The organism is Pseudomonas sp. MWU13-2517 (assembly GCF_023242545.1).
In the GTDB taxonomy this organism is placed as follows: domain Bacteria; phylum Pseudomonadota; class Gammaproteobacteria; order Pseudomonadales; family Pseudomonadaceae; genus Aquipseudomonas.
The window spans coordinates 56797-113999 of sequence record NZ_JALMFA010000005.1; the positions used below are offsets into that span (position 1 = coordinate 56797).

Consider the following 57203-nt stretch of genomic DNA (forward strand, 5'->3'; position numbering starts at 1 on the left):
CGTGCTCTCCGGGCTGATGGGCAGTGCCAGCCAGGCCAAACAGCCCGCGACTGCCTGATCTATACTTTAAACATCCGCAACAGTCGGTAGTCGTTCAACGGATAAAAGCCACCTCAACGACAGCCATGGCCTTTTCTGAAGTTGCTGCACGCGAGTGGTCACTCCCTTTACGCGATGCAGGGCTTCATCATGGAAATGTTCATCAGTTTGTTGGTTCAGCTCATCAGCGGTGCCATCGGCGGCAACCTGGCCGGCATGACCCACCAAAGCCTGGGCACTACCGGGCTCAATTCAATGGTTGGCGGCTTGGGCGGGCTGGTGCTGGGCCAGCTTCTCTCCTGGCTCCTCGGCGCACCCGCAGGCGACGCGCTGAATGTTGCGGCGCTCGGCAGCAACATCATCGGGAGCGGCGTCGGCGGCCTGGTGCTGACGTTTATCGTCGGTTTCATCAAGAACAAAATGGCTGCCAGGTAGCCACGCCCCTGGGTCACCGCTCCTGAGGGCGGTGGCCTTATTCAAGGTGTCCGATCGTTATGACCCAGGTCGCGTTGCGGGTCGATCTGATCGCGCACGCGCTGCTTCAGCACCTTGGCCTCCGGGAAGCCCCCATCCACCTTACGCTCCCAGATCTGCACACCTTCACAGGTAATGCGGAACGCGCCGCCGGTGGCCGGCTCCAGCACCACGCGCCCCAGGTCGTCGGCGAAGGTGCTCAACAACTCCTGGGCCAGCCAGGCCGCACGCAACAGCCACTGACACTGGGTGCAATAGGTGATGACGATCTCGGGTTTGCTTGCAGACATAATTTGAGAGGTTCCTGGCGTAACGAGCTCGGAGGATCGAGTGGCTATAATACCGGCCTTTATCGCTCAGCCTCGAGATTCATGATGCGCCGCCTGCTGTCTTGCCTGTTTCTGTGTCTGCTCCCCCTTCTTGCCAACGCCGTTGAGACGCCACGCCCCAAAGTCGGCCTGGTGCTGTCCGGCGGTGCTGCCCGCGGGTTGGCGCACATCGGCGTGCTCAAGGCGCTGGAAGAACAAGGTATCCAGATCGATGCGATTGCCGGCACCAGCATGGGCGCAGTGATTGGCGGGCTTTACGCATCAGGTTATAAAATCGATGAACTGGAAAAACTCGCGCTCGATATCGATTGGCAACAGGCGCTGTCCGATGCACCACCACGGGAAGATGTGCCGTTTCGACGTAAACAGGATGACCGTGATTTCCTGGTCAAGCAGAAACTCAGTTTTCGCGACGACGGCAGCCTTGGCCTGCCACTGGGCGTGATCCAGGGCCAGAACCTGGCGTTGCTGCTGGAAAGCATGTTTGCCCACACCAGCAACATCCGCAATTTCGACAAGCTGCCGATTCCTTTCCGCGCCGTCGCCACCGACATCACTACCGGCGAAAAAGTGGTGTTCAACAAAGGTCACCTGCCTCAGGTGATACGCGCCAGCATGTCGATCCCTGCGGTGTTCGCCCCAGTGGAACTGGATGGCCGGCTACTGGTGGACGGCGGCATGACCGATAACATCCCGCTGGACGTGGCGCGGGAAATGGGCGTCGACATCGCCATCGTCGTGGACATCGGCACCCCGCTACGCTCACGCAAGCAACTGGCAACCGTAGTAGACGTACTCAACCAATCCATCACGCTGATGACTCGTCGCAATTCCGAGGAACAACTCAAGGCCCTGCATCCCAAGGATGTACTGATCCAGCCGCCGCTGGCGGCCTATGGGGTCACGGATTTCGGTCGTGCCAAGGACATGATTGACGCCGGCTACCGCGCCACCCGCGCCCTCGACATTCGCCTGGCCCACCTGCGCCCCGCAGCGCCCGTGGATCCGCAGCTGGTCAGCGCCCGCACCCCGGGCGAACGCACGCCGATCATCACCGCGATCCAAGTGGAGAACGACTCTAAAATCAGCGACGACGTGATTCGTTACTACATCCGCCAAGCCTTGGGTGAACCCCTGAATCTTGGCCGCCTGCAAGCGGACATGGGCACGTTGTACGGCCTGGACTACTTCGAGCAAGTGCAATATCGCGTGGTCAAGAAAGGCCACGACAACACCCTGGTGATCAGCGCACGGGGCAAGCGCAGCGGTACCGACTACTTGCGCCTGGGCTTGAACCTGTCGGATGACATGCGCGGGGACAGCGCCTTCAACCTCGGCGCCAGCTATCGCATGAATGGCATCAACCGGCTCGGCGCCGAATGGCTGACACGGGTGCAGATCGGCGACCGCCAAGAGTTGTACAGCGAGTTCTACCAGCCGATGGACACCGGCTCACGCTATTTCATCGCGCCTTATGTCAGGGCCCAGGCGCAGAACGTTGAACTGACTCTGGACAACGACCCGATCTCCGAATACCGCCTGGAGCGTTACGGTTTCGGCCTGAACCTGGGGCGACAGATCGGCAACAGCGGCGAGATTCGCTTCGGCGTCGGGGAAGCCTGGGGCAATGCGGACGTGCGCATCGGTGACCGCGACCTGCCGAGCATAAGCTTCAGCGAAGGTTTCTATGAACTGAAGTACTCGTTCGACTCCCTGGACAACGTGTATTTCCCTCACTCCGGCGAAGACATCAGCCTGGCCATCCGAGAATTCGAGCCCGGCCTGGGCTCCGACCAACGCTACCGCCAGTGGGAGTTGAAGCTGGACAAAGCCATGAGCGACGGCCCGGACACGCTGATCCTGGGTGGACGTTACGGACGTACCTTGGATAAATCCGACGTAGTGATTTCCAGCTTCCTGCTGGGGGGAGCACGGCAATTGTCTGGCTTTCGCGAGGATGCAATCTCGGGCCAGAACGTCAGCCTGATGCGTGCGGTGTATTTCCGCCGCCTGACGCCACGCTCGTACTTGCCGCTGGACTTCCCGCTGTACCTCGGGGCGTCAGTGGAACGTGGCCGGGCGTGGAACAACGACAATCAGTTCGACAGCGGGTATATCAACGCCGCGAGCGTTTTCCTCGGGTTCGATACGCCGCTGGGGCCGCTGAACTTCAGTTATGGGTTCAATGATGACAAGCAGCAGGCGGTGTACCTGAACCTCGGGCAGACCTTCTAGCTGGCAAGTAAATGACCGTCAATCAAGCGATAGAGCGGACGACGGATAACTTGTGGCGAGTGAGCTTGCTCCCGTTGGACTGCGCAGCAGGCCCAGTCTTTTCAAACCAAAAGCTGGGGCCGCTTCGCGGCCCAACGGGAGCAAGCTCCCTCGCCACAGTGACAGCGCTAAACTTTGGCTGGCATTAGGGCAACGCTCGCGGGAGGTCAGGATTTTTCCAGGTTCGCCAGGATGTGCCCATGTACGCGCATGCACACGCGCATGTCTTCCTCATCGACGCCCACAAACAGCTCATGGCGCAGGGCCGTGGCGATGGTTTCGATCTGGTCGATCAGAGGCCGGGCGGTATCGCACAGCAAGATGCGCTTGGCGCGACGGTCTTCCACCACGGCTTGGCGCTGGACCAGACCCTGGCTTTCCAGGCTGTCGAGCAGGCGCGCCAGAGTCGGCCCTTCCACGCCGACACTTTGTGCCAGTTCGCGCTGGGTGGGTGCTTCTGCGAAACGGGCCAGGTGCAACAGCACCAGCCAACGCGCCTGGGATAAACCCAGCCCCGCCAGGCGACGGTCCAGTTCGGCGCGCCAACCTCGGGACATTTGCGCCAACTGCATGCCAAAACGGTGTTGATCGGTTAACGGCATAAAAAACTCATGATTTAGACTGAAAATAAAGTATGGCTAATTATTAGTCAGCTAAGCATGAGCCATGTCAGTAGGCAAGCCTCGCTATGTACTGATTCGTTACATTGTCGCAATTGGCACACTAAATCTCGAATTCAGACTGCAAAGCGGCACGCACACAGTACAGAACGCCCTCCGGAACACGCCCGCTAAACAGTGGCGCAATCTCAGTAACCAATGGCAATTCGCCTTCACCGTCCAGGAAAGCGTCCTGGATTTCACTTAGCAGATCTTCCGGCAAATCAAGGGCCTGCTCCAATGACAACTGCTGCTTGCCGATGGACTCGGCGAGCAAGGTATAGACGTTCTTTTCCGAGCACTGCAATTGCCCGGCGATCTGAATCGGGGTCATCCCGGCACGGGCCAGGCTGATCAGTTCGTGGCGGATATCGGCGACCTCCTTCGGTGCTTCGGCCTGACCACCGAGCACCTCCAGGAAAGCCTGGCCATAACGCTCCAGCTTGCGCGCACCTACGCCACTGACCCTCGCCATTTCGGCCAGGGTGGTGGGTTGCTCACGCAGCATTTCCAGCAAAGTAGAGTCGGGGAAAATGACATAAGGCGGCACGCTGTGTTCCTGCGCCAGTTTGCGGCGCAGGGCACGCAAGGCTTCCCATTGCTCGCGCTCCTCGCCACGCACCAGTTGGCTGGCCTGGCTGGTACTGCTCTTGGCGGTGGCCTGCGGCTTGAGGTCGCGGCGCAGCTCCAGGCTCACTTCGCCCTTGAGCAAAGGCCGGCAGCTGTCGTTCAAACGCAGGCCGCCGAAGCCTTCAATGTCGATGTCCACCAGACCCCGTGCAACCATCTGACGAAACAGCGAACGCCACTCGCCTTCGGCGCGGGCTTTGCCGACACCGTAGACCGAGAGCTTCTCGTGCCCGAAGCTGCGCACCTTTTCGTTGTCCTTGCCTAGCAACACATCCACCAGATGACCCACGCCATAACGCTGACCGGTACGGTAGATGGCGGACAGGCCCTGGCGCGCCGGTTCGGTGGCATCCCAAGTCTGCACGCCATCCACGCAGTTGTCGCAATGGCCACACGGCTCAGGCATGTCTTCGTCGAAATAGGCGAGCAGCGTCTGGCGGCGGCAACGGGTCTCTTCACACAGCGACAGCATGGCATCGAGCTTGTGCTGCTCCAGGCGCTTGTGGCGTTCATCGCCTTCGGAGTTCTGCAGCATCTGCTTGAGCATCACCACATCTTGCAGGCCGTAGGCCATCCAGGCATCCGCCGGCAGGCCGTCACGGCCGGCGCGACCGGTTTCCTGGTAATACGCCTCGAGGGATTTGGGCAGGTCCATATGGGCCACGAAGCGCACGTTGGATTTGTCGATGCCCATGCCGAACGCAATGGTGGCCACCATGATCAGGCCTTCCTCGTTGAGGAAGCGCTTCTGGTGGTAGGCACGCAACTCGTTGGGCAGGCCGGCGTGGTACGGCAGCGCCGGGTAACCCTGCTCACACAGGAACGCAGCCACCTCATCGACTTTTTTGCGCGACAGGCAATAAACGATGCCCGCATCGCTGCGGCGTTCGGACAGGAACGCCAGCAGCTGCTTGCGCGGCTGCTCCTTGGGCACGATGCGGTAGAAAATATTCGGCCGGTCGAAACTCGACAGGAAACGCTCGGCGTTCTGCAGGTGCAGACGCTCGACGATTTCTTCACGGGTACGTTTGTCGGCAGTGGCGGTCAGGGCGATACGCGGCACATCGGGGAACAGCTCGGCCAATTGGCCCAACTGCAGGTATTCGCGGCGGAAATCATGACCCCATTGCGACACACAGTGAGCTTCATCGATGGCGAACAGGGCAATTTCCAGGCTCTGCAGGAAAGCCAGCATGCGCGGCTGCACCAGCCGCTCGGGAGCCAGGTAGAGCATCTTCACTTCGCCACGCCTGATGCGGGCCGCCAGGTCGCGCTGCTGTTCGGCGCTGAGAGTGGAGTTCAAGGCCGCGGCGGCGACGCCGAGTTCTTCGAGCGTGGCAACTTGGTCATCCATCAGGGCGATCAACGGCGAGACCACCACCGCCAGGCCATTGCGCAACAGGGCCGGCACCTGGAAGCACAGTGATTTGCCGCCACCGGTCGGCATCAGCACCAGGGCGTCACCGCCATTGGCCACGCGCTCAATGATCGCACCCTGGCGGCCACGAAAACTTTCGTAGCCGAAGATGTCCTTGAGGACGCGTTGAGCCTGCTCGAGCATGTAAAACTCCAAAATAGTGCCGAAACCCCTCTGTACAGGCTGGCCGAGAAAATACGATTTCACGGAAAATAATCCGTAAGCGAAGTTTTCGCGGGTGGGCGCTTGGCCTGCGGGGCATCACAAAACGCGGCAGTATACCCGAGCGTCATCCGGCAAAGGGGGTGACTGACGAATAGACACATCGCTCTAACCCGGCAGCTAAACCCGGTAAATATGGCGTTGCGGCTGGCCTGGGCGCTCAAGAAGGCCTAGAATTCAGCATCGTTTATTCCCAAGGTAGTCTTTCAATGTCCTTCGCTGAGCAACTAACCCGCCTGCAAGCCTTCCTCGACGCCGATGAGCTGCATGACGAGGCGCTGGACTACGTGGCCGCCCACGGCTACCTGACCGCCCTGTCGATCTGCGCCGATGTCGTGCCTGAGCGTGAATGGATCGACGCGCTGTTCGCCGAAGAGCCGCACTACGCTGACGACGCTCAACGCGAAGAAATCGAATCCACCCTGATCGCCCTCAAAGCCCACATCAGTCGCCAACTGGCCTCCGACGAAGAGTTCGAGCTGCCATGCGACCTGGACCTGGGCGAAGAGCCGGATGATTCCGAGCTGCGCGGCTGGTGCATCGGTTTCATGGAAGGCGTATTCCTGCGCGAAGCCGCCTGGTTCGAGACGGCCGAGGAAGAAGTCAGCGAAATGCTGCTGCCGATCATGGTCGGTTCGGGGCTGTTTGAAGAAGAAGCCGAGTTTTCCGACATCGCCGCTGACGCCAACCTGATGGACGACATGATCGTACAGATCCCGGAAGCCCTGACTGCCCTGTACCTGCTGTGCAACGCACCTGACGAAAAACCGGCGATCCTCAAGCCACGTCACCATTGAGTCGTTTGCCCATGCCCCCCATGGGCAATCGCTCCCCGCTCCTGCGCTACGCACTGCTGGCTATCGGCTGGCTCAGCGTAGCGTTGGGAGTGATCGGTATCTTCCTCCCGGTGTTGCCGACCACCCCCTTCCTGCTCCTCGCCGCCGCCTGCTTCGCCCGAAGCTCCCCGCGTTTCTACCAGTGGCTGGTGGAACACCCACGCCTGGGCCCGTGGATTCGCGACTACCTGGACGGCAACGGCATACCGCTCAAGGGCAAGGTCTACGCCATCGGCTTGATGTGGCTGAGCATCGGTTTTTCCTGTTACCTGGTGCCGCTGCCCTGGGCACGCGGTTTCATGCTGACCAGCGCGGTGCTGGTGACGATCTATATCTTGCGTCAGAAGACCCTGCGCGCGCGATGACGAGCCTTAGCGCCAGCGCGGATGGTTCACCGCGACTTAGCGTCACGGCGCAGCGCTGGCATTGCCACATCGACAAGGCTCGACAGCGCCCACACGACCTTGGTCGACACTGACTAACCCCAAACATCATGCGAGACTGTCCAACCGGGCCTGGAATGCCTGGGTGTTCTTATGCTCGGAGTTACCATGACGCTGTCCAGCGGGCTGATCGCCGCCGTTGCCCTGGCCTATATGGCCATTATGTTTGCCATCGCTTTTTACGGTGACCGCCGCCATGCGCCGCTGCCGCCACGCATGCGTGCCTGGGTGTACAGCCTGTCGCTGGCCGTTTACTGCACCAGTTGGACGTTCTTCGGCGCCGTAGGCCAAGCCGCCGAACAGCTGTGGGCGTTTCTGCCAATCTATCTGGGACCAGTGCTATTGCTGGTGCTCGCACCCTGGGTGCTGCAGAAGATGATTCTGATCAGCAAGCAGGAAAACATCACTTCCATTGCCGACTTTATCGCCGCCCGCTACGGCAAATCCCAGTCCCTGGCGGTGGTTGTCGCACTGATCTGCCTGGTCGGCGTACTGCCCTATATCGCCCTGCAACTCAAAGGCATTGTGCTGGGCGTGAACCTGCTGATCGGCTCCGGCCCCGACACCACAGGCACCCGTGCCCAAGACACCGCCTTGGTCGTATCGTTGGTGCTGGCGCTGTTTACCATTGTGTTTGGTACGCGCAACCTCGATGCCACCGAACACCACCGTGGCATGGTGCTGGCGATTGCGTTTGAATCCCTGGTCAAGCTGTTCGCTTTTCTCGCGGTCGGCGCGTTTGTGACCTACGGCCTGTACGACGGTTTCGCTGACCTGTTCAGCCAAGCGGTACTCGCCCCACGTCTGGAGGAGTACTGGAAAGAGACGGTCAACTGGCCGTCGATGGTGGTGCAGACCGGCGTAGCCATGATGGCGATTATCTGCCTGCCGCGGCAGTTCCATGTAACGGTGGTGGAGAACATCGACCCACAGGATCTGCGCTTGGCCAAATGGGTGTTTCCGGCGTACTTGATCCTCGCCGCGCTGTTCGTGATTCCCATCGCCCTCGGCGGCAAGATGCTGTTACCCGGTTCGGTATTGCCGGACTCCTACGTGATCAGCCTGCCCATGGCCGAAGCCCACCCGGCCCTCGCGGTACTGGCGTTTATCGGCGGTGCATCAGCCGCCACCGGCATGGTGATCGTCGCCAGCATCGCCTTGTCGACCATGGTCTCCAACGACATGCTGCTGCCATGGCTGCTGCGGCGCTCCAGTGCCGAGCGGCCATTCGAAGTGTTCCGCCATTGGATGCTGTCGGTGCGCCGGGTCAGCATTGTGATCATCCTGCTGCTGGCCTATGTGAGTTATCGCCTGCTTGGTTCCACCGCGAGCCTGGCCACCATCGGCCAGATCGCCTTTGCGGCCGTCACTCAACTGGCCCCGGCGATGCTCGGCGCGCTGTACTGGAAACAGGCCAACCGTCGTGGCGTATTTGCCGGGTTGGCAGCGGGTACGTTCCTGTGGTTCTACACCTTGGTCCTACCGGTTACCGCAAAAAGCCTGGGTTGGTCGCTCAACCTTTTCCCGGGGCTGACGTGGATGCATTCACACCCGCTCGGTTTGTCCGTCACCTCGCTGACCCTGGGCACCGTGTTTTCCCTGGCAGGTAACTTCACATTGTTCGTCTGGGTCTCGATGCTGTCGCGCACGCGGGTTTCCGAGCATTGGCAGGCGGGGCGATTTATCGGCCAGGAAATCAACCAGCGCGCCAGCACTCGCTCCATGTTGTCGGTGCAGATCAGCGACCTGCTCAGTCTCGCTGCGCGCTTTGTGGGTGAAGAACGCGCCCAGCAGAGCTTTATTCGTTTCGCCTATCGCCAGGGCAAGGGCTTCAACCCCAACCAAAACGCCGACAATGACTGGATCGCTCATACCGAACGTCTGTTGGCGGGTGTGCTTGGCGCCTCTTCAACGCGCGCTGTCGTAAAGGCCGCCATTGAGGGCCGAGAAATGCAGCTGGAGGATGTAGTACGCATCGCTGACGAAGCCTCCGAGGTCTTGCAATTCAACCGGGCATTGCTGCAAGGGGCGATTGAAAACATCACCCAGGGCATCAGCGTGGTAGACCAGTCGCTGAAGCTGGTGGCCTGGAACCGCCGTTACCTGGAGTTGTTCAACTACCCCGAAGGCTTGATCAGCGTCGGCCGGCCGATTGCCGACATCATTCGCTACAACGCCGAGCGCGGCCTGTGCGGCCCCGGCGAGGCGGAAGTCCATGTGGCGCGACGCCTGCACTGGATGCGTCAGGGGCGTGCGCATACGTCCGAACGCCTGTTCCCCAATGGTCGGGTGATCGAGCTGATCGGCAACCCGATGCCCGGCGGGGGGTTTGTCATGAGTTTCACCGACATCACTGCATTCCGCGAAGCCGAACAAGCCTTGACTGAAGCCAATGAGGGCCTGGAACAACGGGTGACCGAGCGCACCCATGAGTTGTCACAGCTCAATGTCGCACTCACTGATGCCAAGGGTGTGGCTGAATCCGCCAGCCAGTCGAAAACCCGCTTCCTGGCGGCGGTGAGCCATGACCTGATGCAGCCGCTGAACGCTGCACGGCTGTTCTCCGCAGCCCTCTCCCACCAGCACGAAGGCCTGTCCACCGAAGCCCGGCAACTGGTGCAGCACCTGGACAGTTCGCTGCGCTCCGCGGAGGACTTGATCAGCGACCTGCTGGATATCTCACGCCTGGAAAACGGCAAGATCAATCCGCAGCGCCAGCCCTTTGTCCTCAACGAGCTGTTCGACACCCTGGGCGCTGAATTCAAGGCACTGGCTCACGAGCAAGGCCTGCGTTTCCGGTTGCGCGGCAGTCGGTTGAGGGTAGACAGCGACATCAAGCTGCTACGGCGGATCCTGCAGAACTTTCTCACCAACGCATTCCGCTATGCCGACGGCCCCGTGCTGCTGGGCGTGCGCCGACGCCAGGGCGAGTTGTGCCTGGAAGTCTGGGACCGCGGCCCCGGCATTCCGCAGGACAAACAAAAGGTGATCTTCGAAGAGTTCAAACGGCTCGACAGCCATCAGACACGTGCCGAGAAAGGTCTGGGCCTGGGCCTGGCGATTGCCGACGGCTTGTGCCGCGTGCTGGGCCACACCCTGAGTGTGCGCTCGTGGCCGGGCAAGGGCAGTGTGTTCAGCGTGCGCGTGCCACTGGCGCGCAACCAGGCCAGTCCGCAGATCAAGGCCACGCAGGACAGTGGGCAGCCGCTGAGCGGCGCGCGGGTTCTGTGCGTGGACAACGAAGAAAGTATCCTGATCGGCATGCGCAGCCTGTTGACGCGCTGGGGCTGCGAAGTGTGGACAGCCACCGACCAGGCGCAATGCGCGGCGCTGCTGGCCGACGGTGTGCGCCCCCAACTGGCGCTGGTGGATTACCACCTGGACCGCGGCGAAACCGGCACTGAACTGATGGGATGGTTGCGTGCGCAAATGGCAGAGCCTATCCCTGGGGTAGTGATCAGCGCCGATGGGCGGCCAGAAATGGTGGCCGAGGTGCACGCGGCCGGGTTGGATTACTTGGCCAAGCCGGTCAAGCCGGCGGCGTTACGAGCGCTGCTGAGCCGGTATCTGCCCCTATGAGCCGCGTTTACTCCGGCAGGTGCGCAACGCCATCGGCGTCGGTCATGGCCCTCTCCAGCAAATCCGCAGGCAGGCTTTTACTGGCACGCGCACCGAGCAAGCGTAATTGCTCGGTGCGGCTGACCAGATTCCCACGTCCATCCGTCAGTTTGTTTCGGGCCGCGCTGTAAGCCTTGTCCAACTGTTGCAAACGGTTGCCCACCTCGTCCAGGTCCTGGATAAACAGCACGAACTTGTCGTAGAGCCAACCCGCACGCTCGGCGATCTCCCGTGCGTTCTGGCTCTGGCGCTCCTGCCTCCAGAGACTGTCGATTACGCGCAAGGTGGCCAAAAGCGTGGTTGGGCTGACGATCACGATATGGCGGTCGAAGGCCTCCTGGAACAGGTTCGGCTCTGCCTGCAGTGCCGCGGAAAAAGCCGCTTCGATGGGCACGAACAACAACACGAAATCCAGGCTGTGCAAGCCTTCCAGGCGTTTGTAGTCTTTGCCGGCCAAGCCCTTCACGTGATTGCGCAAGGACAATACGTGCTGCTTCAACGCCGCCTGGCCGATCACCTCGTCATCTGCCGCGACGTACTGTTGATAGGCAGTCAGGCTGACCTTGGAATCGACCACCACCTGTTTGTCGCCGGGCAACATGATCAGCACGTCCGGCTGGAAACGTTCGCCATCCGGGCCTTTGAGGCTGACCTGGGTCTGGTATTCGCGGCCCTTCTCCAGCCCTGCATGCTCCAGCACGCGTTCAAGGATCAGTTCGCCCCAGTTGCCCTGGGTTTTCTGGCCCTTGAGCGCGCGGGTCAGGTTGGTGGCTTCGTCCGACAGACGCAGGTTCAGTTGCTGCAGGCGCTCCAGCTCTTTAGCCAGGGAAAAGCGTTCGCGCGCTTCGTTCTGGTAACTTTCCTCGACGCGCTTTTCAAAGGATTGGATGCGCTCCTTGAGCGGGTCGAGTAATTGGCCAAGGCGCTCCTGGCTGGTTTCGGCAAAGCGCTGTTCACGCTCATCGAAAATCTTGCCGGCGAGCTCGGCGAATTGCGCGCGCAGTTCATCGCGCGAACCTTGCAGATCGGCCAGGCGCTGTTGGTGACTCTCCTGTTGCTCACGCAGCTCGGCACGCAGGGCTGCCGAGAGCGCGTCGAGACGGCGCAGTTCGGTGTCCTTGGCATTGCGGTCGAGGTTCCAGGCGTGGGCGGCATCGCGGGCGTTATCGCGGTCGATCTGCAATAGCTCGACTTCGCGGCGCAGGGCGGCGAGGTCGGCTTGCTTGGCGGCATTTGCCTGGCTCAGGTCGCTGATCTCATCACGACTGGCGTCCAGTTGCGCGACAAGTCCTTCCTGGGCAAGTTGTGCGGTCGCCAGGCGCTCTTCAAGCAGTTCCCAGCCGGTCATGCGCGCCGTCAGCCGTCGCTGAATCTGCCAGCACACCACCAATAACGGCACTGCTGCACCCGCAAGACCCAAGGCGACACTGGTCCAGTCAAAAACCATAGCCATTTCTGCCTTCACCGAAAAAAAGCAAGGTTAACCAAGCACAGGGCAGGAAGACAGCTCAGTCTTCGACTTGACCCAGTTCGCGTTGAGCACGCCGGTCACCGGCGCGAGCCGCCAGGCGCAGCAGGTCGTGGCCGATACGGCGGTCACGGGCGTTGCCGCATTCACGGCACATCAATTGACCCAGGCGGCTTTGTGCGGCCACCACGCCTTCCCGGGCCGGCTGCTTGAGCAAGCGCCCGGCGAAGTGCTTGATATTGGTGCTCTGCCCCAGGCGTGGGCTATCGAGCAGCCACAAAGCAACCTTCAAGGAGAAACGCTTGGGCGCGGTAACAGTTTGAGGGGTATCGGTAACAGAGGGTGATACTGAGCGAAACTTCATAAAGCACTGTGGGACAGAACGGAAGGCGCGCCACTCTACTCTTTTTTTCGTACAGGTAAAGCTGAAAAAAACCAGCTGGCCCGTCCTAGAGCAAGCGCTTGGGACAATCCACAGAAGCTGTGGATAACTCAGTGGACAACCTCTCTTTAATCCGCCCAAAGGCCCATGGAATGGGGGCCGCAGTCAAACTGACGATTTTTTCACCAATAAAAAAAAGCGAGATTTTTCATTGACTTAAATTTCCATTGCAGGCTGACGGGGGCGCTTAGGGGCAGTTGACAAAGGGGTTACATACTCCGCAACTAATGTGCACAAGTGCCCTTCCAATGGTTATATCGAGGGTGTTTTTTGGTTCGACACCTCCTAATGATGTTACCGACAAGGCAGAGTCAGGTACTTTTCAAAACCCTCCCGCCTCGCCACACTGCCCGCCGACAACGCAACCGTGTAAGCATCCATGAAAGGCATTCTGTTATTCGCCATGTTGCTGCTGGCGATATGCGCGACCTCGCTGGGCATCAATGCAGCACTGCCTTCACCAGACGGCGCGCTGTTTGCCATCGCTATCCTGCTGTCGGCCGCCTTCACCGCGGCCAGCCTGTGCATCGAGCTTGGCGAAGGCAGGATCAGTGATATGCGCGACGTGATGAAAGTGATTGAAGCTGGCCAATCTCGACGCCTGACACTGGCGGCTTACGGCTTGGGCTGCGCCCTGGCGGCCTCACTGACAGTGCTGGTCTACCGTGGCCTGCTCGGTGGCTGATCGATTTTTTTGCGAATACGCTTCCTTTCCTTATTTCAATCCGTTACTATCCGCGGCGTTAGTACCAAGCTGAAAGTCAATTCTGGTCGAACAACTCCCTGAAAAAAATGGGATCGACCACCTCGATGGTTTCCAGGTATCACTTGCGATGACACTGCCTTTGAACGAACAAAGGGTGTCGCAACGTCTCAATACTCTGACCGAACCAACCTGCAAATTGATCAGGATCTTCACCCCGGGCCCAGAACCTTTGCCCTTGTTGTGTTGCCTGCCCTCCTAAGTACCTACCTGCCAGCCCAAGCGCGCCAAATTTATCAGCGCTTCAAACTGGCTGCTTTGTTCCAGTCGGGTTCTTCGTTTGATCAATGGTGATCAACGTTACTGGAACGTTTTAACGTTGCACGGTTCTTATCCGTGTCATTTGTAGGAACACCAATAACATGAACGCTCAAATCCACACTCAGGATGCCATTCGCACCCTCACTAATGCTTTTGCCCCAATGAACTGCCTGATCATGGCCGCTCGCAAAGGCTGCTTCAGCTTCACTCTGGTCAACGAACACGGCATCGCACGTCATAGCGAACGCCTGTACCCCGATCAATACTCCAGCGCTGAACCGCTGCAGGCTGTGATCGAGCGCACCCGTCAGGCATTGATCGCCTGATCGACCAAGGTCGCTGAAATACAAAAACCCTGTCTGATGACAGGGTTTTTTATTGCCCAAAATTCGCCAATTGAGCTTTTGTCTTAAGTTCAAATAGATATAAACGTTATAACTAGATGAAGGAAATATTTTAAAAACAGTCCTTTACATCGTAAATATGACACTACACTTCAACTCAAGCGGCATGATCCGCTTCCGACGGGCCTGAGATCCGAACCATCGCTGCCAAGCCCTGCCCTCTCAGGCCTCGTCATCCACTTTCATGGATCGAGGCTTGTATGGGTATCGCCGCCAGCGAATTGTGTCGTTATGTGATCCGGCCGACGTTGATGTACCTGGGCCGCCATGACCCAACAGCTGAATCCCTGCTGCTGGGCATTGCCGCCAGCCAGTCGGAACTGGGTTCCGCCCTGCATGATCGGCGTGGTCACGGCCTATACAGCATCACCGAACCTCGCCACCGCGCCCTCTGGGACGACTACCTGGCACTCGACCCCGAACGTGCCAGCCTTGTGCGCGGGTTGGCCAGCCAACATGCATTCTTCAGTGCGCCCCAGCTGGAGTTGACGGTGAACTTGCGGTACGCCACGGCAATCGCCTGGTTACTCGTCGAACAACATAGCCCTGCCCTCCCCCCGGCAGGTGATGTATTGGCCATGGCGCGTATCTGGAAAGAAATATTTCACCCCCAAGGCCGGTTACGGGATTTCACCCACGCGTGGCAAACCTGTGTTTTACCTATGAATCAGGTCCCCTGTTGATCGGGTGTTTTGCAAGATTCGGCTAAAAACGCTGATTTTGGTCGGATTGTCCTACAAAACCGCTCTATCTCCCGGCTTACGGCCTATAGCGCTAACTCAAATTTATTGCTACTTTCCGCAGCGGTGATCACCACGGAGTTCTAATAATGAAAAAAGTAATGCTCAAGACCACACTTAGCCTCGCCGTAACCATGGCATCTTCCCAACTGTTCGCAAGCGGCTTTGCCCTGAACGAGCAAGATGTAGCCGGGATGGGTACGGGTTTCGCAGGCCGCTCTTCTTCTGCGGATAACGCAAGCACTGTCTACGGTAACCCTGCCGGTATGGCTCGCCTGGAAGGTCAGCAAATCACTGGTGGTGTTGCTGCCATCGACGCCTCCACCGATATCAAAGACGCCGGCGGCCGCTCTTTCGGCAGCAACAAAGGCGACATGGTGCCGTTCACCGGCGTCCCATTCGGCTTCTACACCAATAAACTCAACGATCAGTGGGCCATCGGCTTTGGTGTGTATGCACCGTTCGGCCTGGTGACTGATTATGAAAGAGGCTTCCAGGGTCGTTCGTTCGGCAGCTACAGCAAAGTGTCTGTCATCACCCTGCAGCCTACCGTCAGTTACGCCTTCAACGACCGCGTTTCCATCGGCTTTGGTCCGACCATCAACCGGATTTCCGGCAAGCTGGAGTCCGAGCTGGCACTGACGCCAAACCCGGCTGTCCCGAATACCAACATCACGATCAAAGGCGACGATACCGCCGTCGGCTTCAACGTCGGCGTACTGGTGCAAGCTACCGACACCACGCGCGTGGGCCTGACTTACCACTCCAAAGTCAGCTACAAGCTTGAAGGCCACACCGAAGTGACCGCGCCAACCCCTACCGCTGCGCTGTTGGCCAGCGGTAAATACGACGCCTCGTTGAAAATCGACACGCCTGAGTCTTATGACCTGTCCGTAACCCAGGACATCAACGACGCCTGGAAAGTCTACGCCGGCAGCACTTGGACTCGCTGGAGCCGCCTGAAAGACATCACTGTCAATAACGAAGGCGTTACCCGCGCCGGGGGCCTCGCTGCACCGCAAATCGTGGGCACTATCACCGAGCCGCAGAACTGGCATGACACCTGGGCCTACGCAGTGGGTACTTCTTACCAGGTCACCAAGCAAGTGGTACTGCGTACCGGCCTGACGTTCGACCAGTCGCCCACCAATAACACAGACCGTTCGCCACGTATTCCTACCGGCGACCGTACGATCTTCAGTGTTGGCCTGGGCTACGAAGTAATGCCGAACATGATGGTCGACCTGGCTTACTCCTACCTCAAGGAAGAGCCGGTCAAGGTCAACAAGTCCAACGCTCTGGGGTCGTCCTACAGCGCCAAGTACGAAAACAGCGCCAACGGCTTCGGCCTGGGTGTAACGTACAAGTTCTGATTCGTCGCTATACAAAAAGCCCCGCTCTCCTGCAAAGGAGGCGGGGCTTTTTCATGGCCAAAGATTAGGGTTTAGATGCCAGCGCCTGCTCAACCGCCTTGATCAGATCCGGGCTGTCCGGCTTGGTCAAACTGGAAAAATTGCCGATCACCTTGCCCTGTCGATCGACCACGTACTTATAGAAATTCCACTTCGGCGCGCTGGTCTGTTGCGCCAGGATCTTGAACAGGTGCACAGCATCCGGGCCTTTGACTTTCTGCGGTTCGGTCATGGTGAAGGTCACGCCGTAATTCACGTAGCAGACCTTGGCAGTCTCTTCGCCGGTCTTGGCTTCCTGCTTGAAGTCGTCGGAAGGTACGCCGATCACTTCCAGCCCTTGACCTTTGTAGCGTTGGTACAAGGCTTCGAGCCCTTTGAATTGCGGTGCGAACCCACAGAAGCTGGCGGTGTTGACGATCACCAGCGGTTTGCCGGCAAATCGCTGGCACAAGTCGATGGACTCCTTGGCCCGCAACTTGGGCAATTGCCCCTCAAGCAACGCAGGGCAATCGGCGGCCATGGCCACACTGCCAACAGCCATCAGAACAGGTATAGCGAGCCAACGCGTCAACATGTAGAAGGTCCTTGAGTCAGTTCAGACACCGAACTTAACAGATCGCCATGCCCAACTGCATCAACGCCAAGCCGCCGTTCTGCCAGCCCCACCAAGCTAACAGCAGCAGAAGCATGCCTGCCGCCACTGCGAAAAACCGCGCAGTTACACTCATGCTGCCTCCATTTGCGCCTCCAGCCGCGCCACCGGCCGCTCACGGACCGGCCAGTTCAGGGCTGCAGCGAGCAGGCTCAACAGGATAGCCACCTGCCAGATCAAATCGTAGTTACCGGTTCGATCATAGACCACACCGCCCAACCAGCCACCGAGGAACGAACCGAGCTGATGGAACAGGAACACAATGCCGCCGAGCATCGAGAGATTTCGCACACCAAATAGCGTCGCGACCGTGCCGTTGGTCAGCGGTACGGTGGACAACCACAGGAAGCCCATAGCCATGCCAAACAGGTAAGCCGTGATCTGGGTAACCGGCGCCCACAGGAACAGCACAATAACCACCGCACGCAGCAAGTATAAAGCGGTGAGCAGGCGCGGCTTGGACATGCGCCCACCGAGCCAACCGGCAGTGTAGGTGCCAAACACGTTGAACAGGCCAATCAGCGCCAGCACCGTGGTGCCTACGGTCGCCGGCAAGTGCTGATCCACCAGATACGCCGGCAGGTGCACGCCGATAAACACCACCTGGAATCCACACACAAAGAAGCCGAAGGCCAGCAACCAGAACCCGGAGTGTGAGCAGGCTTCCCGCAATGCTTCACGCATCGTTTGCTGGCCGACCATGGCCGGCAGCGGCTTGTCCTTGAGCATCGCGACCAGCGGCAGGATCAACGCCACCATCATGCCCAGGGCGAGCAACGCGGCCGACCAGCCCAGCCAGCCGATCAAGCCCAAAGTGCCCGGCACCATGGCGAATTGGCCAAAGGAACCTGCGGCGCTCGCAACCCCCATGGCCATGCTGCGTTTTTCCGGGGGCACGGCGCGCCCCACCACACCAAGAATCACCGAGAACGAGGTGCCCGACAGCCCGATACCAATCAGCAACCCCGCACTCAGGGACAAAGACCACGCCGAATCGGACATGCCCATCAATACCAGGCCGGCAGCGTATAACACCCCGCCGACAAACACGGCCTTCGTCGCACCAAAACGGTCGGCCAAGGCACCGGTAAACGGTTGCGCAATACCCCAGATCAGGTTTTGCAGGGCGATAGCGAAGGCAAATGTCTCACGCCCCCAGCCGAATTCGGCGCTCATCGGCGCCAGGAACAGGCCGAAGCCATGGCGTACGCCCAAGGACAACGCCAGGATCAGCGCACTCCCTAATAGAACCCAACCACTGGTGCGCCACATCGAGCTCATTTCTTATTCTCCGCTCGCGGGTATATACCCGCTTATATTCGAACAAACCCGCCTTCAGGCGAGCTCATCCAGCAAGGCCAACAAGGTTTCGCGTTTTTCAGCACCCAGTCGATCAATCAGTTTCTGCTGCGCCGCCTCCCAGGCCGGTAACGCCGCGGCCAGCCGCTCTTCGCCCGCCGCAGTCAACATCACCAAGCGGTTGCGCAAGTCATCGCCCTCGATCAACTGCACCAGGCCCTCGCCTTCCAGCACACGGAGATTGCGCCCCAAGGTGCTGCGATCCAGCCCCATCGCCTCGGCCAGGCTGGAAATGCTCGGTTGGTCAAGACGTTGCAGGTTACACAGCAAAGAATACTGGGCGACATTGATCCCGAAGCCGTCGAGAGCGCCGTCGTAATGCCTGCTGACGCCACGGGCGGCACGTCGCAGGTTGATGCATAAACACTGGGAGGTCAGCATAGAGCGTGTATATACCCGGGATTAACGAAATGCAAGAAAGTGTTACAGCGCCAGCCCGATCAGAACGGCAACTTCCAGTAGCTCCAGCAATGCCCCGGCGGTGTCGCCAGTGGTGCCGCCCAGCCGATTGACCATCAGTTGGCGAACGCAGAAAAAGCACAGTGCCGCAATTAAAACCGCCACACCGCCGCTGAAGCCGCCGATCAGGATGCAGGCCAATCCGCTCAGGATCAGCACCTGCTGGCCGACGATCCGCGGTAAATGATCCGACAGCGCCTGCCCCAGCCCGCCTGCACGCACATAACGTGTGGTGAGGAACAGCGCCAGCATCGAAGCCCGCCCGATCAACGGCGCGAGGATCAGCGCCACACCGTTGCGCTGCTCAATCAAGCCCACCAACGCGGTGAACTTGAGCAGTAACACCAGGCCCAGGGTCACCACGGCAATCGGGCCGCTGCGCGGGTCCTTCATGATGGTCAGCGTGCGCTCGCGGTCGCCGAAGCCACCGAGCCAGGCATCCGCGCTGTCGGCCAGGCCGTCCAGGTGCAAACCGCCGCTGAGCAGCACCCAGGCCGTCAGCAAAAGCGCCGCGTGCAACAACAGTGGCGCGCCCATCAGCGCGATATTCAAGCCCCACAACAGCACACCGAACAGCAAGCCCACTAACGGATAAAACAACAGCGAACGCCCCAGCTCCTGTGGCTGCGGCATGCCTGGCAAACGAATCGGCAGGCTGCTGAGAAATTGCAGGGCGATCCAGAACGGCAGCATCGTCAGCCCCCTTCCTTCAACACGCCATCAGCCGTCACCTGCAGGTTGAATATCGCGCCGTGACCCACTTCGATATTCAGCAACTGCTCCCGAGGCAAACCGCGCGCCCGCGCCAACAACAAACGCATCACGCCGCCATGGCTGATCAGCAATACGCGTTCACCGGCATACGCCTGATGCAGGCGTGAGACAGCATTGAGCACACGCTTGGAAAACTCGCTGACCGGCTCACCCTCAGGCGGTGTGAAGCCGTAGGGGTTGGCCCAGAACAGCCCCAGCCCTTCTGCATCGGTTTCCATCAACGCCGCCGCGCTCTGCCCTTCCCAGGCGCCAAAGTGCAGTTCCTGCAGATCCTTTTCCAGACTCACCGGCAGGTTCAGCCGTACGCCCAACTCATTGGCGAACAATGCGCAGCGTTGCAGCGGCGAGCTGACTAACCGATCCCACGGGCCCCGCTCCACCACGGCGGAGCGCATCTGCGCCCAGCCCTTGGCGGTCAATGCATCATCCAGGCTGCCGCGCAGGCCACCGCCCAATTCGGTTTCGCCGTGACGCAGCAGGTCCAGGTGCAAGATCATGCGGGGCGGTCTGCCACGGCGGCTTCGGCAAAGGTCGCCATCTGCCCATGCAGCGCGCAGGCCAGGCGCAACAACGGCACCGCCAGCGCTGCACCGCTGCCTTCGCCCAGGCGCAGGCCAAGAGCCAGCAACGGCTGCGCATCCAGGCTTTGCAGCACATGCCGATGGCCCGGCTCCGCTCCCCCATGACCGAACACCAGCCACTCACGGCACGTCGGGTTCAGGCGGGTGGCGACCAAGGCGGCCACCGTGCAGATAAAACCATCCACCAGCACCGCCACGCCCTCCTGGGCACAAGCCAGATAGGCGCCGACCAATGCCGCAATTTCAAAACCGCCGAGGTTGAACAGGGTGTGCAACGCATCGTCGCGCTGATCGGCATGCAACAGGAGTGCACGCTCGATGACGGCGACCTTGTGGCTGACACCCTGGGCATTCAGGCCGGTGCCCGGACCTGTCAGGTCACTCACCCGGCAATCGAGCAACGCGCACGCCAATGCGCTGGCGGCGGTGGTGTTGCCGATGCCCATCTCGCCACCGATAAACAGCTGTGCGCCGCTTTGCACGGCTCGGCGTGCGCTGTCGCGTCCTGCTTGCAGGGCCAGGCGCCCTTGCGCGTCGGTCATTGCCGGGCCGCTGACGAAATTGGCCGTGCCCGCACCAATATTCAGGTGGCGCACGCCCGGCAAGTTCAGCGATGGCGTCACGGTGCCGAGGTCGACCACTTCCAACTGCGTATCCAATTGCCGCGCCAGCACGCTGATTGCCGCGCCGCCGGTGACGAAGTTGTGCAACATCTGCCCAGTCACTTCCTGGGGGAAGGCCGACACGCCTTCGGCGACCACCCCATGGTCACCGGCGAAGATGGTGATCCACACGTGATCCACCGAGGGTTTGAGCTGACCTTGCAGGCCGGCCAACTGCACCGCCACAGCCTCCAATTGACCGAGGGAGCCGGCCGGCTTGGTCAATTGCTGCTGGCGTGCCAGCGCTTGTTCATGCGCAGAGGCGTCGACGGCCTTGCAGGGGTTGAGCCACCAGGTGTCAGTCATAACGCAGTACCTTTCAAAGTCAGGGGCAAGCCGGCGACCGTCAGGACAACACGCTGACACCGCTCGGCCAAGGCTTGATGCAGCCAACCGGCTTCATCCACATAGCGGCGAGTCAATTCGCCCAGCGGCACGACACCCAGACCGGTCTCGTTGCTGACAAAAATGATTTCCCCCGGCAGAGAGGCCAGGGTTTGCAGCAGCTGTTCGCGCTCATGCACCAGGCGTTCGGCATCTTCGAGCATCAACAGGTTGGTGAGCCACAACGTCAGGCAATCCACCAACAGGCAACGCCCGGGGGCGGCGTTTTCGCGCAGTACCCGCGCCAGCTCGACAGACTCCTCGATCAAGCCCCAATGATCGGGCCGCCGCTGGCGATGCTGGGCGACGCGCTCACTCATTTCGCCGTCCAGCGGCTGGCTGGTGGCGATATAGATGACCGGCAGCAGGCTGTCGGTGGCAAGCTTTTCAGCAAGGCGGCTCTTGCCGGAGCGGGCACCGCCGATGATCAATTGGTGCATGGTGCCACTCCACACAAAGTGCGCAATAAATCGGTATCCAGATGCTGCTCCACCAGGTTCGCCAGGCGCTCGATATCGCGCTCGCGCAGGGCGTGGTAATCCACCTCTTGCACATCGACCAGACCGGCCCAGCGCAGCAAGGCACTGCACGCGGCCGGGGTCTCGAACAAGCCATGCAGATAAGTGCCGAGAATCTGCCCATCCGTGCTTTGGGCGCCATCACGGCGGCCATCGTCCAGCAGCACAGCCGCTTTCGACAGCGCATCGCCGGACGTCACCCCCGCATGAATTTCATAGCCACTGACCTCGGCATCCTCCAACGACAAGCGTCCACGTACGTTGCGCAGTTGCTTTTCTGCCTCCAGCGTCGTGCTGAACGCCAGCAGCCCCAAACCCTCGCTGGACCCGGCCGGCCCTTCCAGACCGAGTGGGTCATGTACCTGCTCGCCGAGCATCTGCAGGCCGCCGCAAATACCCAGCACCTTGCCGCCGTAGCGCAAATGCCGGGCCACGGCAGTGTCCCAGCCATTGGCGCGCAGATACGCCAGGTCGCCGCGCACACTTTTGGAGCCCGGCAGGATAATCAGGTCGGCAGCCGGGATTGGCTGGCCCGGACCGACAAACTGCAAGTCCACCTGAGGATGCAGGCGCAGTGGGTCGAAATCCGTATGGTTGCTGATGCGCGGCAATACCGGCACCACCACCTTGAGTACCTGGGCCGCCTTGTCGATCTGGCGCGAATCAATACCATCCTCGGCTTCCAGGTGCAGGTCCATCACGTAGGGCAGCACGCCCACTACCGGCTTGCCGGTGCGTGCTTCCAGCCAATCCAGCCCTGGCTGCAACAATGCGATATCGCCGCGAAAACGGTTGATCACGAAACCCTTGACCCGTGCCTGCTCCGAAGGCGACAGCAGCTCCAGGGTGCCGACCAGATGAGCGAATACACCGCCACGGTTGATGTCGGCGATCAACAGCACCGGGCAATCCACCGCTTCGGCAAAGCCCATGTTGGCGATGTCATTCGCACGCAGGTTAATCTCCGCCGGGGAGCCGGCGCCTTCCACCATCACCACGGGGTAGGCGGCGGTCAACCGCGCATGAGAGGCCAGCACCGCCTGCATCGCGATGGCTTTGTAGTCGTGATAGGCCACTGCGTTCATGCTGGTCACGGCGCGGCCATGGATGATCACCTGGGACCCGGTGTCGCTATTGGGTTTGAGCAGCACCGGGTTCATGTCCGTGTGCGGCGCCAGGCGGGCGGCCTGGGCCTGTACGGCCTGGGCGCGACCGATCTCGCCGCCTTCGGCGGTGACCGCGCTGTTGAGCGCCATGTTCTGGGGCTTGAATGGCGCGACCGCCACACCCTGGCGTACCAGCCACCGACACAGCGCAGTCACCAGGGTACTTTTACCGGCGTCGGAGGTGGTGCCTTGCACCATCAGCGTACTCATGAAGCTTCCTTGTAGGCCGCGAGCGCCTCATCGAGCCGCAGCCAGTCCGCTTGAGTGTCGGGCAAGCCGAAACGCAGGCTGCTGTCGTGGACAAACAGGCGCAGCAGGATGCCGCGTTGAGCCATGAACGCATGCATGCGTTCGGCGTGCGGCGTGATCAACCACTGGAACAGCGCGCAACCGCCGTGGGGTTGAAAACCATGACGGTCAAGCAGCTCATACAAACGTTGGCCGGCATCGAGGCAACGCTGGCGCTGGCGCGCGTGCCCGGCACTATCACGCAGGCACACTTGGCCCAGCACCCGTGTCGGCCCGCTGACCGTCCAGGGGCCGAGCTGTTCGGCCAACAACCTGAGCAACTTGCGCTCGGCCAGCACAAAGCCCAGGCGCACACCGGCCAGGCCAAAGAACTTGCCGAACGAGCGCAACACAATCAGGCCGACCTGATGGGACTGGCCCGCCAGGCTCAGGTGCGGGGTGACGTCCATGAAGGCTTCGTCCACCACCAGCCAACCGCCACGTTGAGCCAGGCGTGAGTGCCAATCCAGCAGGCGCTGCGCAGGCAGGCTCAGGCCGGTGGGATTGTTCGGATTGACCACCACCAGTACGTCGAGCCCATCCAGGAAAAAATCGACTTCCTGCTCCTGCACTTCACGCACCACATAACCGGCGCGACGCCAGGCTTCGGCGTGTTCGGCGTAGCACGGCGACAGCACGCCGACCTTGCCCGTGCGACGCAGCCGCGGCAGCAATTGGATCGCCGCCTGGGAACCCGGCACCGGCAGTACATGAGGGGTGCCGTAGTACTCACTGGCCGCCGCTTCCAGGCCATCATCGGTTTCCGGCAAACGCGCCCAGGCGCGCATCGGGATCTCCGGGATCGGCCATGGCCAGGGCGCCAGGCCACTGGACAGGTCGAGCCAATCGGCTTCGGCAATCCCGTACTGAATCACTGCCTTACGCAGCCGGCCACCGTGCTCAAGCATAGAATTGCGCCCCCGCGCAGAGAATCAGCAGCCACAACCATACGCCGCGCTGCACCAGTTGCCAGCCACGCTCGATGGAATCGGCGTCGGCCGCCGGGCCTTCACCCAACGGCGGCCGCTGGTGCAGTTCACCGTGATAGATCGCTGCGCCGCCCAGCTCAACACCCAGTGCGCCCGCACCGGCCGCCATCACGGGCCCTGCGTTGGGGCTGTCCCAGGTTGGGCCCTGGGTGCGCCAGCATTTGAGCGCCAGGCGGGTTTTGCCGAGCACGGCGTAAGTCAACGCCACCAGGCGTGCAGGAATATAGTTGAGTACATCGTCGATCTTGGCCGCCGCCCAGCCGAAGCGCTCGAAGCGTTCATTGCGATAGCCCCACATGGCATCCAGGGTATTGCTCAAACGGTAGAGCACCACGCCCGGCACGCCGGCCACCACGAACCAGAACAGCGCGGCGAACACCGCATCGCTGCCGTTCTCCAGCACCGATTCAGTGGCGGCGCGGGCGACTTCGGTGTGGTCCAGTTCACTGGTCTGACGACTCACTAGGTAACTCACACGTTGACGCGCGAGCTCCAGGTCATCACTGCGCAACGCCTGGGCTACCGGAATTACGTGCTCGCCAAGGCTGCGCATGCCGAGCGCGCAGTACAGCGCCAGAATTTCCAGGACCCAACCCACGTAAGGCGCCCAGGACAACGCTGTGGCCAACACGGTCAGCGGCACCACTGCGATACACCACGCAGTCACGCCATGGCTGCGCCAGCCGCGACCACCGGTATTGAAACGCTGCTCGATACGCCCGGCGAAATTGCCGAACGCCACCAGCGGATGCCAACGCCTGGGCTCACCCAGTAACGCATCCAGCGCCACTGCGGCGACACACAGCAAGGCCACACTCATTGACTCACTCCCCACACATTCTCATACAACATGTCACTCAGCGGCCGTGGTTCGGTCCAGCCTTCGAGCTGCAACATCGGCGCCGGATAGAACTCGGCCACCGGTCCCAGGCACAGCACCGCCAAGGGTTTCGCCCCGGACGGCAGACCCAGCAGGTCGGCGAGGGCCTGGGGCTCGAACAGCGAGACCCAACCCATGCCCAGCCCTTCGGCGCGGGCTGCCAGCCACAGATTCTGGATCGCGCAGGACAACGACGCCATGTCCATTTCCGGCAAGGTGCGACGCCCAAAAATATGGCGCTCGCGGTCGTCCATCAACGCCGCCACCAAGACTTCGGCACAGTCGTGGACACCTTCGACCTTGAGCTTCATGAAGTCGTCGGAGCGCTCACCCAAGGCTTCGGCGGTGCGCACGCGCTCCTCCTCCACCAGCTGTTGAATCTGCCCACGCAGTGAGCGGTCGCTGATACGGATAAACCGCCAGGGTTGCATCAAGCCGACACTGGGCGCCTGGTGCGCGGCCTGGAGTAAACGGTGCAACAGCTCAGGGGCAACCGTGCCGCCGCTGAAGTGACGCATGTCGCGGCGCTCGGCGATAGCGCGGTACACCGCGTCACGATCGGCCTGGGGGAAAGCGTTGTCACTCATGGTGTTGTTGCGACCTCGACATCGGGCGCAAACAGCGCGGCAACGGCTTGGGGGTTGGACGGAAAGTAGAAGTGTACGTAGGAAGCGGTCATCCGCCCTTGCCGATAAACGGCTTCGGCACCGCGTCCGCCGTTGGGGCTCAAGCCGCGGGCGATCGGTTGCCACTCAGTGCTGGTCAGGGAATGGTGATAGGTGTGACCGCGCAATACCCCTTCCGGCAACTCGACACTTTGCAGGGCCAGGGCCGCCAGTTTCTTTTGCATCACCGCGTCACCCTGCAGCAGACCGACCAGCTCCGCTCGCGCACCCTCGACGTCAGTGAGCGAGTCAAGCAGGTAGAGCATGCCGCCGCATTCGGCGAGCAAGGGTTTGCCGGCGGCGTGATGGGCGCGGATGGCGTCAAGCATCGGCGTATTTTCCGACAGCGCCTGGTGGTGCAGTTCCGGATAACCGCCAGGCAGGTAGAGGCTGTCGGCCTCAGGCAATTGACGATCGTGAATCGGCGAAAAGAAGCGTAGTTCGGCGCCCATCGCCCGCAACACGTCAAGGCTGGCACCGTAGGTGAAAGCGAACGCTTCGTCGCGGGCCACGGCAATACGCACGCCAGCAAGCAACGGCTCGGCCTTGACCACCTCAGGGGCGGCAAAGGTCACCGGCGGCGGCAAAGCCACCTCGCAACTGCTGCCCAGGGCTTGGGCGGCGGCATCCAGGCGTACGTCGAGGTCATTCAATTCACTGGCCTGGACCAGACCCAAGTGACGGCTTGGCAGTTCGATCCCGGTTTCCCGGGACAGTGCGCCGTACCAGCGCAGGCCTTCAGTGAGACTCCCTTCGAGCAGTTGCGCATGGCGCAGCGTGCCAACGCGGTTGGCCAGCACGCCGGCGAACGGCAAGTCCGGCTGATAGCGCGCCAGGCCCAGGGCCAGCGCGCCGAAGGTCTGGGCCATCGCGGTGCCGTCGATCACCCCAAGGACTGGCACGCCGAAGTGTCGGGCCAGGTCGGCGCTGGATGGGGTGCCGTCGAACAGGCCCATCACGCCTTCGATCAGGATCAGATCGGCCTCCCCCGCTGCTTCCCACAGCAAGCGACGGCTTTCCTGCTCGCCGACCATCCACATGTCCAATTGATACACCGGCGCACCGCTGGCACGCTCGTGGATCATCGGATCGAGAAAGTCCGGCCCGCATTTGAACACGCGCACCTTGCGCCCCAGGTTACGATGCAAACGGGCGAGCGCGGCGGTGACGGTGGTTTTGCCCTGGCCGGACGCCGGTGCAGCGATCAATACGGCCGGGCAATGACGGGGCTGATTCAAAGCTCGACGCCCTTCTGTGCCTTGATACCGGCCTGGAACGCGTGCTTGAGCATGCCCATTTCGGTCACGGTGTCACCCATTTCGATCAGTTCGGGCTTGGCGCCACGCCCCGTGACCACCACATGCTGCATCGGCGGGCGGGCTTGCAGGTCGCTCAATACCTGATCCAGGTCGAGGTAGCCGTGCTTGAGGGCGATGTTCAACTCATCCAGCACCACCAGGCCAATAGTCGGGTCTTGCAACAATGCTCGGGAAACCGCCCAGGCAGCCTCGGCAGCGGCGATGTCGCGCTGACGGTCCTGGGTTTCCCAGGTAAAGCCTTCGCCCATCACATGGAAACGCACTTGCTCGGGGAAGCGGCGGAAGAACAATTCTTCGCCGGTGCTGTTACGTCCCTTGATGAACTGCACCACGCCGCATTGCATGCCATGGCCCATGGCGCGAGCGAGCATGCCGAACGCCGAACTGCTCTTGCCTTTGCCGTTGCCGGTCAGTACCAGCAGCAATCCGCATTCGTTGGGGGAATTGGCAATGCGCTCATCGATCACGGCTTTTTTGCGCAGCATGCGCGCCAAGTGGCGCTCGTCGCGATCAGGGGAATCAGTCATGGCAGCTCTCCGTTGGGGCTGAACAAAAACGGCGGGCAGAAAAGAAAAAAACAGACAGCCAAGCATCGCCCACCGTGATGCTGTTGGATGCTTCAGGCCGGTCTCCGGGCTCATGAGTGGCGCTCTACAAAAGAACAGGCCGACGTTGCGCCTTCCCATATCGCACGGCGATACAGTGGCAAAAGGCAGCGTCTTGACTCATTTACCGTTGCGGGGGCAGCGCCGGAATCGCGGCAACACTGTGTACAAGTGCGCTCACTCACCGGCTTCCCTGTTTCACTCTGTCGACCCACGGGTCACAGAGCACCTGGAACAAGCCGCGAAGGTTAGTGGGTTGGGGGTGGAGCGTCAATTAAAGCTGGCCAGACAACCCAAAGCTGCAAGCGGGCATTGCACCCGCTTGTTGCAGCTTTGGGTTGTGTTTTATGGATTACGAGCCAGGTTTGCTGGCAGCACGCGCTTGGCAGTCAAATAAGCATTCTGCCAATACGCTTTGGACAACGTATCCAGTTTTACCGTGCCGCCAGTCTGCGGTGCGTGCACAAAGCGGCCCTCACCTACGTAGATCCCAGCATGGCTGACCTGCGAACCACCACCCGTGGCGAAAAACAGCAGGTCACCGGTTTGCAGGTTTTCCTCACTGACGTTCTGGGCACGCATAACGATCAATTCACGGGTCGTGCGTGGCAACGAGATGCCCGCCGCATCACGGTAGACAAAACCGATCAGGCCACTGCAATCAAACCCGGAATCCGGCGTGTTGCCACCCCAACGATAAGGCGTGCCAACCAGGCCCAGCGCACGGAAGAGCACATCTTCGGCAGCAGGCGAGAAACTCTGCGTGGAGTAATTGAACACCGGCTTGGGCTTGACGGCCACTGGAGCGGGTGGCGGGCGGCTTGCGCAGGCACTGAGGAGCGCGGCACAAACAAGCAGAATGAGGCGGGCTGAGGTCGACATGGGCAGAACAATCCTGGTCTGGATGCGGCTTTTCGCTGCCGAACGCTGAAAACCAGAACGCGCAAGCAAAGCTCGCGCGAACGGATTCCAACAATATCCAGGGATTCTAGCGCTTACACGTCAAACTTCAAGTATCACTTTAACTTTACTTGCTAGCGGTAACCGTAGTCGGGGCCATGGCGAGGGCGCGCTTGGCTTCGATGAAGGTTTTGCTCCAGTAGCTATCACCCAGGCTGTCGACGCGGACACCGCCACTGCGGCGGCTGCTGGAGTGAATAAACTGGTTATCGCCCAAGTAGATACCGGCGTGACTGACACGACCACGACCCGCCGTACTGAAGAAAAGCAGATCACCCGGCTTGAGGTTGTTGCGTGCGACCAACGGTGCATTCACGTTGATCATTTCGCGCGTCGAGCGTGGCAGATTCATGCCAGCCTCTTCACGAAACAGGTAGCCGATAAAGCCGCTGCAGTCGAAACCGGCTTCAGAGGTACCGCCGAAACGGTAACGGGTACCGATCAGGGACATGCCGCGTTCAAGAATGCTGTCGGCCAGAACTGGAAGCTGATAAGGCTTGTTGCCGTCGAAGTTGGCAAGTTCTTTCTCGGTTGCCACTTCTTCTTCATAGACAGTCGAAGACTGGGAAGCGACGAATTTTGCCTGGGACTGCTGTTGGGTCTTGTGCTGCTCAGCCACTTGTTGAGGGTGGGAGGCGCAACCAAACAACAGGGTAACAAGTGCGAGAGGCACGAGGGGTGCGAAGCGATTTAGCATGGGCACGACCGTGGCTGATATGTAAAGAAGTCGAGACTATGCCTTCTATCACATCGATTTGCAAATTCAATCGCGGTCTATGTGACTTATCGTTTTGACCCCGACATCTAAGCCCTTAACACCCTGTACCCGCCTTTTGCGTGGCAAAACCAGCCCAAACGCAGGTTTTCTGGCGCCTGAAATATGCCGAAAGCCCTGAAATGACTGGGCTGGCTACCAGCCGAGGGTTTCCTTGAGGAAAGGGATGGTCAGCTTGCGCTGGGCTTGCAAAGAGGCCTGATCGAGCTGTTCGAGCAAATCGAACAACGCGCTCATGCTGCGGGTGCCACGGGTAAGGATAAAGTGCCCGACTTCGTCGGTGAGGTGCAGGCCGCGACGGGATGCACGCAGTTGCAGGGCACGCAGCTTGTCTTCGTCGGACAACGGGCGCATCTGGAAGATCAGCGCCAGGGTCAGGCGTGATTTAAGGTCGGCCAGCTTCACCGGCAGTTCACGCGGCGACGTAGAGGCGGCAATCAACAAGCGCCGACCACTGTCGCGCAAGCGGTTGAACAGGTGAAACAGCGCTTCTTCCCACTCCGCCTTGCCGGCGATCGCTTGCAGATCATCCAGGCACACCAGTTCGTACTGCTCAAGATGGTCGAAGATCCCGATACCGCGGTCCATCAACTCAGCCAACGGCAGGTACACCGCCGGTTCCCCCATCTGCTCGAAACGCAAACACGCGGCCTGCAACAGGTGAGTACGCCCCACACCGTGCTTGCCCCACAGATAGATCAGGCTTTCCGTCCACCCGGCGTCGGCTTCGCAAAGCCGCTCGACATAGCCGAGTGCAGCGGCATTGGCGCCTGGGTAGTAGTTGATAAAGGTGGCGTCATCACGCAGACGCACACCTAGGGGCAGCTGAATCGGTTTCATGCTGACTGAACGGCTCCAAACGAACCGTTAGTGGCCTCTGTGTAAAGTTTGCAAAGTTTATACCCGTGACGCCAAGCGCACAATGCAGCAGACCACAAGCAAAATCAAAGGTTTGCGTTAACCCGCGGCGATTTGCGCAAATTGTTTGACACACCGCCTCCTAGAAAAAACAAACCCGGCCAAGGCCGGGTTTGTTTACGCAGAGGTTACAGCTCAGGATCTTCAACCCCCGTGTACACATCGGAATCCTTGTACAGATCGTGCACATGACGCACCAGCACCATGATCACCGCCGCCACCGGCAATGCCAGCAGGATACCGGTAAAGCCGAACAACTCACCGCCCGCCAGGATCGCAAAGATGACCGCCACCGGGTGCAGGCCAATCCGGTCGCCCACCAGCAACGGGGTCAACACCATGCCCTCCAGAGCCTGGCCTACCATGAACACGGCGACAATCCCCAGCATCGGGTACAGGTCGCCGCCAAACTGGAACAACCCCGCCACCAATGCCGCGCCGATACCGATCACAAAGCCCATGTACGGGACGATAGCCGCCAACCCGGCGATCAAGCCGATCAACAGGCCCAGCTCCAGACCAATCGCCATCAAACCGGCGGCATAGATGATCCCGAGCGCCAGCATCACCAACAACTGGCCTCGCACGAACGCACCGAGCACTTCATGGCACTCATGCGCCAGGGACACAATGCGCTCCTCACGGTCACGCGGCAGCAGGCTGCGGATCTTGGCCATCATGATGTCCCAGTCACGCAGCAAGTAAAACGCCACCACCGGGATCAGCACCAGGTTGGTCAGCCAACCGATCAGCGCCAGGCTGGAGGCTGTGGCCTGGCTGAGGACCGCACCGACGATATCGGTGGTCTGCCCCATGTGTTCACTGATTGCCGCCTTGACCTTGTCGAACTTCCAGAAGCCATCCGCCAGCCCCAGCTTGGCCTGGGCCCAAGGCATCGCCGTGTGCTGCAGCCAGTCGAGCATTTGGGGCGCCAGCTCATACAAGCGAAACAACTGCTTGGCCAGCATCGGCACCAGCACCAACACCAATGTGGTGATGATCAAGGTAAACAAGACAAACACCGTCACCACACCCCAAGTGCGTGACATGCCGACTTTCTCCAGGCGATCCACCACGGGATCGAACAGATAAGCGAGCAGCAACGCGACCAGGAACGGCGTCAGGATCGAATGCAGCAAGAATACAAAAACGCACAGCAGGACAATCCCGCCAAGCCACACCCAACGACGCGTATCCGCCATAAACCACTCCATCTGTTATTGGCTTCCTCCCTCTATATAGAAGAAGGAAGATCATTTACCAATGAAAACGTAACTGTGCCTGCGGCTCTGGGGCCACGGGCGCTTGTGCACCAGTTGCTACCGGCTGCTGGGCCGGCGCTTCACCGGGCGGCGTTTCCTGCAACTTCGCCAGGCTCAACTGAGTACGCAACTGGTCGGCACTGCCATTGACCCGATACACAATACGACTGCCATCCACGAGCAACGGCTGGCCACCAAAGGGCTCCAGAAGATGGCCCAAGGCAGCGTAGCGCTGCAGGTTCATACCCTGCACTTCCAGCAACTGCTCGGTACTGACACCAGGCTTGACGGCAAAACGTGGCGCCAGCTTTTGACTGATGGCCAACATCACGGCATCGGCCACCGCGCCCGTATCAGAACCCTGGACGGTGCCCTGCTCACTGTTTTCGCCCAGCCACAGGCGCCATTTGGCCTGCCACTGATTGCCCTCCTGCCGGGCGTGCACCGCCAGCAATGCATCGGCGCCGTAACGTTCAGAGGCTGCGCGCAGCGGCGTGGCGTCCGCGCTTTCAAGATTAGGCGCCGTGGCGACCACCTGTTCATCCAGGTCGCCCAGCGGCAAGCGCAATGGCAAGCCACGGTGTTGCGCGGCCCGGCGCAAGGCCTGGGCAACGGCCTGGCCATCGCCGACCAGGCTGCTGCCGTCAGTGGAATCGTTGAGCCACCAGCCAAGAATCGACGGTCGGTTGCTGCCCCAGATTGCCAGGCCCGCCTGACGCAACGCGCGATCGGTGCTCACCGGGTCGAAGTCCACCTGCAGGCTTTCCGGCGGGCCGGCGTCGTAGCCGTACTGGGTAATGATCTGCTGCGGGTCTTTGCGAATTGCCGACAGGCCCGGCCCATCGGCAGCCTTGGCATCACCGGTCAGGCGGATCACCAGGGTCTGCACGGCGCGCTGAGTCGCCTGATCGCGCTCTTGGGGCGACTGACTGCTGACGGGTTCAAGTACTTGATAGAGGCCATTGAGGGTTTCGGCATGACTCGCCAGGCTGACCAACGACAAACAACCTGCAAAAAAGAATTTACACAAACGCATGGAAGATTCCCGAACGACAAATTTAACGGGTAGAACAGGCCGCCTGAACTCGGCTTGGCAAGGCTGTGACCACACCGACCGACAAAACATTCACAGGAGCCCGGCAAGTTTTCGTACTGTCATAACGATAGCGGGTTAAAGGCTATACCTTAATACACGCCATGACAGAGGCAATCAGCAATTTTCAGCCGCGTTTTTTAACCTTTATGGCCCTGCCCGTCGGCCCGAGGATGGCCGCTGCCCTTCAAGCCTGATAAAATCGCGCGCCTTCGCAGACCGTCAATGGCTGGGCCTTTTACCAAAAGCCCCTGCCCGCTCGGTCGTTACCCCTGAATCCCCCCTAAAGGCCTGGATCATGAGCAAGCAACCCTCCCTGAGCTACAAGGACGCCGGTGTAGACATCGACGCCGGTGAAGCATTGGTCGAACGCATCAAGAGCGTCGCCAAGCGCACTGCGCGCCCTGAAGTCATGGGCGGCCTGGGCGGTTTTGGTGCCCTCTGCGAAATCCCGGCCGGCTACAAACAGCCTGTGCTGGTGTCCGGCACCGACGGCGTAGGCACCAAGCTGCGCCTGGCACTGAACCTGAACAAGCACGACAGCATCGGCATCGATCTGGTTGCCATGTGCGTCAACGACCTGGTGGTGTGTGGCGCAGAGCCGCTGTTCTTCCTGGACTACTACGCCACCGGCAAGCTGAACGTGGACACCGCCGCCCAAGTGGTCACCGGTATCGGTGCCGGCTGCGAACTGTCGGGTTGCTCCCTGGTCGGCGGCGAAACCGCTGAAATGCCAGGCATGTACGAAGGCGAAGACTACGACCTGGCCGGCTTCTGTGTTGGCGTCGTAGAGAAAGCCGACATCATCGACGGCTCCAAGGTTGCTGCAGGCGACGCGCTGCTCGCCCTGCCATCGTCCGGTCCGCACTCCAACGGCTACTCGCTGATCCGCAAGATCATCGAAGTGTCCGGCGCCGACATCGAAAATACCCAGCTCGGCGGCAAGCCGCTGACCGATCTGCTGATGGCCCCGACCCGCATCTACGTCAAGCCACTGCTCAAACTGATCAAGGACACGGGCGCGGTCAAAGCCATGGCGCACATCACCGGCGGCGGCCTGCTGGACAACATCCCGCGCGTTCTGCCAAAAGGCGCCCAGGCAATCGTCGACGTGGCCAGCTGGCAGCGTCCTGCGGTATTCGACTGGTTGCAGGAGAAAGGCAACGTTGACGAAACCGAGATGCACCGCGTGCTCAACTGCGGCGTCGGCATGGTGATCTGCGTGGCTCAGGAACACGTTGAAACTGCGCTGAACGTACTGCGCGAAGCCGGCGAGCAGCCTTGGGTCATCGGCCAGATCGCAACTGCCCCGGAAGGTGCGGCTCAGGTTGAACTGAAGAACCTCAAGGCTCATTGATGTCTCAGACCTGTGATGTCGTGGTGCTGCTTTCCGGCACCGGCAGTAACTTGCAGGCTCTGATCGACAGCACGCGCACCGGCGACAGCCCGGTGCGCATCGCTGCGGTGATTTCCAACCGCAGTGACGCCTACGGCCTGCAACGCGCCAGGGACGCGGGCATCGAAACCCGTTCCCTGGATCACAAGGCTTTCGAAGGCCGCGAAGCCTTCGACAGCGCCTTGATCGAACTCATCGACGCCTTCAACCCCAAACTCGTGGTCCTGGCCGGCTTCATGCGCATTCTCAGCGCTGGCTTCGTGCGCCACTATGCAGGACGCCTGCTCAATATCCACCCTTCCCTGCTGCCCAAGTACAAAGGCATGCATACCCATCAGCGCGCGCTCGACGCCGGTGACACCGAGCATGGCTGCAGCGTGCACTTCGTTACCGAGGAACTCGATGGCGGACCTCTGGTCGTACAGGCAGTGGTTCCGGTAGAGTCTGCAGACTCAGTGCAGACGCTTGCGCAACGGGTTCACGCCCAGGAACACAGGATTTACCCGCTGGCAGTTCGCTGGTTTGCCGAGGGTCGGTTGATTCTTGGTGCGCAGGGTGCATTATTGGACGGCCAGTTACTCGCGGCCAGCGGCCACTTGATTCGAACCTAGGAGATTTTATGCGTCGCGCCTTGCTCTTCGCTTTTGCGCTGTTTGCCTTGCCAGCTGTGCAAGCAGCAGATTTACACCCTTTCTCCGCCAGCTACACCGCCGACTGGAAACAGTTGCCCATGAGTGGCTCGGCTGAACGCAGCCTGACCCACAACGGCGACGGCACCTGGACCTTGAACTTCAAGGCCTCCATGCTCATCGCCAGCCTCACCGAAACCAGCGTGATCAATTTTGACAAGGATGCTCTGCAACCCAAGAGCTACACCTTCGAACGCGGTGGCCTGGGCAAGGCGAAGAAGATCAACCTGGATTTCGACCACTCGACCAACAAGGTCACCGGCTTCGAAAACAAAGACCCGGTCAACGTCACCCTCGAAAGCGGCATGCTCGACAAGTCGACCTATCAGCTGGCCCTGCAGCGCGATGTGGCTGCCGGCAAAAAGAGCATGAGCTACCGAGTGGTTGAAGGTACAGACACCGACACCTACGACTTCCGCGTGATTGGCCCGGAAAAAGTCCAGACCAAGGCCGGCTCCATTGATGCGATCAAGGTCGAGCGTGTGCGCGATCCGTCGCAGACCAAACGCATCACCCAGATGTGGTTTGCCAAGGACTGGGGCGGCATCCTGGTTGCCCTGCGCCAGGTGGAAACCGACGGCAAGGAATACAACATCATGCTGTTGGACGGCACCGTTGACGGCAAGGCTGTCAAAGGCAGCTGACCGACCAATGAGTCGAAGAGCCTCGCGAAATGCGGGGCTTTTTTTTCGCCTGTCGATCGGCAAATGGTCTGATGCAAACATGAAACTTCTGTCATAAAACTCCCGCACCAGCGGCGCAATGTCGCTATTTACATGGCCTGCAGGATTGTTGCATTTCCTGCAATGAATTGTTGCTTGCAAAATCGGTTTACTTAGCAAGCTAACAAAACATATAAAAGAGGCCTGCGACGACTTGCCGCAGATCAACCAGATTGGAGCAAGCAGATGACTGTAAAAGTAACTGAACGCGACGACGAACATATGTCCCACGAAGCGGTAGCTCACGGGATTCACATCTGGGATGTACATCAGCAAGACGTATTGGTCGGTATGTTTCACAACGAGAGCGACGCCAACAATTATAAAAACGAGCTCGAAACTCTCGAAATGAAACGCCAGGCACAAAGCTCCTGAAACACTGAAATTTCAGTAGGCCACAGCCCACGCAGCTGAGGTCCCTACAACCAAGAACCCCGCCATCGAGCGGGGTTTTTCGTTTTTGGTGATCGGCGCGGCGCGCGTAAACGATTTAGTTGGATGTATCAAAAAATAGACAACTGTTAATGATTCTCGATAATATTCGCGCACTTTCAGCCGCCTCATGACCAAAGGGAGTTCATCATGTCGAGTGAAAACAGCAGGAAACCGGAGCAATCATTGCTTAACCGCTGGGGGGAAGCACTGGCGGCTCCGCAATTTCTGGCTAACCGCATCACCCTCGACATGCTGATCAACACCCTGGCACCTGCCGCGGAGCGCAGCTTTCAACGCCTCATTCAAGCCCTGTTCCGTGAAGGACTGCTGGACTCCGGCGCGCTCACCTATGACGGGCACGGTCACTGCCGGTTGCCACTGTCCAATCACGCCCATCTGCAGTTTGAGTACCTGCGCCCCGGTCGCATGGCCAGTTGGGACCTGCGTGGCCACGTCACCCTTTGTCAGGCCAACCTGCCGGAACAGAAGATCCAATTCCCATCGCAGTTGCTGACGCTGCTCAACAACGCCCTCGAAACACCTGCCGACCCGCAGGTTCTGAGCCGCCTCAATACCGAGATCGACGACAGCTTCGTCAACGACACGCTATGCCTGGCTTTTCACGATCAATGGAGCCTCAGGCTGCACGCGTCCATGACCCCGGCCCACCAGGACAACCTGCTGCGCTACCTCAAGGACGAGCCAAGCGTGACCAATCCGACCTCCGTGCTTGAACAGTGGGGCACGCTGGGCCACCCCTGGCACCCCAACTACAAAACCAAACTGGGTTTGAGCACCGATCAAGTCATTGATTTCTCACCCGAGTTCGAAGCGCGTTTTCCGGTCATCCTATGTGCATTGCACCGCCAGTACGCCCACGTCGAAGCGCTGGCCGGTACTGCGGATTACTGGCAGTGGTGGCAAACCCAGTTTCCGCACGCCGCACAACAACTGATGGCCCAACTCACCGCCCAAGGCCTTGAAGCCCGCGACTATTTGCCGTTGCCCGCCCACCCTTGGCAAGCTCGCCAGGAGCTTCCACAGCTGTTCGCCAACGAAATCGGTGACCGGCTGCTGGTACTGACCGACATCGTCGCGTTCACCGCCCACCCCACCATGTCATTCAGGACCGTATTGCCTGACGGCCGGGGTGACGCTCCCATGGTCAAGCTCCCCGTTTCGCTGCGCCTGACCAGCGTACAGCGCACGGTGTCGCCGCGCTCGGCACGGATGGGCCCGCGAATCAGCCACTTGCTGCTGACGATCCTTGCGCGTGAGCCTGCGATTCAGAACATTCTGAGCATCGTTCCCGAGCGGATCGGCATGCATTTCAAACCTCAGCCCGTCAATGACGAACACTCTCGCCACCTGGCCGTGCTCTACCGCGACAACCCGCAAAGCCTGCTTCAACCGGGAGAGTTGGCCATCCCGGTAGGCAGCCTGTTTGCCATCGACCAACACGGGCAGCCATTGTTGAGACAGTGGGTACGCCTGAGCAAAGGCCAGGACGACGCTGACGCCATGCTCGGGTTCTTTCGAGACTACGCCTCAATCACCGTGCCAGCACTGCTGGGCATGTACCTGCGCTATGGCGTCGCGTTCGAGGCCCATCAGCAGAACTCCTTCATGGTCATGGCCGCTGACGGGCAGTTGAGCCGCCTGTTATTACGTGATTTCGGCGATATCCGCATCGACCGCCAGACCTTGCACGCTCAAGGCCTGGACATCGAACTGCACGACCCCAAGATGACGCTGTATGACGATGCGGGATTTGTACGCGACAAACTGCTGCACACCGTATTCATGTGTCACCTGGGCGAGTTGGTGCTGCTCAGCGCACGTTATTTCGATATTCCCCAAGCACTGCTGTGGAACGAACTGTCGGCCCAGGTCAGCCAGTGCTTTGATCAATTGCGCGACGCCGTCGCCCCCCAACGCTGGGAAACCGAACGTGAAGCACTGCTGGAGCAGCCATGGCCGGCCAAGTCCTTCATGCGCATGCGATTGCTGGAAAGCCATGCGGATATTGTCGGGCGACTGCCGAACCCGTTGAGTAGCGACGCGCATGCCAACTAACAGCACTGCGCTGCGGCTGCTGGTGGTGATCCAACTGGTGTCGATGGGGGCCATGGAAATGAGTGGCCCTTTCTGGCCCTTGCAGATCCAGAAGTTGCTCGGCGATGCCAATGCCCACTACACCGGCCTGCTGTCATCGCTGGTGTATGCCGGGCCGATGATGGCGGCGATGATCCTGACGCCCATGTGGGGGCGCCTGGGTGACCGTACCGGCCACAAGCCCATGATCATCCGGGCGCTGCTGGCACTGGCGGCCTGTCAGGCGCTGGCCGCCATCACTTTCGATCCCTGGTTGTTGGTGGCAATCCGAGTGGCGCAAGGTGCGCTGGCCGGCTTTATCGCGGCGGCTCAGGCCTATGCACTGGCCTGCTGCGGCGACAGTGGGCGCGGTCACATCATGGCGCGCCTGCAATCAGCGACCGCCGTGGGTTCACTGGCCGGCCCCGTATTGGGCGGCTGGCTGATGGATATCTCCGGATTCGCCCTGCTGTGTTACAGCGCTACGGCCGTCTGCCTGTCGTGCGCGGTGGTTAGCCTGTTCCTGCCCAGCGATACCCAGCGCGTGCGGTCGGCTCGAAAAACCACGCCCAGCGCCCTGCCCAAAGGCTGGCTCGGGGCGATGCTGGGGATCATCGTGCTGATCCAGGCCGCCAAGATGATGCCCCAACCGTTTTATGCCTTGTATGTCGCCGATGTATTACACGCGCCCGCCTGGCTGATTGGCGCCAGCTACGCCGCCAGCGCACTGACCCTGGCGCTGTCGGCGCCACTGTGGGGCCGCCTGTTTGACCGGCATCCACCGGCACATACGCTGCGCATCATCGAATGGGTCACATGGGCCTGCGCCTTGACGCTGGCGTGTACGGCCATTGCCAACGAATGGTTCGGCTTCCTCGCGAGCCGGCTGGTGTGGGGCATATGGCAAGGCGCCTTATTGCCGGTTGCCTACACCTTGATCGCCAACACCGTCGCACCCGCTCAACAGGGTTTTGCCCTGGGCATGGGTAACAGCGCCGCCAAGGCGGGCGCCCTGTGCGGTGCCTTGCTGGGCGGTATCGGCATGGGGATGGTGGGCCTGGCAAACAGTTTCTGGTTGGTCGCGCTCACCTACGCCCTGGCCGCCCTGGGTATCCGCGCCATCCGTTCGTACACCCGGACACCCGCGTCATCCGTTTTTTCTGTCAATACTTCTAATAATTGAAAGGCATGGTAATGAAAAAATCGCAATGGGCAGCGCTGTTGCCTCTGATCGGATCAATGAGCACACCCGCTTGGGCCGAGCAATCGGAGGCAGCGCCCACCAGCCTGCAATTACAGGCCACGGTAGTCTCGGCCACGCGCAATGAAACCAGCATTGCCGCGATCCCAGGCTCCGTGCAGGTGATCGATGAAGCACAGATCCGCCAGCAAGCCGGCGCAGGGCGACGGGTAGCGGATATCCTCGGGCAACTGGTACCCGGCATTTCGCCGTCCAGCGGCGGCATGAGCAACTTCGGCCAGACCCTTCGCGGGCGCAATACGTTGATCCTGATCGATGGCGTGTCCCAGAACGCAACGCGCGACAACTTCCGTCAGCTCAACAGCGTGGCACCTGAAAGTATCGAACGCATCGAAGTAATCTCCGGAGCGAGCAGCGTCTACGGGGCCGGGGCCTCAGGCGGCATCATCAACATCATCACCAAGCGCAACAAAGGTGAAGACCTCGCGTTCAGCAGCAAAATCGGCATGACGGCCGGCAACGATTTCAGCCACAAGGGCTTCGCCTACGAGGCGTTCCAAAGTGCCACTGGGCGCAAAGGCCCCGTGGACTGGTACGTATCGGCCAACGGCGTGCAACGCAACGACCAGTTCGATGGTAACGGCAAGCGCATTCCCCAGGACACGTCCCAGGGCAGCAACATGGATACCGACACCTACGACCTTCAAGGCCGCTTCGGCTACGAGCTGGATGACGACAAGAAGATCAGCCTGTCACTGCAAGACTATAAAGACGAACAGGACACCCGTTACACCAAGGACCCACGAAACACCAGCACCGCCGTCGCCGTAAAAGGCCTGGACCTGGGCGATCAACCTTTCACCCATAACCAGGCGGTCAACCTCAACTACAGCGACAAGGATTTCTACGGCCAGGGGCTGCAAGTCGAAAGTTACTGGCGCCGTGCCGACGCGCTGTTCTTCCCGGACCTGTCCCGGGGACGCGCCGGTATTTCCGATAACAACAGCGTGCAGGACGTCTACGGCCTGCGTGCAGCTATCGATACGCAAATGCCCGACATCGGCCCGGCAACCGGGAACCTGATCTGGGGCGCTGACTATGACCACGAAACCTCACGTCAGCGTGGCGATCAATACCGGGTTAACGGCCTGACCTACACCAAGACCGGCACCACCTTCGAAATGGGGCCGGACATCGCGACCACCACCAAGGCGATCTTTGGTCAGCTGTCCTACGATATCGATGACTGGACCCTACGTGGCGGCGTCCGGCGCGAATGGATCGAAAGCGAGGTCTCCGACAGCATCGCGTATGGAGAAATCGTTCAGACCGGCAATCGCGCAATCCTGCCCGGCGGCACCCTGAAGTACGACGACACCCTCTATAACCTCGGTGCGGTGTACCACCTGAGCGAAAACCAGGATGTGTTCGTCAACTTCAGCCAGGGCTTTTCCCTGCCGGATATCCAACGTTTCCTGCGGGACGTCAACAGCAAGTACGACATCCAGAAGCTCAATGCCCAAGCCCTCAAGGTCGACAGCTATGAACTGGGCTGGCGTGGCAATTGGGACAAGTGGCTGGCCAACGTTACAGCGTATGAAAACACCTCGGACGTCACTCAGTTCTATGATGCCAATGATCGCGTATTGCGCCTGATCAACCAGAAAGAACGGGTGCGCGGCATCGAAACCAGCCTGACCTACAACGTCACTGATCAGTGGTCGGTAGGTGGTACGTACGCCTACGCAAAAGGCGAGACCCAGCAAAACGGCAAATGGATCGACTTGCCTGCCACGCGTATCTCCCCCGCCAAGACCACCGCGTTTGTCGGCTATAACCACGACGATTACAGCCTGCGCCTTCAGGCTATGCGCCTGAACGACTACGACGCAGCGTTCAAAGACAACAACGGTCGCGATATCCAGGGCTACACACTGGTCGACCTGCTGGGTTCGGTCAGGCTGCCGGTGGGTCGCCTGGAAGGCGCCATCTACAACCTGAGCAACCGCAATTACCAGAACATGTTTGCCCAGGCCAACGCTCGTGCGCCGTACCCGAATGCCGAGGGTCGTACGTTCAGCGTGAGTTACGCCGTGGACTGGTAACACGACTCGCTGAAAGCACAAACCCCGCCTTTTGAGCGGGGTTTGTTGTTTCTACAGCCTTACCACATCAGGTCATCCGGAATCTGGTACGCGGCGTACGGATCATCCTCATCCGGCACCTGGCTTTCAGTCAGGACGTTGAGCTGCACGATACGCTCCGGTGCACGTTCCTGGATCTTCAGCGCCGCTTCGCGCGGGATGACTTCATAACCGCCGCCGTGGTGGACGATCGCCAGGGAGCCGTTGCTCAGCTTATTGCGCATCAACGTGTTGACCGACAGGCGCTTGACCTTCTTGTCATCCACGAAGTTGTAGTAATCCTCAGTCGTCAGCTTCGGCAGGCGCGAGGTCTCGATCAACTGCTTGACCTGTGCCGTACGCGCCTTGGCCTCGGCCTTTTCCTGCTGCTGGCGGTTCAACTCCTGGTCGCGCTTGATCTTTTCGGCTTTCGCCTCGGCAGCCAGGCGGGCCTGGGTATCATCGGCCTCGGCCTGGCCTTTGTGGACCAGGCGCTGCTGCTTCTGTTTCTCTTTGCCGACCTGCTTGGCCTGCTTTTGGTTGACCAGACCTGCTTTAAGCAACTGGTCACGAAGGGAAAGGCTCATGGTGCTTACTCACTTAGGCAACTGCTCAACCGCAGTTGGACACGTTCTTTTCCTGGCGTTTGGCTTCGCCCCACAGGGCGTCCAACTCTTCGAGGGTGCAATCTTCTATGGGACGCTGGGTGTCGCGCAATGCCTGTTCGATAAATCGGAAACGTCGTTCAAACTTGGCATTGGCACCACGCAGCGCGGTTTCCGGGTCAACCTTGAGGTGACGGGCCAGGTTGACCGCCGCAAACAGCAGGTCGCCGACTTCGTCAGCGATGGCGGCCGGGTCGTTATCGGCCATGGCCTCAAGCACTTCATCCAGTTCTTCGCGCACGTTATCCACCACCGGCAAGGCGGCGGGCCAGTCGAAGCCGACCTGGCTGGCGCGCTTTTGCAATTTGGCGGCACGGGACAACGACGGGAGAGCAATGGGCACATCATCCAGCAGGGAAAGCTGCTCCGGTGCGTCGGATTTCTCCGCGCGCTCTTCTGCCTTGATCTCTTCCCAACGCTCCTTGACCTGCTCTTCGTTCAGCCGAGGAATATCCAGCGGCGCGTAAAGATCCCCTGTCGGAAACACATGGGGGTGACGCCGGATCAACTTGCGCGTGATGCTGTCGATCACCCCGGCAAATTCGAAACGCCCCTCCTCCCGGGCCAACTGGCTGTAATACACCACTTGGAACAACAGGTCGCCCAGTTCACCTTGCAGGTGATCGAAGTCGCCGCGCTCGATGGCATCGGCGACTTCATAAGCCTCTTCCAGGGTGTGCGGGACAATGGTCGCGTAGGTTTGCCTGACGTCCCACGGGCACCCGTATTGCGGGTCCCGCAGGCGGTTCATCAGGTGCAGCAGGTCTTCGAGTGAATACATCATGGTGTGCGGTTGCGCCGGGTCTCGATGATGTTCGGCAACTGGGAAATACGCCCCAACAACCGCCCCAGTGCATCCAGGCCCGGAATCTCGATGGTCAGGGACATCAGCGCGGTGTTGTCCTCTTTATTCGAACGGGTGTTGACCGCCAACACGTTGATCCGCTCGTTGAGCAGCACCTGAGACACGTCACGCAGCAGGCCGGAACGGTCGTACGCGCGAATCACGATGTCCACCGGATAGGTGAGCACCGGCACCGGGCCCCAGCTCACCTGGATGATCCGCTCCGGCTCGCGACCGCCCAACTGCAGCACCGAGGCACAGTCCTGGCGGTGAATGCTGACGCCACGGCCCTGGGTGATGTAGCCGACGATGGCGTCCCCCGGCAATGGCTGGCAGCAGCCGGCCATTTGCGTCATCAGGTTGCCCACGCCCTGGATCTGGATGTCGCCACGCTTGCCGGGCTTGTAGCCGGCCGCTTTGCGTGGAATGAGTTCCAGCTGTTCGCTGCCGCGCTCCGGCTCGACCAGTTGCTGGGCCAGGTTGACCAGTTGCGCCAGGCGCAAGTCGCCAGCCCCCAGGGCGGCGAACATGTCCTCGGAAATCTTCATGTTGGCCTTTTCGGCCAGCTTGTCGAAGTCCACCTGCGGCAAGCCCAGGCGCGCCAGTTCACGTTCGAGCAAGGTTTTACCGGCCGCGACGTTCTGGTCGCGCGCCTGCAGTTTGAACCAGTGCACGATCTTCGCCCGCGCCCGCGACGTGGTGATGTAGCCCAGGTTCGGGTTCAGCCAGTCGCGGCTCGGCGTGCCGTGCTTGCTGGTGATGATCTCGACCTGCTCACCGGTCTGCAGGGTGTAGTTGAGCGGCACGATGCGCCCATTGATCTTGGCGCCCCGGCAGTTATGACCGATTTCGGTGTGTACGCGGTAGGCGAAGTCCAGCGGCGTGGCACCCTTGGGCAAGTCGATCGCATGGCCATCGGGCGTGAAGATGTACACCCGGTCGGGTTCGATATCCACGCGCAGCTGCTCGGCCAGGCCGCCGATATCGCCCAATTCTTCGTGCCACTCCAGCACTTGGCGCAGCCAGGAGATTTTCTCTTCGTACTGATTGGACCCGGCCTTGACGTCGGTGCCCTTGTAGCGCCAGTGCGCGCACACGCCCAGCTCCGCCTCTTCGTGCATGGCGTGGGTGCGGATCTGCACTTCCAACACCTTCCCCTCGGGGCCGATCACCGCGGTGTGCAGCGAGCGGTAGCCGTTTTCCTTGGGGTTGGCGATGTAGTCGTCGAACTCCTTGGGGATGTGCCGCCACAGGGTATGGACAATGCCCAACGCGGTGTAGCAGTCGCGCATTTCCGGCACCAGCACGCGCACGGCACGCACATCGTAGATCTGGCTGAAAGCCAGGCCCTTGCGCTGCATTTTGCGCCAGATGGAATAGATGTGCTTGGCACGGCCGCTGATATCGGCTTCGACGCCGGTGGCCTGCAACTCCGAACGCAGTTGGTTCATCACGTCAGCGATAAAGCGCTCACGGTCGAGCCGCCGCTCATGCAGCAGCGTGGCGATCTGTTTGTATTGATCGGGCTCGAGGTAGCGGAAGGACAAGTCTTCCAGCTCCCACTTGATATGGCCGATACCCAGGCGGTGCGCCAGCGGCGCATAGATATCGAAGACTTCGCGGGCAACGCGGTTGCGCTTTTCATCGTCGGCCGTCTTCACGGCACGGATCGCGCAGGTGCGTTCGGCCAGCTTGATCAGGGCGACACGCACGTCGTCGACCATCGCCACCAGCATCTTGCGCAGGTTTTCCACCTGGCCCTGGGTGCCCATCACCATCGATTGGCGCGGGCTGAGGCTGGCGCTGATGGCAGCCATGCGTGCCACGCCATCGATAAGCTTGGCGACCAAGGCACCAAAGCGCTGGCTGACGGTGGCCAGTTCGATATGCCCTTCACGCACGCCACGGTAGAGCACGGCGGCGATCAGCGAATCCTGGTCCAGCTTGAGATCGGCAAGGATCTCAGCGATCTCCAACCCGGTACGAAAGCTCGAAGTGCCCTCGGCCCACAGGTTCTTGGCCGCATTGTTTTGCTGCTCAGACTCACGAGCGAACTCGCAAGCTGCCTTCAAGGCTTCACGGTCCAGTGCCGGATCGACACTGACGGCATGATCCAGCCATGCCTCGAGATTGATACTGCCGTCGGTGTTGATCGGCTGGTGTGCTCTCACCTGTACCATCTTGCTTACCTTCCCTACGACGCACCTTCGATGCGTCAAAAATCATCGCCGACCTTCTACTGCACTCTCCCGAGCAAGTCACAGGCCCTGGACACTACAAGGCCGGTCGGATTAAACGGGCATCCTAGCCCGCTTCAAATAACGCCATGGCCTCGACATGCGCGGTTTGCGGAAACATGTCGAGGATCCCGGCACGCTTTAGCCGGTAGCCTTGCTTGACCAACTCAACCGTGTCCCGCGCCAGCGTGGCCGGGTTGCAGGACACATACACCAGGCGCTTGGCCTTGAAGGTCGCGAGCTTGCGCACAACTTCCAGGGCACCGTCACGGGGTGGGTCCAAGAGTACCGCAGAAAAGCCCTGTTTGGCCCACTCCGCGTCAGTCAAAGGCTGGGACAAATCGGCCTGAAAAAACTGCGCATTATGCAAATTATTGCTGACGGCATTCTCGGCCGCCCGGTCCACCATGGTCTGCACACCTTCCACCGCCACCACTTCACGCACTTGGCGCGCCAGTGGCAGGGCAAAGTTGCCCAGGCCGCAAAACAGGTCCAGCACCCGCTCGTCAGGTTGTGGCGCCAGCCATTCCAGGGCCTGGGCGACCATCGCCTCGTTGACCCCGGCGTTAACCTGCACGAAATCGCCAGGCCGGTAGGCCAACTCCAGGTTCCACTGCTCCAGTCGAAACCCCAGAACGGAATCGGCTTCGACCGGCTCCGGCTGACCCTCGCCATGCAGCCACAATTGGGCTTCATGGAAAGCGCAAAACTCTTTCAATACTTGCAGGTCCGCTTCCGACAACGGCGCCATATGCCGCAGCAATACCGCGATGGACGTGCCACTGAACAACTCGACATGCCCCAGGGCTTGCGGTTTACTCAGTCGGCGCAACAGGTTCGGCAAGCGCTGCATAATCGGTTGCAAGGCCTGTACCAGCACCGGGCAATCATCGATGGCGACGATGTCCTGGCTGGCGACCGCGCGGAAGCCCACCTCGAGTCTTTTCGCCTTGGCATCCCAGCGTACGGCTATGCGGGCACGTCGGCGGTAGCCAAACTCCGGGCCACTCAAAGGCGCCGCCCATTGTTGCGGTTCGACACCGGCCACACGAGACAATTGCTCGGCAAGCATGCGCTGTTTCAGGGCAAGTTGTTCGGCATGGGCCAAGTGCTGCACGCTGCAGCCACCGCAACGCCCAAAGTGGGCGCAGGGCGCCGGACGGCGCAGTTCGCTGGCGGTGAATACCCGCTCGGTGCGCGCCTCGACAACCTTGCCGTGGGCACCCAGTACCCGCGCTTCCACCTCTTCGCCGGCGAGCGCGCCATTGACGAACCAGGTACGGCCTTCAAAGTACACAATGCCCCGGCCGTCGTTGGCCAGGCGCTCAATGATCAGGCGTTGTTTCTTGCCTACCGGAATCTGCGGGACCCGGCTGCCACCCGTCGGCTGGAAGCGCAGGCCTCTCTCGTGCTTGGCCATCAGTTGGGTTCGTCGAAAATGCCGGTCGACAGGTAACGGTCGCCTCGGTCACAGATGATCGCGACGATCACCGCGTTTTCCACTTCCCTGGACAGGCGCAGCATGCCCGCCACAGCGCCACCGGAGGACACGCCGCAGAAGATACCTTCTTCACGGGCCAGGCGACGGGTAGTGTCTTCGGCTTCACGCTGGGCCATGTCGATGATGCGGTCCACACGCGCCGCATTATAGATTTTCGGCAAGTACTCTTCGGGCCAACGGCGAATACCCGGGATCGCTGCGCCTTCCATCGGTTGCAGACCGACGATCTGGATCGCCGGGTTCTGCTCCTTGAGGTAACGCGAGTTGCCCATGATGGTGCCGGTGGTGCCCATGGAACTGACGAAATGGGTGATTGTGCCCTGGGTCTGGCGCCAGATTTCCGGACCGGTGCTGGTGTAGTGCGCTTCAGGGTTGTCGCCATTGGCGAACTGGTCCAGCACCAGGCCACGGCCTTCGGCGGCCATGCGCTCGGCGAGGTCGCGGGCGCCTTCCATGCCTTCTTCCTGGGTGACCAGGATCAACTGGGCGCCATAGGCGGTCATCGCCGCCTTGCGTTCGGCGCTGCCGTTGTCGGGCATGATCAGGATCATCTTGTAGCCCTTGATCGCGGCGGCCATGGCCAGGGCGATCCCGGTGTTGCCGGAGGTGGCCTCGATCAGCGTGTCACCGGGCTTGATCTGCCCACGCAACTCGGCGCGGGTGATCATCGACAGCGCCGGACGGTCTTTGACCGAGCCGGCCGGGTTGTTCCCTTCGAGCTTGAGCAACAGTGTATTGCTGGTTTCACCCGCCATGCGTTGCAAGCGGACCAGGGGCGTGTTGCCGACGCAATCGGCGATTGTTGGGTACTGCAAGGTCATGGCGTATTCGCAATCCAGACTGCGGGGGCGAACATCATACCGGGAAAGGCCGGCGGGCCATATCACGCAAAGTGTGGTGCTTATGGCTTATAGGAATAAGCAAGGAATGGGGCTGCACGGACGCCATCGAGGCAGGCCCCTCTCACGGTTCCTGAAAATACGGCCTCCGATGGGCACGCCTCGATTCCTCGCCTAGCCGACATCCCCGCGGCCGTGGTTTTTCTTGAAGACCTCCTCGCCCATCGCCGCGATCTGCCCGTCGATCAACGCCTCAAAGGGTTTGAGCAACGCTTCGAACGCTACCGGCGCCTCCAGCACCTGCAGTGCCTGCACAATCGCCTCCACCGTCGACAACGCCCCTGGCCCAGGCGCCTTGCGCAGCCGGTAACGCGAGACACCGCCCTCGGCCAATGTCACCCTCGGCAACGCCGCCAACAACGGGTTGAGGTGCAGCATCTTGCGCGCCTTGCGCCACGTGCCGTCCGGGACCACCAGCAACAGCGGCTGCTCCCCTGGCGCGTAGGTGTGCAGTGGCTCGGCGGTGTCCGCCGGAAACAACAAGCGCGCCTGGTAACCGGGTGGGTTCAGTAAGGTCGGCAGATCCTCAAACACCTCCCCCACCACCAACTGTGCGTTGTTCAACCCCAGCGCCGCCAAACGTGCGGTATTCAGTGCATGGTTGACCTCACTCGGGTGCTGCAGCAGCAACACGCGCGTACGACTGTCGAGGCTGGGGATCAACGGGCACAGGCAATGGGTGACGGGCCTGAGACAACGGGGGCATTGGGGTCTGGGCATGGTTTTTCAGGCCTGGTTGAGCTGGGCTTTGAGCAAGTCGCGGAAAGTCTGGATCAAAGGCTCGCGGCTGCGGCCACGGCGCATGATCATGGAGAACGGTGCCTGATAGCCGAAGGTCGCCGGCAGCAACACGCGCAGGTCTCCCTTGTCGGCCCACGCCTGGGCATAGTGCTCGGGCAGGTAGCCGATATAGGCGCCGGACAGCACCAGAATCAGTTGCGCCTCCATACTTTCCACTGTCGCGGCGCTGTGCTTGAAGCCGTGGCGGGCCAGTTCCGCCTGGCTCCAATAGCCGCGGCCGACCATGCGTTGCTGCGTGATCACCTGCTCGGGGATGCGCCGCTCGTTGAACAGCGGGTGCCGGGTGCTGCAGTACAACCAGTGCTGCTCGCGGTACAGCGGCATGTAGATCAACCCGCTCATGCGGTTGGAGAAGGCACCGATGGCCAGGTCCAGGCGATTGTCCTGCACCCCCAATTGCAATTCGTAAGGGCTCATCACCGACAGATGCAAATGCACCGCCGGGTGTTCCAGGCTGTAGGCGCCGATCACTTCGGCAAACGGTAACGCCTTGTCGCTGACGGTCGAATCCAGCACGCCCAGCTTGAGGGTGCCGCGCAACTCGCCTTTCAACGCGGCGGCGTATTGCTCGAAGCCTTCGAGTTCACCGAGCAGGCGCAGGGTTTCCTGATGGAACAACTCACCCTTGCTGGTCAGGCTGAACCCGCCCCGCCCTCGGTGACACAGCACCAGGCCCAACGCCGATTCCAGTTGGCTCATGTAGGTGCTGATGGCCGACGTCGACAGGTTGAGTTCGTGCTGCGCATTGGCGAACCCCTGATGGCGCACCACGCTGACAAAGATGCGCAGGAGTTTCAAGTCGGGCAAGGCGTTGGCCATGGTCGGCTCCGCGTGTGGATGGGCGCAGTCTACCTGCCTGCATTAGTTTAGAAAAACCTGAACTAAGTATTTGCCCCTGCCGATTCTTCCCGCCCCAGGCTTTTCGCAGAATCGGCCTCTAATAAACAAAACAACGATGAGGCATTCCCGTGGACAAGATTTTCCACCAACCACTGGGCGGCAACGAAATGCCGCGCTTCGCCGGCATCGCCACCATGATGCGCCTGCCCCACCTGCAAACAGCCAAGGGCCTGGACGCCGCCTTTATCGGCGTGCCCCTGGATATCGGCACTTCGCTGCGCGCCGGCACTCGCTTCGGGCCGCGTGAAATCCGCGCCGAATCCGTGATGATCCGCCCCTACAACATGGCCACCGGTGCCGCGCCGTTCGACTCGCTGTCGGTGGCCGATATCGGCGACGTGGCGATCAACACCTTCAACCTGCTCGACGCCGTGCGCATCATCGAGGAAGCCTACGACGAGATCCTTGAACACGACGTGATCCCACTGACCCTGGGCGGTGACCACACCATCACCCTGCCGATCCTGCGCGCGATCCACAAAAAGCACGGCAAGGTCGGCCTGGTGCACATCGATGCCCATGCTGACGTCAACGACCATATGTTCGGCGAAAAAATCGCCCACGGCACGACGTTCCGCCGCGCCGTGGAAGAAGGCCTGCTCGATTGCGACCGCGTGGTGCAGATCGGCCTACGCGCCCAGGGATACACCGCCGAAGACTTTAACTGGAGCCGCAAACAGGGCTTTCGCGTAGTCCAGGCCGAAGAATGCTGGCACCACTCCCTTACGCCATTGATGGCCGAAGTGCGTGAAAAAGTCGGCGGCGGCCCGGTGTACCTGAGCTTTGATATCGACGGCATCGACCCGGCCTGGGCACCCGGTACCGGCACCCCGGAAATCGGCGGGCTGACTACCATCCAGGCAATCGAGATCATCCGCGGCTGCCAAGGCCTCGATCTGATCGGTTGCGACCTCGTGGAAGTTTCGCCGCCATACGACACCACCGGCAACACCTCGCTGCTGGGCGCCAACCTGCTGTACGAGATGCTCTGCGTACTGCCTGGCGTGGCGCATCGCTGATGAGCACACAAGACGTGCTGAAGGCCGCCGCCGACCTGGTGTCGGCGTTTGCCCGCAATGACCGCGCCGCCTATTTCGACGCGTTCACGGCCGATGCCACCTTTGTGTTCTACACCCTCCCCGAGCCGCTGCTCAGCCGCGACGCGTACCAGGCGTTGTGGGACAGCTGGCGCCGGGAGGCGGGATTTGAGGTGCTGTCCTGCACCTCAAGCAACGCCAGCGTCAGCCTGCAAGGTGACGTGGCGATATTTATTCATGACGTGGCCACTGAGCTGCGCATGAAGGGGGAGCAATTCAATAGCCAGGAACGCGAAACCATTGTCTTCAAACGGCAAGGGCTGCGCGCAGAACAAAAAGAAGGCCTGTGGCTGGCCTGTCACGAACATTTATCCGCTATGCCGGAAGGGCTGCCGCCCCATTAGCCAATGTGATCGGAGCTGATCATGAATAATAAAAACAACGATAAAAGTATTCGAAAAATAGAAACCAACGGGGTCGAACAGATCCCGGACCACGAACGCACCGCCAGCCCCAAGGATCTGTTCCGCCTGATCTTTGGCGGGGCCAATACTTTTGCCACCGCCGTGCTGGGCTCATTTCCCGTGCTGTTCGGCCTGTCGTTCCAGGCCGGCGTCTGGGCGATTGTGATGGGCGTGCTGGTCGGAGCACTGATCCTGGCACCCATGGGCCTGTTCGGGCCGATCAATGGCACCAACAACGCCGTATCGTCCGGCGCGCACTTTGGCGTACACGGGCGGATAGTCGGCTCGTTTCTGTCGTTGCTGACGGCGATTGCTTTCTTCTCACTGTCGGTGTGGAGTTCAGGTGATGCGCTGGTGGGTGGTGCGAAGCGTCTGATTGGCTTGCCAGAAACAGACCTGTCCCTGGGCCTGGCCTATGGTCTGTTTGCCCTGCTCGTGTTGACGGTGTGCATCTACGGCTTTCGCTTCATGCTGTGGGTCAACCGCATTGCGGTGTGGGCAGCGAGCCTGTTGTTCCTGCTGGGGATCTTCGCCTTTGCACCGGCCTTCGACAGCCAATTTGCCGGCACCGTAGCGCTGGGTCAGCCCGGCTTCTGGGCCGCATTTATCGGCGCCGCGCTGGTGGCCATGAGCAATCCGATTTCTTTCGGGGCGTTCCTGGGCGACTGGTCGCGCTATATCCCGCGTGAAACACCGAAAGGTCGAATCATGCTGGCGGTAATCCTGGCGCAAATCGCTACCTTGATCCCATTCCTGTTCGGCCTGGCCACCGCGACCATCGTGGCGATCAAGGCACCGGACTACATCGCGACCAACAACTATGTCGGCGGCCTGCTGGCGGTGGCACCCAACTGGTTCTTCCTGCCCGTGTGCCTGATCGCGGTGATCGGCGGCATGTCCACCGGCACCACCTCGCTGTATGGCACCGGGCTGGACATGTCCAGCGTGTTCCCACGCCTGCTGTCACGGGTCAAGGCCACGTTGCTGATAGGGGTGTTGTCGATTGCCTTCATCTTTATCGGACGTTTCGCCGCCAACCTGGTGCAAAGCGTATCGACCTTCGCCGTGCTGATCATCACCTGCACCACGCCGTGGATGGTGATGATGATTATCGGCCTGATCGTGCGCCGGGGCTTTTACTGCCCGGACGATCTGCAGGTGTTCACCCGCGGTGAGACCGGCGGCCGCTACTGGTTCAACCATGGCTGGAACTGGCGCGGGCTTGGGGCCTGGATACCGAGCGCGCTGGTCGGCCTGTGCTTCGTCAACCTGCCGGGGCAGTTTGTCGGGCCGCTGGGCAACCTGGCCGATGGCATCGATATCAGCCTGCCGGTGACGTTGGGGCTGGCGTCGGTGGTGTACCTGAGCTTGCTGCGACTGTTTCCTGAACCGGCCTCTGTTTATGGGCCGGCCGTTACGGCAGAGGGGCTTGCTCCCGCCGGGTCGCGAAACGGCCCCCAAAAAGCCGGCTCCAGCTTCGCCGTCGAACGGGAGCAAGCGCCCTCGCCACAACAAGCGCCCTCAGCACAATAAAAAATAATCGGAGAACCGCCGTCATGGCTTTGGATTTATTCGTCGTACTCATCTACGCCGCCGGCATGCTCGTGCTCGGCTATTACGGCATGCGCCGCGCCAAGACCCATGAAGACTACTTGGTGGCCGGGCGTAACCTTGGCCCGTCGCTTTATATGGGCACCATGGCTGCCACGGTACTGGGCGGTGCATCCACCGTCGGCACCGTGCGCCTGGGTTATGTACACGGCATTTCCGGCTTCTGGCTGTGCGCTGCATTGGGTGCCGGGATCATCGCGCTGAACCTGTTCCTGGCCAAGCCGCTGCTGAAGCTGAAGATCTTCACCGTCACCCAGGTGCTGGAAAAACGCTACAACCCTATGGCCCGCCAAGCGAGCGCGGTGATCATGCTGGCCTACGCACTGATGATCGGCGTGACCTCGATCCTGGCGATTGGCACCGTTCTGCAAGTGCTGTTCGGCCTGCCCTTCTGGGTCTCGGTGCTACTGGGCGGTGGCGTGGTGGTGGTGTACTCGACCATCGGCGGCATGTGGTCGCTGACCCTCACCGATATCGTGCAGTTCGTGATCAAGACCGTCGGCCTGATGTTTATCCTGTTGCCGATCTGCTTGTACCGCGTCGGCGGTTGGGACGAGTTGGTAGCGAAGCTGCCGGCATCGAATTTCAGCTTCACCGAAATCGGCTGGGACACGATCATCACCTACTTCATGATCTACTTTTTCGGCATCCTGATTGGCCAGGACATCTGGCAGCGGGTGTTCACCGCCCGTGATGAAAAGGTCGCCAAGTACGCAGGCACTTTCGCCGGTTTCTACTGCATCCTGTACGGCCTGGCCTGTGCCTTGATCGGTATGGCGGCCCATGTGCTGATCCCGAACCTGGATAACGTCAACAATGCCTTCGCCGCGATCGTAAAAGCCTCGCTGCCGGACGGCATTCGTGGCCTGGTGATTGCTGCAGCCCTTGCCGCGATGATGTCCACCGCCAGCGCCGGTTTGCTTGCAGCCTCCACCGTATTGACCGAAGACCTGCTCCCACGCCTGCGGGGCGGCAAAACATCGAGCCTGGCGATCAACCGCCTGTTCACAATGCTGACCGGCATCGCCGTACTGGGGATCGCGCTGGTGGTAAACGACGTGATCAGCGCGTTGACCCTGGCCTACAACCTGTTGGTGGGTGGGATGCTGATCCCGCTGATCGGCGCGATCTTCTGGAAGCGGGCAACCACCTCTGGCGCGATCACCTCCATGACCCTGGGCTTTGTGACAGCGCTGGTATTCATGATCAAGGATGGGTTGGATGCAAATACGCCGATCTACTACAGCCTGGCGGTTGGGCTGGTGAGTTTTGTGCTGGTGAGTGTGTTGTCGCGCCGGCCAGCGGGAGTGGCGGCCAGCGCGGTTTGAGGCACGAAGGGTTTTAGAGCGGTTTCTTCAGCGGGCGCGACGTCGGATGTCGGGCCCGTTTTTTTATCCAACCGCCAAGGTTTGGTTTGCCTGGATGATTTCCTGGACCAGAGAGGCCCATAACAATCCTTGTGTTGTCCCTCCGGCATAGGTTCCCCCAGCCGCAATTCGATGATAGGCAGACCAATAGACTATCGAGAGCCCATCTGAGGTACCGGGCCGGGCACATTCAATAACTTGCAAGTCACCACTTTCGATTGCTTGGCGGTAGGACCGTGGAAAGTGCCGAGAGACAGCAGCCAGGCACGCCGCCAATATCTGCTCCTTATATTGCAGCGTCGAACCGGGCGGAACCTGCCCGCCGGAAATAAGAATGCAATCACCGTCCAAGCGGCAATTCATGACCCCGATTGGCAAATCGTACTGCAACTTGAGCCCGCGCATGCCTGCACCTTCAGGACCAACAGCACGCAACTTGAAAAACCAGCCAATGATCGAAATTATGCCTGGCTCTTCTACCCCCATGGCAGTGACAACGAAGTGTTCTCTGCTTAACTCAGCAACTTGAGCAGCATCCAAGTGCTGGGGCAGGAATTTAACCCCGGATTTCAGCAAAAGCGCCTCTATCTCATCCTTTAAATGGATAAACTCCAGATCGTAGCCCGCTACCTCAATAGCCCGGCCAATCCCAGGAACGCCATACCACTCCAGAAACTGCCGCTGACTGATCTCTAATAGCTCAGATCCCGGCTTGCCGCTCGGCCATGGTCGCTTTTCCACATCGCATTGCTCCCGGATAGCGGCCTCTACGGCACCGCTATCGTGCATGCCGCCATCGTCCATATAGGCGCGCACGATCCGCGGCCGAGCGAATTGAGCCAGCGTCGGATTGTCAGCCAGGAGCTTTTCAAACAGCTCGATACCGGCACGATTGCACTCAACGGCCAAATACTGATTGGCGGGAAGTAGATAGGTATTATGCAGCGGCTTTGCAGCCGTCTCAGTTGCCGACATGTGGCGCATGTTGACAGGCTTATGACTGGCGCCATCGCTCTTCTGATTTCCTCCATATACCGTGACCTGAAAATTCGCCAGGCGAAGCATCACGGCTTGGAGTAGCCCATTGATGCCTCTGCCTATGATCGACGCGCGAGGCGCGCCCGCATCCGTGTACTGAGAAGGGATCATCAATGATTGTGCAAGTTTGCGCCTGACAAGGCCGTGCAAGGCAATCAAGCTGATCTGAACTGAAACGGCATAGTCAAGGTCGCACTGGCAGGCTTCGGCAGTTGCCGCCTGAGTCGTCAGCATCGCAGGTCGACACCACGTGGAGACGCTACAGCCGAGCGTTTGTGTCCGTAGCCGAAACGCGTCCAACGTTGCAGGCCCATAGTCCAATATAAGCTGGATTTCTTCCGCCGCTGACAAGGAGAGTAAAGCGTCATCGCTAAAAACATCCGGCTTGGCGACACAGACCAGGCGAGCTTGCCTGTGCATGGCCTGAACAAGGGTCTGATCAATGCGATGACGGGATTCAACGTTCAGGGATAAGCATATGGCGACGGCAGATGCTCCTTCCAACGCCTCGAACCAGTTCACGACAAATGACACTCGCCTATCGGGAAAGGCCTTCCCCACGTCGTGCGGTGCTCGACCGTGTTGGACTAACACCGTGATCCGAACATCGGGATGGCGTTCAAGCAGCATATTGACAAGTTCTTTCCCAACATTGCCGTACCCCAGTACACGGATATCGTGAGGTATGGAGCCATCGGCGAGTGTCAACCAACGAGCGATATACGAGGCTACGTGCGGCGCGTTCACGCCAGGCGTATTGATCACTCTAATACCGTTGGACTCACACAGGTCCAGCCGAATCTTATCCAGACTCGTGCCTCTGCGAATTAGATGGAGGTCGCCAAATGGGTGCGATGCACGCCATTGGTAAATGACCTCTGCATCAATGATTTGGTCCGCCACAATGATAGTTGATGGCCGCAAGAGCCCGATCTGCAGGAGGAGGGCTTGCTTGGTTATTGTCGGGGGAAGAAACACCAGGTTGCTGGGGGCACCTGCCTTCCAGCCTCTCGACACAGGTGCAATATGCAAAACATCAGCGGTTGTGGCGATGAGCGACGCGACGACGGGCGGAACTGAAGTGAGCAACATAGCTTTGCCTCCAACAACTCAGAATTACCGAGACCTCACGCAGAGGAACTCAATAAAGTTGTGGCGCTACGAAGATGCGCTTGAGTTTCAAGCTATGTGCATTACTGGATTTAGATAAGCCAGCCGATTCCGACTGATAGGTAGTCTAATTCTGACAATTGAGCGCCAAAGCCTGACTGACAGACCCGCAGCGCTGATTCACTCCTCGCTCCTGCTTGCTGGCGGAGGAAAGGGTATGGAAAACGGATAAGCAGAAGGGTCCGACATTGAGGCGTGCCTCATCAGACAATCAAGCGCTGCGCATAGAACGAAACAAATAGCGGCTGCACTCGGATTACAGGGAACCCGTGACGCCCTGAAGAACGACCTACTGCGAGCGCTCGCGCGACTGGATCGCGTGAGCGCCTCAGGACTTACCTGCGACGTGGACGACGTTGCTCATCATCCGTACGAATAGGCACCGGTTGCAGCGGAGGCTCGATCAAGCCCAGTGCAACGCCGAGGTCATGGAGCCAGTTTTGAATTTTCTCTTTCATGGTGGTGCCCCCTTTGAGGGTAATGCAGGTCGACGGTAATTCTGTCGCCGCTTCCTACAGATAGTAGCCTTAAGTCTTACGCATTGCTTGTACGAAAACACAACGAACTATTACTGAATTCATCTAAATCCTGACGGATCGCTCAAGCAATTGCGCGTGTGTCGTGCAAGACCTCGGCTTTGCCTGCCTGCTGCAAGTCAATCCATGCGTTGAGGTTAGCGCCGAGCATACCCTTTCGCCACATGAGCCAGGTGGTCGCAGTGGCAAAAGGCCCGGTCAGGGGATGAACGGACACGCTGTCCTTGCCCGGCAGGCTGTCGAGCATGGACTCAGACATCAACGCCACGCCGGAACCGGCAATTACGCAGGCGAGCATGCCTTGGTAGGACTCAATCTCGATTGCCCGCCCCATGGCCACGCGGTCGTGGGAAAACCAGGTTTCAAGGCGCGCGCGGTAAGCGCAACTGCGGCGGAACGTGAACACCGACCGGCCCGCCACATCCTGGGGGCCGCGCACGGGTGGATGATCGGCTTCGCAAATCAACACCAGCCGCTCTTCGCACAAGGGCACACCGTCCAGGGTGGCGATGGTAATCGGGCCGTCCACCAGCGCTGCGTCCAGGCGACCGGTGATCAGGCCTTCCAGGAGTTCGCCGCTGGGCGCCGATTGCACCTGCAGGTTCACCATCGGGTAAGCCTTGTGATAGCGCGCCAACAACTTCGGCAAATGAATCGCCGCGGTGCTGTACATACTGCCGAGTACAAAATCGCCGGCCGGTTGCCCACCTTGCACAGCACCGTGGGCTTCATC

Annotated in this window: 53 protein-coding genes, 1 pseudogene and 1 riboswitch (2 of these 55 only partly in view); of the genes and pseudogenes, 21 read left to right on the forward strand and 33 right to left on the reverse strand. The window is 60.3% G+C overall.

The window, feature by feature from the left end; translation table 11 throughout:
• Together M5B97_RS08835 and M5B97_RS08840 are read left to right on the forward strand one after the other, a co-directional pair.
• A protein-coding gene (locus M5B97_RS08835) for a DMT family transporter (RefSeq protein ID WP_123715560.1) crosses the window boundary here: on the forward strand, positions 1-58 show its 3' end. It extends 824 nt beyond the left edge of the window; the window shows 58 of its 882 coding nt (coding positions 825-882); its start codon lies off the left edge, out of view; it ends in the stop codon at positions 56-58.
• A gap of 131 nt (positions 59-189) precedes the next feature.
• Complete coding sequence (locus tag M5B97_RS08840) at positions 190-474, forward strand: hypothetical protein (protein ID WP_123715603.1); 285 nt, start codon at positions 190-192, stop codon at positions 472-474.
• Positions 475-515: 41 nt separating this feature from the next.
• Here M5B97_RS08840 and M5B97_RS08845 read toward each other — a convergent pair whose 3' ends face one another.
• On the reverse strand, positions 516-803 hold the full coding sequence (locus M5B97_RS08845) for a SelT/SelW/SelH family protein (protein WP_134656906.1): 288 nt from the start codon (positions 801-803) through the stop codon (positions 516-518).
• Between the two features lie 84 nt (positions 804-887).
• Between M5B97_RS08845 and M5B97_RS08850 the strand changes: the two genes are divergently transcribed.
• The gene (locus M5B97_RS08850; RefSeq protein WP_248731280.1) at positions 888-3077 is read left to right on the forward strand and encodes a patatin-like phospholipase family protein; all 2190 of its coding nucleotides are present in this window, start codon (positions 888-890) and stop codon (positions 3075-3077) included.
• 206 nt (positions 3078-3283) lie between these two features.
• Here the strand turns inward: M5B97_RS08850 and M5B97_RS08855 are convergent, their stop codons facing one another.
• Together M5B97_RS08855 and recQ are read right to left on the reverse strand one after the other, a co-directional pair.
• A complete protein-coding gene (locus M5B97_RS08855; RefSeq protein ID WP_123715558.1) occupies positions 3284-3718 on the reverse strand; it encodes a MarR family transcriptional regulator in 435 nt (144 codons plus the stop codon).
• 121 nt (positions 3719-3839) lie between these two features.
• The gene (gene recQ / locus M5B97_RS08860; protein WP_248731281.1) at positions 3840-5966 is read right to left on the reverse strand and encodes a DNA helicase RecQ; all 2127 of its coding nucleotides are present in this window, start codon (positions 5964-5966) and stop codon (positions 3840-3842) included.
• A 287-nt stretch (positions 5967-6253) separates the two neighbouring features.
• On the opposite strand from recQ, the gene M5B97_RS08865 reads away from it, so the two are divergent.
• From M5B97_RS08865 to M5B97_RS08875, 3 genes are all read left to right on the forward strand, one after another.
• On the forward strand, positions 6254-6841 hold the full coding sequence (locus M5B97_RS08865; protein WP_123715557.1) for a YecA family protein: 588 nt from the start codon (positions 6254-6256) through the stop codon (positions 6839-6841).
• Between the two features lie 11 nt (positions 6842-6852).
• Positions 6853-7245 carry a YbaN family protein gene (locus M5B97_RS08870; RefSeq protein WP_248731282.1) on the forward strand — a complete coding sequence of 131 codons (393 nt, stop codon included), beginning with the start codon at positions 6853-6855 and terminating at the stop codon, positions 7243-7245.
• Between the two features lie 186 nt (positions 7246-7431).
• On the forward strand, positions 7432-10902 hold the full coding sequence (locus M5B97_RS08875) for a PAS domain-containing hybrid sensor histidine kinase/response regulator (RefSeq protein ID WP_123715555.1): 3471 nt from the start codon (positions 7432-7434) through the stop codon (positions 10900-10902).
• Between the two features lie 7 nt (positions 10903-10909).
• Here M5B97_RS08875 and rmuC read toward each other — a convergent pair whose 3' ends face one another.
• Together rmuC and M5B97_RS08885 are read right to left on the reverse strand one after the other, a co-directional pair.
• Positions 10910-12274 carry a DNA recombination protein RmuC gene (gene rmuC, locus M5B97_RS08880; RefSeq protein ID WP_248731389.1) on the reverse strand — a complete coding sequence of 455 codons (1365 nt, stop codon included), beginning with the start codon at positions 12272-12274 and terminating at the stop codon, positions 10910-10912.
• 175 nt (positions 12275-12449) lie between these two features.
• Complete coding sequence (locus tag M5B97_RS08885) at positions 12450-12773, reverse strand: sel1 repeat family protein (protein WP_248731283.1); 324 nt, start codon at positions 12771-12773, stop codon at positions 12450-12452.
• 457 nt (positions 12774-13230) lie between these two features.
• Between M5B97_RS08885 and M5B97_RS08890 the strand changes: the two genes are divergently transcribed.
• The 4 genes from M5B97_RS08890 (at position 13231) to M5B97_RS08905 (ending at position 16392) form a co-directional block, all read left to right on the forward strand.
• Complete coding sequence (locus M5B97_RS08890; RefSeq protein ID WP_248731284.1) at positions 13231-13536, forward strand: hypothetical protein; 306 nt, start codon at positions 13231-13233, stop codon at positions 13534-13536.
• A gap of 440 nt (positions 13537-13976) precedes the next feature.
• Positions 13977-14201, forward strand: coding sequence for a hypothetical protein (locus M5B97_RS08895; RefSeq protein WP_010208698.1), 225 nt, complete (start codon positions 13977-13979; stop codon positions 14199-14201).
• A 278-nt stretch (positions 14202-14479) separates the two neighbouring features.
• On the forward strand, positions 14480-14962 hold the full coding sequence (locus tag M5B97_RS08900; RefSeq protein ID WP_123715552.1) for a hypothetical protein: 483 nt from the start codon (positions 14480-14482) through the stop codon (positions 14960-14962).
• A gap of 146 nt (positions 14963-15108) precedes the next feature.
• Positions 15109-16392 carry an outer membrane protein transport protein gene (locus tag M5B97_RS08905; protein WP_248731285.1) on the forward strand — a complete coding sequence of 428 codons (1284 nt, stop codon included), beginning with the start codon at positions 15109-15111 and terminating at the stop codon, positions 16390-16392.
• A gap of 64 nt (positions 16393-16456) precedes the next feature.
• Here M5B97_RS08905 and M5B97_RS08910 read toward each other — a convergent pair whose 3' ends face one another.
• From M5B97_RS08910 to M5B97_RS08995, 18 genes are all read right to left on the reverse strand, one after another.
• Positions 16457-17005 carry a redoxin domain-containing protein gene (locus M5B97_RS08910; RefSeq protein ID WP_123715550.1) on the reverse strand — a complete coding sequence of 183 codons (549 nt, stop codon included), beginning with the start codon at positions 17003-17005 and terminating at the stop codon, positions 16457-16459.
• Positions 17006-17155: 150 nt separating this feature from the next.
• Entirely contained in the window at positions 17156-18355 is a 1200-nt protein-coding gene (locus M5B97_RS08915) for an MFS transporter (RefSeq protein WP_248731390.1), read from the reverse strand.
• A gap of 63 nt (positions 18356-18418) precedes the next feature.
• On the reverse strand, positions 18419-18823 hold the full coding sequence (locus M5B97_RS08920; protein ID WP_248731286.1) for a MarR family transcriptional regulator: 405 nt from the start codon (positions 18821-18823) through the stop codon (positions 18419-18421).
• 42 nt (positions 18824-18865) lie between these two features.
• Positions 18866-19594, reverse strand: coding sequence for an adenosylcobinamide-GDP ribazoletransferase (locus M5B97_RS08925; RefSeq protein WP_248731287.1), 729 nt, complete (start codon positions 19592-19594; stop codon positions 18866-18868).
• A gap of 2 nt (positions 19595-19596) precedes the next feature.
• A complete protein-coding gene (gene cobC, locus M5B97_RS08930) occupies positions 19597-20172 on the reverse strand; it encodes an alpha-ribazole phosphatase family protein (protein ID WP_248731288.1) in 576 nt (191 codons plus the stop codon).
• The gene (cobT, locus tag M5B97_RS08935; RefSeq protein WP_248731289.1) at positions 20169-21224 is read right to left on the reverse strand and encodes a nicotinate-nucleotide--dimethylbenzimidazole phosphoribosyltransferase; all 1056 of its coding nucleotides are present in this window, start codon (positions 21222-21224) and stop codon (positions 20169-20171) included. Before cobT ends, cobC begins: the two co-directional genes overlap by 4 nt.
• Positions 21221-21742: a bifunctional adenosylcobinamide kinase/adenosylcobinamide-phosphate guanylyltransferase gene (gene cobU / locus M5B97_RS08940; RefSeq protein ID WP_248731290.1), complete on the reverse strand. Its 522-nt coding sequence runs from the start codon at positions 21740-21742 to the stop codon at positions 21221-21223. Before cobU ends, cobT begins: the two co-directional genes overlap by 4 nt.
• Positions 21730-23196 carry a cobyric acid synthase gene (locus tag M5B97_RS08945; RefSeq protein ID WP_248731291.1) on the reverse strand — a complete coding sequence of 489 codons (1467 nt, stop codon included), beginning with the start codon at positions 23194-23196 and terminating at the stop codon, positions 21730-21732. The genes cobU and M5B97_RS08945 overlap by 13 nt, the downstream gene beginning before the upstream one ends.
• Positions 23193-24182 (reverse strand): threonine-phosphate decarboxylase CobD, encoded by a 990-nt coding sequence (gene cobD, locus M5B97_RS08950; protein ID WP_248731292.1) that lies wholly within the window; start codon positions 24180-24182, stop codon positions 23193-23195. Before cobD ends, M5B97_RS08945 begins: the two co-directional genes overlap by 4 nt.
• Positions 24175-25083 carry an adenosylcobinamide-phosphate synthase CbiB gene (cbiB, locus tag M5B97_RS08955; RefSeq protein ID WP_248731293.1) on the reverse strand — a complete coding sequence of 303 codons (909 nt, stop codon included), beginning with the start codon at positions 25081-25083 and terminating at the stop codon, positions 24175-24177. Before cbiB ends, cobD begins: the two co-directional genes overlap by 8 nt.
• A complete protein-coding gene (gene bluB / locus M5B97_RS08960; RefSeq protein ID WP_248731294.1) occupies positions 25080-25730 on the reverse strand; it encodes a 5,6-dimethylbenzimidazole synthase in 651 nt (216 codons plus the stop codon). Before bluB ends, cbiB begins: the two co-directional genes overlap by 4 nt.
• Positions 25727-27046, reverse strand: coding sequence for a cobyrinate a,c-diamide synthase (locus tag M5B97_RS08965; protein ID WP_123715539.1), 1320 nt, complete (start codon positions 27044-27046; stop codon positions 25727-25729). Before M5B97_RS08965 ends, bluB begins: the two co-directional genes overlap by 4 nt.
• Positions 27043-27654 carry a cob(I)yrinic acid a,c-diamide adenosyltransferase gene (gene cobO / locus M5B97_RS08970; protein ID WP_123715538.1) on the reverse strand — a complete coding sequence of 204 codons (612 nt, stop codon included), beginning with the start codon at positions 27652-27654 and terminating at the stop codon, positions 27043-27045. Before cobO ends, M5B97_RS08965 begins: the two co-directional genes overlap by 4 nt.
• Before the next feature lie 77 nt (positions 27655-27731).
• Positions 27732-27980: riboswitch (cobalamin riboswitch) on the reverse strand.
• 97 nt (positions 27981-28077) lie between these two features.
• Positions 28078-28614 (reverse strand): C40 family peptidase, encoded by a 537-nt coding sequence (locus M5B97_RS08975; protein ID WP_134656922.1) that lies wholly within the window; start codon positions 28612-28614, stop codon positions 28078-28080.
• A gap of 145 nt (positions 28615-28759) precedes the next feature.
• Positions 28760-29389: an NlpC/P60 family protein gene (locus M5B97_RS08980; RefSeq protein ID WP_123715537.1), complete on the reverse strand. Its 630-nt coding sequence runs from the start codon at positions 29387-29389 to the stop codon at positions 28760-28762.
• Positions 29390-29602: 213 nt separating this feature from the next.
• Positions 29603-30307 carry a DnaA regulatory inactivator Hda gene (gene hda / locus M5B97_RS08985; protein ID WP_058422138.1) on the reverse strand — a complete coding sequence of 235 codons (705 nt, stop codon included), beginning with the start codon at positions 30305-30307 and terminating at the stop codon, positions 29603-29605.
• A gap of 206 nt (positions 30308-30513) precedes the next feature.
• Positions 30514-31587 (reverse strand): AI-2E family transporter, encoded by a 1074-nt coding sequence (locus M5B97_RS08990; protein ID WP_248731295.1) that lies wholly within the window; start codon positions 31585-31587, stop codon positions 30514-30516.
• A gap of 55 nt (positions 31588-31642) precedes the next feature.
• A complete protein-coding gene (locus M5B97_RS08995) occupies positions 31643-32683 on the reverse strand; it encodes a DUF2066 domain-containing protein (protein ID WP_248731296.1) in 1041 nt (346 codons plus the stop codon).
• Between the two features lie 355 nt (positions 32684-33038).
• Between M5B97_RS08995 and purM the strand changes: the two genes are divergently transcribed.
• From purM to M5B97_RS09030, 7 genes are all read left to right on the forward strand, one after another.
• Entirely contained in the window at positions 33039-34097 is a 1059-nt protein-coding gene (purM, locus tag M5B97_RS09000; protein ID WP_248731297.1) for a phosphoribosylformylglycinamidine cyclo-ligase, read from the forward strand.
• Positions 34097-34747, forward strand: a complete 651-nt coding sequence (purN, locus tag M5B97_RS09005; RefSeq protein WP_248731298.1) for a phosphoribosylglycinamide formyltransferase — start codon at positions 34097-34099, stop codon at positions 34745-34747. Before purM ends, purN begins: the two co-directional genes overlap by 1 nt.
• 8 nt (positions 34748-34755) lie before the next feature.
• On the forward strand, positions 34756-35469 hold the full coding sequence (locus M5B97_RS09010; protein ID WP_123715533.1) for a DUF3108 domain-containing protein: 714 nt from the start codon (positions 34756-34758) through the stop codon (positions 35467-35469).
• Between the two features lie 264 nt (positions 35470-35733).
• On the forward strand, positions 35734-35922 hold the full coding sequence (locus tag M5B97_RS09015; RefSeq protein ID WP_123715532.1) for a hypothetical protein: 189 nt from the start codon (positions 35734-35736) through the stop codon (positions 35920-35922).
• A gap of 207 nt (positions 35923-36129) precedes the next feature.
• Positions 36130-38058 (forward strand): IucA/IucC family protein, encoded by a 1929-nt coding sequence (locus M5B97_RS09020; protein ID WP_248731299.1) that lies wholly within the window; start codon positions 36130-36132, stop codon positions 38056-38058.
• Complete coding sequence (locus M5B97_RS09025; RefSeq protein ID WP_248731300.1) at positions 38048-39259, forward strand: MFS transporter; 1212 nt, start codon at positions 38048-38050, stop codon at positions 39257-39259. The genes M5B97_RS09020 and M5B97_RS09025 overlap by 11 nt, the downstream gene beginning before the upstream one ends.
• Positions 39260-39270: 11 nt before the next feature.
• Positions 39271-41382, forward strand: coding sequence for a TonB-dependent receptor (locus tag M5B97_RS09030; RefSeq protein WP_248731301.1), 2112 nt, complete (start codon positions 39271-39273; stop codon positions 41380-41382).
• Positions 41383-41441: 59 nt separating this feature from the next.
• Here the strand turns inward: M5B97_RS09030 and M5B97_RS09035 are convergent, their stop codons facing one another.
• The 7 genes from M5B97_RS09035 to M5B97_RS09065 all read right to left on the reverse strand — a co-directional run bounded on the left by M5B97_RS09035 (position 41442) and on the right by M5B97_RS09065 (position 49166).
• On the reverse strand, positions 41442-41987 hold the full coding sequence (locus tag M5B97_RS09035) for a DUF2058 domain-containing protein (protein ID WP_123715528.1): 546 nt from the start codon (positions 41985-41987) through the stop codon (positions 41442-41444).
• A gap of 25 nt (positions 41988-42012) precedes the next feature.
• Positions 42013-42846 carry a nucleoside triphosphate pyrophosphohydrolase gene (gene mazG / locus M5B97_RS09040; RefSeq protein ID WP_248731391.1) on the reverse strand — a complete coding sequence of 278 codons (834 nt, stop codon included), beginning with the start codon at positions 42844-42846 and terminating at the stop codon, positions 42013-42015.
• Entirely contained in the window at positions 42846-45089 is a 2244-nt protein-coding gene (gene relA, locus M5B97_RS09045) for a GTP diphosphokinase (RefSeq protein WP_123715526.1), read from the reverse strand. Before relA ends, mazG begins: the two co-directional genes overlap by 1 nt.
• A gap of 124 nt (positions 45090-45213) precedes the next feature.
• On the reverse strand, positions 45214-46566 hold the full coding sequence (gene rlmD / locus M5B97_RS09050; RefSeq protein WP_248731302.1) for a 23S rRNA (uracil(1939)-C(5))-methyltransferase RlmD: 1353 nt from the start codon (positions 46564-46566) through the stop codon (positions 45214-45216).
• Positions 46566-47468, reverse strand: coding sequence for a cysteine synthase CysM (gene cysM / locus M5B97_RS09055; RefSeq protein ID WP_123715524.1), 903 nt, complete (start codon positions 47466-47468; stop codon positions 46566-46568). The genes rlmD and cysM overlap by 1 nt, the downstream gene beginning before the upstream one ends.
• A 192-nt stretch (positions 47469-47660) precedes the next feature.
• On the reverse strand, positions 47661-48266 hold the full coding sequence (locus tag M5B97_RS09060) for a DTW domain-containing protein (protein WP_134656929.1): 606 nt from the start codon (positions 48264-48266) through the stop codon (positions 47661-47663).
• 6 nt (positions 48267-48272) lie between these two features.
• Positions 48273-49166 carry a LysR family transcriptional regulator gene (locus tag M5B97_RS09065; protein ID WP_017134867.1) on the reverse strand — a complete coding sequence of 298 codons (894 nt, stop codon included), beginning with the start codon at positions 49164-49166 and terminating at the stop codon, positions 48273-48275.
• Between the two features lie 149 nt (positions 49167-49315).
• Here M5B97_RS09065 and speB point away from each other — a divergent pair, with 149 nt between their 5' ends.
• The 4 genes from speB to M5B97_RS09085 are packed head-to-tail and all read left to right on the forward strand — an operon-like array spanning position 49316 to position 53687.
• On the forward strand, positions 49316-50266 hold the full coding sequence (gene speB, locus M5B97_RS09070; RefSeq protein ID WP_248731303.1) for an agmatinase: 951 nt from the start codon (positions 49316-49318) through the stop codon (positions 50264-50266).
• Positions 50266-50688 carry a nuclear transport factor 2 family protein gene (locus M5B97_RS09075; protein ID WP_248731304.1) on the forward strand — a complete coding sequence of 141 codons (423 nt, stop codon included), beginning with the start codon at positions 50266-50268 and terminating at the stop codon, positions 50686-50688. Before speB ends, M5B97_RS09075 begins: the two co-directional genes overlap by 1 nt.
• Positions 50689-50709: 21 nt before the next feature.
• Positions 50710-52281 (forward strand): cytosine permease, encoded by a 1572-nt coding sequence (locus tag M5B97_RS09080; protein WP_248731305.1) that lies wholly within the window; start codon positions 50710-50712, stop codon positions 52279-52281.
• A 23-nt stretch (positions 52282-52304) separates the two neighbouring features.
• The gene (locus M5B97_RS09085; protein ID WP_123715518.1) at positions 52305-53687 is read left to right on the forward strand and encodes a sodium:solute symporter; all 1383 of its coding nucleotides are present in this window, start codon (positions 52305-52307) and stop codon (positions 53685-53687) included.
• A 63-nt stretch (positions 53688-53750) separates the two neighbouring features.
• Here M5B97_RS09085 and M5B97_RS09090 read toward each other — a convergent pair whose 3' ends face one another.
• The 3 genes and pseudogenes from M5B97_RS09090 to M5B97_RS09095 form a co-directional block, all read right to left on the reverse strand.
• Complete coding sequence (locus tag M5B97_RS09090) at positions 53751-55856, reverse strand: NAD(P)-dependent oxidoreductase (protein ID WP_248731306.1); 2106 nt, start codon at positions 55854-55856, stop codon at positions 53751-53753.
• Positions 55857-56269: 413 nt separating this feature from the next.
• Complete coding sequence (locus M5B97_RS27640; protein ID WP_003193089.1) at positions 56270-56392, reverse strand: PA1414 family protein; 123 nt, start codon at positions 56390-56392, stop codon at positions 56270-56272.
• A 142-nt stretch (positions 56393-56534) separates the two neighbouring features.
• Positions 56535-57203 (reverse strand): annotated as a pseudogene (locus tag M5B97_RS09095) (LysR substrate-binding domain-containing protein) (it continues 225 nt past the right edge of the window).

Excerpts from the sequence above, each read along its gene's own strand:
- M5B97_RS08975 (WP_134656922.1), bottom strand. The coding sequence starts at position 28,614 with ATGTCGACCTCAGCCCGCCTCATTCTGCTTGTTTGTGCCGCGCTCCTC.
- M5B97_RS08990 (WP_248731295.1), bottom strand. The coding sequence starts at position 31,587 with ATGGCGGATACGCGTCGTTGGGTGTGGCTTGGCGGGATTGTCCTGCTG.
- M5B97_RS08900 (WP_123715552.1), top strand. The coding sequence starts at position 14,480 with ATGGGTATCGCCGCCAGCGAATTGTGTCGTTATGTGATCCGGCCGACG.
- M5B97_RS08920 (WP_248731286.1), bottom strand. The coding sequence starts at position 18,823 with ATGCTGACCTCCCAGTGTTTATGCATCAACCTGCGACGTGCCGCCCGT.
- M5B97_RS08845 (WP_134656906.1), bottom strand. The coding sequence starts at position 803 with ATGTCTGCAAGCAAACCCGAGATCGTCATCACCTATTGCACCCAGTGT.
- M5B97_RS08840 (WP_123715603.1), top strand. The coding sequence starts at position 190 with ATGGAAATGTTCATCAGTTTGTTGGTTCAGCTCATCAGCGGTGCCATC.
- cobU (WP_248731290.1), bottom strand. The coding sequence starts at position 21,742 with ATGCACCAATTGATCATCGGCGGTGCCCGCTCCGGCAAGAGCCGCCTT.
- M5B97_RS08870 (WP_248731282.1), top strand. The coding sequence starts at position 6,853 with ATGCCCCCCATGGGCAATCGCTCCCCGCTCCTGCGCTACGCACTGCTG.
- cobO (WP_123715538.1), bottom strand. The coding sequence starts at position 27,654 with ATGACTGATTCCCCTGATCGCGACGAGCGCCACTTGGCGCGCATGCTG.
- M5B97_RS08850 (WP_248731280.1), top strand. The coding sequence starts at position 888 with ATGCGCCGCCTGCTGTCTTGCCTGTTTCTGTGTCTGCTCCCCCTTCTT.
- M5B97_RS08895 (WP_010208698.1), top strand. The coding sequence starts at position 13,977 with ATGAACGCTCAAATCCACACTCAGGATGCCATTCGCACCCTCACTAAT.
- M5B97_RS08890 (WP_248731284.1), top strand. The coding sequence starts at position 13,231 with ATGAAAGGCATTCTGTTATTCGCCATGTTGCTGCTGGCGATATGCGCG.
- M5B97_RS08915 (WP_248731390.1), bottom strand. The coding sequence starts at position 18,355 with ATGTGGCGCACCAGTGGTTGGGTTCTATTAGGGAGTGCGCTGATCCTG.
- M5B97_RS08910 (WP_123715550.1), bottom strand. The coding sequence starts at position 17,005 with ATGTTGACGCGTTGGCTCGCTATACCTGTTCTGATGGCTGTTGGCAGT.
- M5B97_RS09030 (WP_248731301.1), top strand. The coding sequence starts at position 39,271 with ATGAAAAAATCGCAATGGGCAGCGCTGTTGCCTCTGATCGGATCAATG.
- M5B97_RS09015 (WP_123715532.1), top strand. The coding sequence starts at position 35,734 with ATGACTGTAAAAGTAACTGAACGCGACGACGAACATATGTCCCACGAA.
- M5B97_RS09085 (WP_123715518.1), top strand. The coding sequence starts at position 52,305 with ATGGCTTTGGATTTATTCGTCGTACTCATCTACGCCGCCGGCATGCTC.
- M5B97_RS09075 (WP_248731304.1), top strand. The coding sequence starts at position 50,266 with ATGAGCACACAAGACGTGCTGAAGGCCGCCGCCGACCTGGTGTCGGCG.
- cobT (WP_248731289.1), bottom strand. The coding sequence starts at position 21,224 with ATGACTGACACCTGGTGGCTCAACCCCTGCAAGGCCGTCGACGCCTCT.
- recQ (WP_248731281.1), bottom strand. The coding sequence starts at position 5,966 with ATGCTCGAGCAGGCTCAACGCGTCCTCAAGGACATCTTCGGCTACGAA.
- purM (WP_248731297.1), top strand. The coding sequence starts at position 33,039 with ATGAGCAAGCAACCCTCCCTGAGCTACAAGGACGCCGGTGTAGACATC.
- M5B97_RS08980 (WP_123715537.1), bottom strand. The coding sequence starts at position 29,389 with ATGCTAAATCGCTTCGCACCCCTCGTGCCTCTCGCACTTGTTACCCTG.
- M5B97_RS08885 (WP_248731283.1), bottom strand. The coding sequence starts at position 12,773 with ATGAAGTTTCGCTCAGTATCACCCTCTGTTACCGATACCCCTCAAACT.
- M5B97_RS08925 (WP_248731287.1), bottom strand. The coding sequence starts at position 19,594 with ATGCTGCCGTTCTGGATCGCCCTGCAATTTCTCAGCAGCCTGCCGATT.
- bluB (WP_248731294.1), bottom strand. The coding sequence starts at position 25,730 with ATGAGTGACAACGCTTTCCCCCAGGCCGATCGTGACGCGGTGTACCGC.
- M5B97_RS27640 (WP_003193089.1), bottom strand. The coding sequence starts at position 56,392 with ATGAAAGAGAAAATTCAAAACTGGCTCCATGACCTCGGCGTTGCACTG.
- cbiB (WP_248731293.1), bottom strand. The coding sequence starts at position 25,083 with ATGAGTGTGGCCTTGCTGTGTGTCGCCGCAGTGGCGCTGGATGCGTTA.
- M5B97_RS08875 (WP_123715555.1), top strand. The coding sequence starts at position 7,432 with ATGACGCTGTCCAGCGGGCTGATCGCCGCCGTTGCCCTGGCCTATATG.
- relA (WP_123715526.1), bottom strand. The coding sequence starts at position 45,089 with ATGGTACAGGTGAGAGCACACCAGCCGATCAACACCGACGGCAGTATC.
- M5B97_RS09025 (WP_248731300.1), top strand. The coding sequence starts at position 38,048 with ATGCCAACTAACAGCACTGCGCTGCGGCTGCTGGTGGTGATCCAACTG.
- M5B97_RS09090 (WP_248731306.1), bottom strand. The coding sequence starts at position 55,856 with ATGTTGCTCACTTCAGTTCCGCCCGTCGTCGCGTCGCTCATCGCCACA.
- M5B97_RS09010 (WP_123715533.1), top strand. The coding sequence starts at position 34,756 with ATGCGTCGCGCCTTGCTCTTCGCTTTTGCGCTGTTTGCCTTGCCAGCT.
- cobC (WP_248731288.1), bottom strand. The coding sequence starts at position 20,172 with ATGATCTTGCACCTGGACCTGCTGCGTCACGGCGAAACCGAATTGGGC.
- M5B97_RS09035 (WP_123715528.1), bottom strand. The coding sequence starts at position 41,987 with ATGAGCCTTTCCCTTCGTGACCAGTTGCTTAAAGCAGGTCTGGTCAAC.
- M5B97_RS08865 (WP_123715557.1), top strand. The coding sequence starts at position 6,254 with ATGTCCTTCGCTGAGCAACTAACCCGCCTGCAAGCCTTCCTCGACGCC.
- M5B97_RS09080 (WP_248731305.1), top strand. The coding sequence starts at position 50,710 with ATGAATAATAAAAACAACGATAAAAGTATTCGAAAAATAGAAACCAAC.
- cobD (WP_248731292.1), bottom strand. The coding sequence starts at position 24,182 with ATGCTTGAGCACGGTGGCCGGCTGCGTAAGGCAGTGATTCAGTACGGG.
- M5B97_RS09020 (WP_248731299.1), top strand. The coding sequence starts at position 36,130 with ATGTCGAGTGAAAACAGCAGGAAACCGGAGCAATCATTGCTTAACCGC.
- cysM (WP_123715524.1), bottom strand. The coding sequence starts at position 47,468 with ATGACCTTGCAGTACCCAACAATCGCCGATTGCGTCGGCAACACGCCC.
- mazG (WP_248731391.1), bottom strand. The coding sequence starts at position 42,846 with ATGTATTCACTCGAAGACCTGCTGCACCTGATGAACCGCCTGCGGGAC.
- purN (WP_248731298.1), top strand. The coding sequence starts at position 34,097 with ATGTCTCAGACCTGTGATGTCGTGGTGCTGCTTTCCGGCACCGGCAGT.
- M5B97_RS08995 (WP_248731296.1), bottom strand. The coding sequence starts at position 32,683 with ATGCGTTTGTGTAAATTCTTTTTTGCAGGTTGTTTGTCGTTGGTCAGC.
- rlmD (WP_248731302.1), bottom strand. The coding sequence starts at position 46,566 with ATGGCCAAGCACGAGAGAGGCCTGCGCTTCCAGCCGACGGGTGGCAGC.
- M5B97_RS09060 (WP_134656929.1), bottom strand. The coding sequence starts at position 48,266 with ATGCCCAGACCCCAATGCCCCCGTTGTCTCAGGCCCGTCACCCATTGC.
- M5B97_RS08905 (WP_248731285.1), top strand. The coding sequence starts at position 15,109 with ATGAAAAAAGTAATGCTCAAGACCACACTTAGCCTCGCCGTAACCATG.
- M5B97_RS09065 (WP_017134867.1), bottom strand. The coding sequence starts at position 49,166 with ATGGCCAACGCCTTGCCCGACTTGAAACTCCTGCGCATCTTTGTCAGC.
- hda (WP_058422138.1), bottom strand. The coding sequence starts at position 30,307 with ATGAAACCGATTCAGCTGCCCCTAGGTGTGCGTCTGCGTGATGACGCC.
- M5B97_RS08855 (WP_123715558.1), bottom strand. The coding sequence starts at position 3,718 with ATGCCGTTAACCGATCAACACCGTTTTGGCATGCAGTTGGCGCAAATG.
- M5B97_RS08945 (WP_248731291.1), bottom strand. The coding sequence starts at position 23,196 with ATGAGTACGCTGATGGTGCAAGGCACCACCTCCGACGCCGGTAAAAGT.